Raw genomic sequence first — 42598 nt, 5'->3', positions numbered from 1 at the left:
GAAGGCCGTCCGGCTTTTGGGCCGCGTGGACAAGTTCGGAATGTCGGGAAATGGCCAATCCAAGACATTCCCCTCCCGCMKGCGGGAGGGGGCTAGGGGGTGGGCTGGCGCGACATCAGCGGGGATTTTCAACGGCTGAGCTGGAAGCTCGCTGCGCTCGCGCCCACCCCTAACCCCTCCCGCCTGCGGGAGGGGAATGTCTTGGATTGGCCATTTCCCGACATTCCGAACTTGTCCACGCGGCCCAAAAGCCGGACGGCCTTCGGCTATTTGAAGCTCGCGATGCATTCGATCTCCAGCGGCGCGCCCATCGCCAGCCCGTCCGCGCCGAACGCGCTTCGGGCGGGCAGCCGCTTGCCCTGGAAATAGCTGACATAGGTGCCGTTGAATCGTGGCCAATCCGCCATGTCGTCCAGCATCACCGTGCATTTGACGACATGGCCGAAGTCGAGGCCATTGTCCTTCAGGATCTTGCCGATGGAATCCATGGAATTGCGGACCGCGGCATCGAAGCCCTCCTTATGGGGGTCCATGCCATCCGGCACCCGGCCGATCTGGCCGGAAAGATACAGGGTATCGCCTGCCCGCACGGCAGGGGAGAAGGGAGGCTGCTGCGCGGCCAGCGGCGTGGCGCCAACAGCCAGGACCAGGGCGAACCATTTCTTCATATGCCTATTTCCCCGATGCAAAAAGGGCCGGTCCTTTGGCGGACCGGCCCTTCCTTCGTGACGCTTTAGAATTTGAAGTCGAGCCGGGCGTAATAATAGCCGCCCGCCGAGCCATAGGGCCCATGGCCATAATAGCCATTCCAGGATGTCGAGCCATTTTCATAGGGTGACTGGCCTGGGAGTACGGTGACGCCGCTCAGCAGCTTGGGCTTTTCCGGGCGCTTGTCGAACAGGTTGTTCGCGCCTATCGAGAATGTCACGAAATCTGTGAAGTCATAACCCAACTCCAGATCGGTTATGCCCGTCGCCTTGACCACGCCGTCGCGTTCCAGCGGCTGGCCGTTCATTGCGGCCGCCGTCAGAGCTGAACGGACGAGGATACTGGTCTTGCCGTAGAAGGTCTGGCGAAGGTTGGCGGAGAAGGGGCCGCTGGAGAAATTCAGGCCTGCCACGATCTTATATTCGGGCGAGGCGTCCTCAATATAACTTTCGGACTGGGCGCTGAACAAGGCGCGGTTCTTGTTGTCGGTGATCTTCGTCCTGTTGTAGTTGGCGTTCAGCGACAGGTCGAGCTTGCCGAAGTCGAGTGCCACCGGGTAATGGGCGGCGAAATCGACGCCATAGGTTTCCGTGTCGATCAGGTTGGTGAAGCTTGCCACGCCCAGCGTTTGCAATCCGGTGTCGAGCACCAGCCCGGTAGAGGCGATAGCAGCCAAGATATTCTCCGCGCCCGGCACTGGCTGGCCGCCTTGGATGGCGGGCAACGATGCGGTGGCGGAGATGCGGTCCTTGATCTTGATATAATAGCCGTCGATGGTGATCGCCAGTTTCGGCACCGGGCGCAGCACGATGCCGGCCGAGAAGTTGGTCGACTTTTCCGGGCGCAGCGCGTTGAAGCCCAGCAGCGTCGCGGCGGGCGAACCCGCCGGAAGCTGAAGGACGGCGCTGGTCGGGCCGACGTTTACGGTCGAATAGAAGGATTCGGCCAGTGTCGGTGCACGGAAACCGGTGCTGGCGGTGCCGCGGACCGCAAAGGCGTCCGAGAAGTCGTAGCGCGTGGTGATCTTGCCGATCTTCGTATCGCCGAAGTCGGTATAATCTTCATATCGGCCGGCAAGATCGACCGTCCAGCCTTCGACCGGGGTGGCGATCAGGTTGACATAGACCGCCTTGGAACTGCGGTCGTGCTTGCCAGCATCGACATCCTTGTAGCCTGGAAAGGACTGAACGCCCTCCTTGTAGGTGGAGGCGAAGTCGCCCGCGACGATCTCATAGGTGTCACGGCGATATTCGCCGCCGAACGCCAAGGTCAGCGGCCCCGCCATGCCGACGTCGAACTCCTTGCGGATGTCCAGCGTGTTGGTCAACTGGCTCAGCTTGAACCCGCCGTCATAGGCGTCGGTTACGGTGCTGGGTGTTTCGGTGGACCCGGGCTGGAGAGAGCGCAGATAAGACTCGATCCAAAGTGCGCGGTGCGCAGAATCGATCGTCCAGATCTTGTTCTGGTCCGATCCGTAGGTTGTGCTGACGTCGTAGTTCCAGCCCGAAGCCTCACCTTTCACACCGATCGTGAAGCTATATTCTTTCTGTTCCACCTTTTGCTGCGGCACCATGCCGAAGGTGCCGGTATCACCGAAGCAGGTCGACAGGTCGGTCGGGCTGGCGCAGATGCGGTTCGGTGGGCGATAGCCCTGCTTGGCATAGCCCACGCGCCGGGACACGTCTCCGAAGCTGTAGAGTTCTATGCCGCCGAAATCATAACCCATATTATAGAAAAGTAGGTTGAGCTGCGATTTGGCCTGGCCGCCATTGATGCCGTTGAGGTCTAGGTCTGCCCAGGCAGGGTCGTAATAATTGTTGGTCGAGCCGAACCGACCGGCGTAGGTGCCCGCGCTGTTCACATACGGATTGCCATTTATGTCGGACATAGTGACCTGCCCGGTGCCGGTCGTCGTGTAGCTTTGGCGGCGGTGAAATCCGGTCAGGTTGAAATAGCCGTCCTCACCGAGTTTGAAGCCGACATTGCCGGAAGCAGAGAAAAGCTCGCCTTCGCTATTATAATATTGGCCGCCCGTCACCTTGAACGTGCCGCCTTCCGTCTTGTCCTTTAGGATCATGTTGATGGCGCCGGCGATCGCGTCGGTGCCGTAGACTGCGGCGGCGCCGTCCTGCAACACTTCAATTCGGGAGACCGCGTCTGGCGGGATCAGGTCAATACTGGGCGCCGCGGAGCCCTGGAACGGGCCTGCTATGACTTGAAGGATGGCTGACCCGTGACGGCGCTTGCCATTCACCATGACCAGCGTGTGGTTGGGACTGAGGCCTCGCAGGCGAGCCGACAGTGAGAAGTTCGACATGTCGGTACCCTGCGTCTGAGCAGTGAACGACGGTACCATCTGGGTCAGCGCTTGGTTGAGGTTTGGCTGGCCAACATGGCTCAGCGCTTCTTCGCTGAACACCTGGATCGGCGCGGCGCTTTCGGCCGCCTGCATGCCGACGGCGCGGGTGCCGGTAACGATGATGGCGGCGCCATCATCGGCTTGCGCGGTCTGCGCCTCCTGCGCCATCGCACAGGCCGACCAGGACGAGGCCAGCACCAATGAAAGGCGAAGAGCGGATAATCTTGTCATCTATGCCCCCTGTTTTGCATTTATCCATGACAGGGGGATCAACGAACTTTTAGGATGAAACCTCTACCGCATCGCACAAAAAATAGAAAAATTAAATATTTCTTCTTTATTTCTGGGAGGAAAATCAGACCAGATTGCGACGCCATGAGGTAGAATGGCAATTGATTAGGGTGCACGTGGCGCGGCGCATTTTGCAAGCAGCGCACATGGCGGATTTTTGACGGAAGTTCGTTTCAGGGAAACCTTGCCTCTGTTCGTCATGCCGAACCTATCGACATGACGAGTGGAGAGGGGGAGCAGGGGATCAGCTCGCCATCGCCGCTTCGATCAGCGCGCGGCCTTCCCGGCTGGCCCAATCCATCGCGCCGACCACCCGGACCATTTCCTTGCCCTGCGCATCATAGATGACGGTCGTCGGCAGCATGCCGGTGTTGTAGTGGAAGCCGAACTGGTTTTCCGGGTCGATCCAGCCCTTCAGATGGGGCAGGGGATGTTTCTCGAAGAAGGGCTTGATCACCGTCTCCCCCTGACTGTCCTGGGAGATGGTGAGGACGGCGAGCCCCTTCCTGCCATAATCCGCCGCCACTGCATCCAGCGTCGGCATTTCCGCCACGCAGGGCGCGCACCAGGTCGCCCAGAGGTTGACCAGCACCGGCTTGCCCGCGAAATCCTTGAGGCTGGCATCGCTGCCGTCCGGATTCTGGAAGGTGAAATCGGGGGCAGGGGTTCCGGCCTTCGACCTGTCGAGCGTGTAGCTGAACGCGCCTTTCCCGCTTTGCGCCGGTCCCGTCGCCTCGCCGCTGGTGGCGTTCTGGCCTTGCCCGGCGGGCGGGGATTGCTTATCGCACGCGCCAAGGCCGGCCAGCAGGAGCAGTGTCATTACGCAGCGTAAGGATGATCGCACGGGGAAAAGCTCCAACAGCATGTGGGGCGGACGCTTCGCGGCCGGTCCGGCTTCGGTCATGCGGGAGATAAATGCGTCGATCCCGTTCGACAAGCGCCTGTGGAAGCAGGACATCGCCGGGTCCAAGGCCCATGTCGCGATGCTCGCCAAACAGGGCATCGTCGACGGAGAGGACGCGCAGGCGATCACCGAGGGGCTGAACCGCATCGCCGCCGAATATGAAGCCGACGGCGTGCCGGTCGATCTGGACCTGGAAGACATCCACATGGTCACGGAGTCGCGGCTGGCCGAACTGATCGGTCCGGCGGCGGGACGGCTGCACACGGCGCGCTCGCGCAACGATCAGGTGGCGACCGATTTCCGCCTCTGGGTGCGCGACGCCATCGATGAGGTGGAGGCGGGCCTGCAGGGCCTGTCCGCCATGCTGCTCACCCGCGCAGAGGAGCATGCCGATGCGGTGATGCCCGGCTTCACCCATCTCCAGTCCGCGCAGCCGGTGACGCTCGGTCATCACCTGATGGCCTATCATGAGATGGTCCGCCGCGACCGCAGCCGCTTCGCCGACGCGCGGGAGCGGCTGAACGAGTGCCCGCTGGGCGCGGCGGCGCTGGCTGGGACGGGCTTCCCCATCGACCGGCATGCGACGGCGGCGGCGCTCGGTTTCGCCAAGCCGACCGACAACAGCCTCGACAGCGTGTCGGACCGCGACTTCGCGCTCGATTATCTGATGGCTGCGACCCAGTGCAGCCTGCACCTCTCGCGTCTGGCCGAGGAATTCATCATCTGGGCTAGCCAGCCCTTCGGCTTCGTGAAATTGCCCGACGCCTATTCGACCGGCAGCTCGATCATGCCGCAGAAGCGCAATCCCGACGCAGCCGAACTGGTGCGCGGCCATGCCGGGCGGATCATGGGCTGCATGAATGCGCTCTGCGTCACGATGAAGGGCCTGCCGCTCGCTTATTCGAAGGACATGCAGGACGACAAGCCGCCGGTGTTCGAGGCGCATGACCTGCTGGGCCTGTCCATCGCGGCGATCACCGGCATGATCGAGACGGTGACGTTCCGCACCGACCGGATGCGCGGCCTGGCGGAAAGCGGTTTCGCGACTGCCACCGACCTTGCCGACTGGCTGGTGCGGGAGGGCGACATTCCCTTCCGCGAGGCGCATCATATCACGGGCCGCGCGGTCGCGGCGGCGGAGGCGGCGGGCGTGCAGCTTGCCGATCTGCCGCTGGAAACGCTCAAGGCCATTGATGCGCGGATCGATGAGCGTATCTATGCGGTGCTGACGGTCGACGCCTCGGTCGCCAGCCGCAGGAGCCATGGCGGCACCGCGCCCGATCAGGTGCGTGCGCGGATCGCTGAGGCCCGGAACGACGCGAAAGGGCAGAAGAAGTGATGACGGCACGGATCGCCAAGGGAGTTGCGCTGGCGGCGCTTGCGCTGGCCTTGGCGTCCTGCGGCGGTCGCCAGCCGCTGAAACCAGTGCAGGGGCAGCGCCTGCCCGCCGTGCCGGTGGGGGCGGCGACGGCGCCCACCGCCGCGCAGCTCACCACGCCCACGATCCAGGCGCGGCCGGAACGGAACGTCGAACTGCTGACCCAATCGAAGGTGCGCGGCGACGACCCGTTCGACCTGCCGCCCGAAAGCGACCCCCGCTGATTTTGGCGCTCAGATTCTAGGATAGACTGACTTGGACCATTTTACCTATGTCGACGGCGCGATGCTGGTGGAGCAGGTGCCGATGGCGGAGATCGCCGCGCAGGTCGGCACGCCCGTCTACATCTATTCGACCGCGACCCTGACCCGCCATGTCGGCGTGTTCCGCGAAGGACTGTCGCAGCTCCATGATCCGCTGATCGCCTTCGCGGTGAAGGCCAATCCCAACGCCGCCGTGCTGGCGACGCTGGCGAAGCTGGGCCTCGGCGCCGACGTCGTGTCGGTGGGCGAATTGCTGCGCGCCATGGCGGCGGGCATTCCGGCGGACCGCATCGTCTTTTCGGGCGTCGGCAAGACGGCCGACGAAATGCGCATCGCGCTGGAAAAGGGCATCTACCAGTTCAATCTGGAAAGTGAGCCCGAAGCGGAAATGCTCTCCGAAGTGGCCCTGTCGATGGGGAAGAGGGCGCCGGTCGCCTATCGCATCAACCCCGATGTCGACGCGGGAACCCATGCCAAGATCTCGACCGGCAAGTCGGAAAACAAGTTCGGCATCCCCTATGACCGGGCGCTGGCCAGCTATGCCGCGGCGCGCGACCTCCCCGGCCTCGACGTGCAGGGCGTGGCGGTGCATATCGGCAGCCAGCTCACCGATCTCGCGCCCCTGGAAGCCGCCTTCGCCAAGGTCGGCGCGCTGATCGAAAGGCTGCGCGGCGAAGGCCATGACATCCGCACCGCCGATCTCGGCGGCGGGCTGGGCGTGCCCTATGATCCCTCGCAGCCGCTGCCGCCCAGCCCCGCCGACTATGGCGCGATGGTGACGAAGGTGACGCAGGGCTGGAACGTCCGCCTGATGTTCGAGCCGGGCCGCCTGATCGTCGGCAATGCGGGCGTGCTGCTGTCGCAGGTGGTGCGGGTGAAGCAGGGCGCGCAGGCCCCCTTCGTGATCGTCGACGCGGCGATGAACGACCTGCTGCGGCCCAGCCTCTACGACGCCTGGCACGACATCCGCGCCGTGCAACCGAAGGGCGAGCGCGCCGCCGCCAATGTGGTGGGCCCGGTGTGCGAGACGGGCGACACCTTCGCCATGCACCGCGACATGGATGTGGTGGGGGCGGGCGATCTGGTCGCCTTCATGACCGCCGGGGCCTATGGGGCGACCATGGCGAGCACCTATAACAGCCGCGCGCTGACGCCCGAAGTGCTGGTGTCGGGCGACAAATGGGCCGTTGTCCGCGCCCGTCCGCCGGTCGAGGCGCTGATCGAGGGAGACAGCATTCCGGCCTGGGTAGCGTCGAAGGATGTGCAGGACTGATGCACAGCCTGCCCGTCTTCCTGCGGTTGCAAGGGCGGGCCGTCATCCTGACCGGCGAAGGGGAGGCGGCGGACGCCAAGCGGCGCCTGCTCGAACGGGCGGGCGCGCGGATCGTGGGCGAGGCGGCTGAGGCCACGCTCGCCATCGTCTCGGATGGCGATGCGGCGACCGTGCAGCGGCTCCGGGCCCGGGGCATATTGGTGAACGCGACCGACAGGCCGGAACTTTGCGACTTCACCCTGCCCGCCATTGTCGACCGGGAGCCGGTGCTGATCGCCATCGGCACGGGCGGCGCTTCGGCGGGTCTCGCCAAGGCGCTCAGGCAGCGCATCGAAGCTTTGCTGCCGGCCCGTCTGGGGCTGCTGGCGACGGCGCTTCACGATGCGCGCGCCGCGATCCGCCAGCGCTGGCCCGATGCCGCGGCAAGACGGCGGGCGATCGACGCCGGCCTTGCCGTGCGCGGGCCGATCGATCCGCTGTCCGATAAAGCCGTGGACGCCGTGCCGCACTGGCTTTCCGAAGGGGCCGGGCTCGGGACCGGGGCCGACAGGCTGGAAAACATCCGGCTGCTGTCGGGCGATCCCGACGATCTCAGCCTGCGCGCCGCCCGCCTGCTGGGCGAGGCGGATCGCGTCTATCACGCGCCGGACGTGCCTGCCGCGATACTGGACCGGGCGCGGGCCGATGCCGTGCGCATCTTGGCAGACGCGCCGCCCGACGATCCGGGGGCAGGCCTGTCGCTCTGGATGGAGATGACGCCATAAGCCGGGTCTTCCTCTTCGACGGCGCTCGGGCGCAGGAAATCTCGCTCGACGATTTTTGCGCGCGGACGCAGGACGCGCCGTTCAGTTGGGTCCATGCCGATGGCTGGAAGGAGGATGCCCGCCACGTCGCGTCCCGCTGCGACCATATGCCCGAAGCGGCGCTGTCCGCGCTGCTGGCGCAGGAGACCCGGCCGCGCTGCACGCTGATGGCCCATGGCGCGCTGGTGAACCTGCGCGGGCTTGGCGCGGCGGATGACGATGGGGGTGACCCGCTGGTGTCGATCCGCCTCTGGGCCGAAGAGGCGCGGGTCATTTCCGTCAGCTATCGGCCGCTCGCGGCGATGGAGCCCGTCATGCAGCAGATGCTGCGCGGTCTGATCCGCGATCCGGGCGACCTGATCGCCGCCTTCGCGCAGCAGATCACCGAAGCGCTCGACCCGGAAGTCGCCGAACTGGGCGACGGCTTGGACGAGATCGAAAGCGCGCTGACCGAACATGGCCCGGCGGAGGCGCGGCGGCGCGTGTCGGAAATCCGCGCGACGGCGATCGGCTATCGCCGCTTCATCGCGCCGCAGCGGCAGGCATTGGAAAGACTGTCCGCCGCCGATGCGCCATGGCTGGAACCCGACGACCGGTTGCACCTCCAGGAAGCGGCGGACCGCTGCGCCCGCATGGCGGAGGAGCTGGAAGCGGTGCGCGAACGGTCGGCGCTCGCCCATGAAGAACTGACCGACCTGCGCGCGGAGCAGATGAACCGGCAGGCGCTGATCATCTCGGTCGTGGCGCTGGTGTTCCTGCCGCTGACCTTCCTGACCGGGCTGCTGGGGATGAATGTGGACGGCATACCCTATGCCCATGAACCCTGGGCCTTTTGGGGCGTGGTCGGTGTGTGCATGGCCATGGCGGCCGGCATTGCCGGCTGGTTCGCGGCGACCCAGTGGCTGAAGTGATTCCGGCCCGTCATTCCGGCCTGCGCCGGGATGACAGCCTCAGGGCTTAGTTCCGTGCCGCGTTGAGCCGGGCGATCTCGTCATGCAGCGCCTGGATCGATGACACCAGCCGCGCCCTGTCCGCCTGCATCTCCGCCAGCGCATCGCGCGTTTCGCCCAGTTCCAGCGCGCGGCGGGCGATCCGCGCGTCCAGTTCCGCATTATGCCGCGCCAGCGCACCGACCTGCTCCGCCCTTGCGCACAAATGGCGAAGCCGCGCATCCAGCAGGTCGAAATCGAAGGGCTTCACCACATGGTCGTCGGCCCCCGCATCCAGCGCGTCGACCGCGGACACCCTGTCGTTCCGCCCGCCGATCATGACGAAGCAGGCATTTTCGGCCAGTCCCGCCGCGCGGATCTTCCGCATCGTCGTCAGGCCGGGCAGCAGCGCCAGTCCCATGTCTATCAGGATGATGTCCACCGGCCGCGTGACCAGCATGTTGAGCGCGGTGAAGCCGCTTTCCGCCAGCGCGACGTCATAGCCCAGATGCGACAGCCGCCGGGCCACGACGGCGCGGGACGTGGCGTCTTCATCGACCAGCAGAAGGCGCAATCGCCGGGGCGCGCGTCCGCCGTCCGGACCCTGCGCCTGTTGCGGCCTGCTGATGCTGTCGCGTTTCCAGAATTGCATGACGTCCCACCTCTTGCCACCGCGCAGCATAGGATCGGCGGGCAAAGAAATGGTTAACGCGGCTCCGGCGCATAGGCGCGCAGGAAACAGTCCAGCCCATTGTCGACATCGGCCTCGATCTGCTCTGCCGTCGCCCGCTCGATCTGTCCCCAGACCAGCGACTGGTGACAGCCCGTAAGCATCAGCATCGTGAAGGTGCGCGCCGCCAGTTCGGGGTCTGCCCGGCGCAAAAGGCCGCGATCCATCGCCCTTTCCAGGAATTCGGCCACCAATCGCCGGGTATTGCCCGGTGCATGTTGGTAGAAGATCGCCCCCATTTCGGGAAAGCGGCCCGCTTCGGACGCCACCAGCCGGTATAGCGCGACGCTTTCGGGCGATGTGATCTTCGTCAGCAGGTTGACGCCCAGGGTCCGCAACGTGCCTGCAAGGTCGCCGTCGGGATCGAGGATTTCAGCGAGGCGCGATCGATAAGCGGTGGTCGCGTCGTCCAGAACGGCGGCGAACAGCTCTTCCTTGGACGGGAAATAGCTCCACAGGGTGCCCTTCGATCCGCCCAGCGCCGCGGCGATCCCCGACATGGTCGTCGCGGCATAGCCCTTTTCCATGAAGGAACGCGACGCGACCTTCAATATGGTCTTGCGCCGGTCGCGGCGCCGCGCTTCGCGGCGGCTGATCGGGGGAATGGGCTCCGTCATGAAATCGTACCATATAGTACGCTATTTTGGTTGACAAGGATTCGCATCAGGCGCAAAGGCTCATTTCATACTATTTGGTACGGTTTTATGCCCGTGAGTCGCCTTCCAAATCCCTTTCCCCCTTCCGCTCGCGCCGGGCTTCTTGCCGGGGGCGTGGCGCTGCTGTCGGCCTGTGCGGCGGTGCCCGACCTTGGCCCCCGGCCGGTCGTGCGCGCGCCCGCCAGCATCGCGGCGGATCGCAGCCTTCAGGCCGACGGTTCCGCGCAATGGCCGTCCGAAGGCTGGTGGAGGGGCTATGGCGATCCGCAACTGGACGCGCTGATCGAGGAAGGGCTGAAGGGTTCGCCGGACGTCAGCGCCGCCGCCGCCCGCTTCGCCCAGGCCAATGCCGCCGCGCAGCAGGCGGGCGCGCCGTTGCTGCCTTCGGTCGATCTGGACGCCAGCAGCGGCGTCACCAAATCCAGCTATAATATGGGGATGCCCAAGGAATTCGTTCCCAAGGGCTGGCTGGGTACCGGCCGGGTGGCGCTGGATTTCGGCTTCGACCTCGATCTGTGGGGCAGGAACCGGGCGGCGCTGGCGGCGGCGACTTCGGAAGCCCGCGCGGCGGAGATCGATGCGCGGCAGGCCCGGCTGGCGCTGGCGGCCGGCGTGGCCGACGCCTATGCCGATCTCGCCCGGCTCTATGACGAGCGTGACATTCAGGCCCGCGCGCTGGAAATCCGCACCGCCAGCCGGAAGCTGGTGGCGGACCGCCGCGCCAACGGGCTGGAAACGCGCGGCAGCGAGCGGCAGGCCGACGCCACCCTATTCTCCGCCAAGGCGCAGCTCGCCGCCGCCGACCAGGCGATTGCCGTCCGCCAGCATCAGATCGCCGCATTGATCGGCGCCGGACCCGACCGGGGTCTCGCCATTGCAAGGCCCCGGCTCGGCAGCCCCGGTCCGCTCGGCCTGCCGGCGGACGTCACCACCAATCTGGTCGCCCGCCGCCCCGATGTCGCCGCGGCGCTCGCCCGGACCGAAGCGGCGGCCAAGCGGATCAAGGTGGCGCGGGCCGACTTCTTTCCGGCCATTCGCCTGAGCGCGCTGATCGGCGTGCAATCGCTCGGCTATCAGACGGTGCTCCAGAACGGCGCCTTCTCCGGCGGATCGAGCTCCTTCGCGGACACGCTGTTCAAGAAGGATTCGCTGTTCGGCAATGCGGGGCCGGCGGTCAGCCTGCCGATCTTCCATGGCGGCGCGCTCAGCGGCCAGTATCGCGGCGTCCGCGCCGCCTATGAAGAGGCGGTGGCCAGCTATGACCGGACCGTCCTCGGCGCCTATCAACAGGTGGCCGACGCCGTGACCGGACGGCGGACGCTGGACCAGCGGCTGACCGATGCCCGCGCGGCGCTGACCGCGTCGGAGGAAGCCTATGACATCGCCCGCCAGCGCTATGAAGGCGGGCTCAACACCTATCTCGACGTGCTGAACGTGGAGGACCAGCTTCTGGCCGCCCGCCAGACCGTCGCGGAGCTGGAGGCCAGCGCCTTCACGCTCGACATCGCCCTCATCCGCGCGCTGGGCGGCGGCTTTGCCGCCAGCGATGCGCAGAACCCGCTCCAGTTGCCCAAGGATACGCCCCATGGCTGACGCCAAGCCCGAATTCACGTCCGAAGCGAGCAAGGCCGACGATGCGGCCGATGCCGCTGCCCGGCGCATGGAAACCCGCAGGAAATGGCTCGTGCGGCTGGCGCTGGTCATATTGGTCGTCGGCGCGGCCTATGCCCTCTGGTACCTGCTGGTCGGCCGCAACCATGTCAGCACCGACAATGCCTATGTGAATGCGGAAGTGGCGCAGGTGACGCCGCTCATTTCCGCCCAGGCGGTCGAAGTGCTGGTGACGGATACCCAGGCGGTCAAGCGCGGCGACATATTGGTGAAGCTCGACCCCACCAACGCCCGCATCGCCGTGGCGCAGGCGGAGGCCGACCTTGCCGAAGCCCGCCGCCGCTTCCGCCAGACCCTCGCGACCAGCGGTTCGCTGGCGGCGCAGGTGGAGGCGCGCGGCGCCGACATCAACCAGGCGCGGGCCCAGCTCGCGACGGCGCAGGCCGATTTCGACAAGGCGCGCATCGACCTCCGTCGGCGGGAGGCGCTGGCCCCCAACGGCGCCGTCTCGGGCGAGGAACTGACCAGCGCGCGCAAGGCCTATGCCGCGGCGCAGGCGGCGCTCGACCTGGCGAAGGCCGGGGTGGCGACGGCCGAGGCGACACGCGGCGCGGCCAGCGGCCAGCTTGCCGCCAATGACGCGCTGGTGCGCGGGTCGACCGTCGACACCGATCCCGCCGTGCTGGCCGCGAAGGCGAAGCTGGACAATGCCCGGCTCGACCTTGACCGCTCCATCATCCGCGCCCCGATCGACGGCGTCGTGACCCGGCGGTCGGTGCAGGTCGGCCAGCGCGTCGCGCAGGGCAGCCCGATCATGAGCATCGTGCCGCTCGCCCAGGTCTATGTCGACGCCAATTTCAAGGAACGCCAGCTCGGCCGGGTGAAGGTCGGCATGCCCGCCACGGTCACTTCGGACCTTTATGGCGGCGACGTCGTCTATCATGGCAAGGTGATCGGCTTCGCCGGCGGCACCGGCGCGTCGATGGCGCTGATCCCGGCGCAGAACGCCACCGGCAACTGGATCAAGGTGGTGCAGCGCCTGCCCGTGCGCATCGCGCTCGATCCCAGGGAACTGGCCGAACATCCCCTGCGCATCGGGCTTTCCATGGAAGCCGAAATCGACCTTTCGGGCGAATAGGGAGGCCCGTGGTGAGCCGCCCGGCCGAAACCTTCACGCTCCTGTCGCCCCGTCATCGCCTGCTGGCGGGGCTGACGCTGGCGCTCAGCAATTTCATGGTCGTGCTCGACCTTACCATCGCCAATGTCTCGGTGCCGCATATCGCGGGCAATCTGGGCATTTCCGCCGATCAGGGCACCTGGATCATCACCAGCTACGCCGTGGCGGAGGCGATCTGCGTGCCGCTGACCGGCTGGCTGGCGCAGCGTTTCGGCGCCGTGCGGCTGTTCACCTTCGGCATGCTGGGCTTCGGCCTGTTCTCCCTGCTGTGCGGCCTGTCCATGACGCTGGGCATGATCGTCGTCTGCCGCATCGGCCAGGGCCTGTGCGGCGGGCCGCTGATGCCGATGTCGCAGACCCTGCTGATGCGCATCTTCCCGCCGGAACAGCGCGGGCGCGTCATGGGGCTGTGGGCGATGACGACGCTGCTCGGCCCCGCGCTCGGTCCCATCGTCGGCGGCTATATCAGCGACAACTGGAGCTGGCACTGGATCTTCTTCATCAACCTGCCCATCGCGGCCCTGTGCGTCTTTGCCGCCATGGTGCTGCTGCCCCCGGTGGAGACGGATCGGATGAAGCTGCCCATCGACTATATCGGCCTTGCGCTGCTCATCTTCTGGATCGGCTGCCTTCAGATCATGCTGGACATCGGGCGCGACCATGACTGGTTCGGCGATCCGCTGATCGTCGCGCTGGCGGTGCTGGCGGCCATCGGCTTCTGCGTCTTCCTGATCTGGGAACTGACCGAGGAACATCCCATCGTCGACCTGCGCGTGTTCCGCCATATCGGCTTCACCTCCGGGGTGTTCACGCTCGCGCTCTGCTTCGGGGCCTATTTCGCGGGTATCGTCGTCATCCCGCAATGGCTGCAGATTTCGATGGGCTATACCGCCGCCTGGGCGGGGCTGGCGACGGCGTTCACGGCGATGACCGCCATGCTCGTGGCGCCCATTGTCGGGCGGCTGGTGAGCAAGGTCGACGTGCGCCTGATGATTTCGACCGGCGTCGCCTGGATCGGGCTGATGACGCTTTGGCGGGCGCACTGGACCACCGATGCGGACTTCTGGACGATCTCCCTTCCGCAACTGGCCCAGGGTTTCGGCATGCCCCTGTTCATGATCCCGCTGACGACGCTGACCCTGGGGTCGGTCCGGCCGGAGGAAACCGCCTCTGCGGCGGGCATGCAGAATTTCCTGCGCACGCTGGCCATTGCCATTTCCACGTCGATCGTGCTGACCGGCTGGGGGAACGGGCAGCGGGTGTGGCGCAATGAGGTGGTCGGGACGCTGCATGGCGACGCGACCATGGCCGACCTGGCCAGCCGCGGCTTCACGCAGGAACAGGCGCGGCAGACGGTGGGCAATCTGGTCGACGCCCAGTCGCAGGTGGTGTCGATGAACCATGTCTTCTTCATCGCCGCGCTGGTGCTGTTCCTGGCCGCCGCCGTGGTGTGGCTTGCCCCGCGCCCCACCGGCAATGTCGATCGTTCGGCGGCGCACTGACCGGCGCGCCTATTTCAGGCTGACCTCCCGGCCGATGCCGACCGCTTCCAGAAAGGCGGCGTCATGGCTGATCACGATCAACGCGCCGTCGAAGGCGGCAAGCCCCTGCTCGATGGCCGCGACGGAATCGAGATCGAGATGATTGGTCGGCTCGTCCAGCATCAGCAGCGGCGGCAATATGTCGCCGCCAAGCACGCAGGCGAGCCCGGCGCGCAACAACTGCCCGCCGCTGAGCGTCCCCACCCGCTGCAGCGCCAGATCGGCGCGGAACCGGAACCGCGCCAATGCCGCGCGCACGGCATTTTCGGTGGCGCGAGGGTGCAGCCGGGCGAAATTGGCGGCAATGCTGGCCCGCGGGTCGAGCAGGCCGACGCCCTGGTCCAGCAGCGCGCAATCGACCGATAGCTGCACCGTGCCGGACAGCGGCGGGATCAGACCGGCGATCAGCTTCAGCAGCGTCGATTTGCCCGCGCCATTGGGCCCGGTGACGGCAATCCGCTCCGGCCCGTCGATCCGCAGGCTGAAGTCGCGCAGCACCGGCGCATCGGCGCGATAGCCCGCCGACACCCTGTCGATCCGCACGATCTGCCGGTCAGCCTGCAATCCGGTCGAGGGCATGGCGACGGTCAGGCTTTCGACGATCTCGATCCGGCTGCGCGCCGCCTGCGCCGCCTCCTCCGCCTCCCGGCGCAGGCGGTCGGCCAATCGCGCGGCATCGCCGCCGGACCCTTCCGCCCGGTTCTTCCGCATGCCGATCAGGATGCGCGGCATGTCGCCCTTCGCACCCTTGCGCGCTCCGGCGGCGTCCCGGCGCTGCTTGCGCTCGGCTGCGATCTGCGTACGGCGGGCGATGTCCGTCATGCGCCGTTCGGCCTGTTCCAGTTGCTGGCCCGCCGCGGCGAGTTCGACGGCCTTGCGCTCGCGATAGGCGGTCCAGTTGCCGCCATAGCGCTGGATGCCAAGGCTCGTCAGTTCCGCAATGGCCTCCATCTGCTCCAGCAGCGCGCGGTCGTGGCTGACGACGATCGCGCCGGCCTTCCATCGCGAAAGCAGGTCGGACAGGGCAGCGCGCCCCTCGGCATCCAGATTGTTGGTCGGCTCGTCCAGCAACAGGAAGTCGGGCCGGGCAAAGGCCGCTCCGGCCAGCGCGGCGCGGCTGCGCTGGCCGCCGGACAAGGCCAGCAATGGCGTGTCGGGATCGGCCGCCAGCCCGACGGAGGCCAGCGCTTCCTCGATCCGCCCGGGCAGCGTCCAGTCGCAGGCCTCCAGCTCCGCCATATCGGCCTCGCCCCGCTCCGCCTTGCCGAGCAGAGCCAGCGCCTCCCGCGCGCCGAACAGGTCGGCAATGCGTTCCTCCGGGTCGACCTGAACGGTCTGGCGCAGCGTCGCGATGCCGCCGTCGATGCGGATCGTGCCGCTGGCGGGCGCGCGTTGCCCGGCGATCAGGGCGAGCAAGGTCGACTTGCCGACGCCATTGCGTCCGACAAGGCCGAGTCGTTCGGCGGTGAAACGAAAATCGAGCCCGGAAAGGACGGTCGTGCCGTCAGGCGCGGACCAGCCGAGCTGGGAAATGACGATGGAGGGCATGGACGGCAACTTTCCTGAGGGCAGAGCGATTGGGCTTTGCGATCAGATAGTTGTCCATGACGTCATCCTCCGGGAAACGGGCTCGGGGGATACAGCGGCGCGTCATCCTTGGCAACTGTCGTCGGTCGCGCCCGATTGACGCGGCGCAACATCGCGGCCACTGAGTGGCGAAAAAGGCTTGGGGTCTCATGCGAATCGTCATCATCGACGACAGCGGCCTGCGCGCGACGGTTCTGGAGGAAGGGCTGCGCGAGGCGGGCTATGACGATATTCATATCGTCCCCCCGCGCGGCGGATTCGTCGCGCGGCTGGAACGCATGGCCCCGGACGTCGTGCTGATGGACCTGGGCAGCCCCAGCCGCGATACGCTGGAGGAGATGCTGACGGTCAGCCGGGCGCTCGCCCGTCCCATCGCCATGTTCGTCGACCAGTCCGACGAGGCGATGATCGGCGCGGCCATCGACGCGGGCGTATCCGCCTATGTCGTCGACGGGCTGCGGAAGGAGAGGGTGAAGCCGGTGCTGGAACTGGCGGTGCGGCGCTTCAACGCCTTCGCGAAACTGCAGTCCGAACTGGACGAGGCGCGCACCGCGCTGTCCGACCGCAGGATCGTCGATCGCGCCAAGTCCATCCTGATGAGCCAGCGCGGCCTTTCGGAGCCGGACGCCTATGCGCTGTTGCGGTCGAGCGCGATGAATCAGGGAAAGAAGATCGTGGACGTCGCCCAGGCCCTCATCACCGCCAGCGACCTGTTGGGAGGGATGTGATGACGACCGACCTGCGCATCGCCTTCCTGCCGCTGACCGACGCCGCCGTATTGGCGGTGGCGCGGGAAAGGGGCTTCGCGGAGGAGGAGGGGCTGCATCTCGACCTCGTCCGCACGACAAGCTGGGCGACGTCGCGCGACCGGCTGGTGTTCGGCCAGGTGCAGGCCGCCCATATGCTGGCGCCGCTCGCCGTCGCCGTGACCCTGGGGTTGAGCCAGCAGGCCGCGCCGCTTGCCGCGCCCTACAAGCTCAACGTCAACGGCAACATGCTGGTGATGGCGAGCGCGTTCGCGCAGGCGCTGGACCCGGACATAGCGGCGCGGCTGGACGATCCGCTGGGCACCGCGCATGATTTCGCGGCGGCCATCGGCCTCTGGAAGCGCAAGCCGGTGATCGGCGTCGTCCATCGCTTTTCCAGCCATTCCGTCATGCTGCGCTACTGGCTGGCGAGCGCGGGGGTCGATCCGGATCGCGACGTCATCCTGCGCGTGCTTCCCCCCTCGCTGACGGTGGAGGCGATCGGGGCGGGGGAGATTGACGGCTTCATCGCGGGCGAACCCTGGGGCAGCGCGGCCGTGGATGCAGGGCTGGCCGAAGCCGTGGCCATTGGCGAGCGCATCTGGCGGCGCGGGGTGGAGAAGGTGCTGGCTTTCCGCACGCCCTGGCTGGAGGAGAATCCCGACAGCGTCGATCGGTTGCTGCGGGCGCTTGTGCGGGCGGCGGGCTGGTGCGACGACCCGGAAAATCAGGAGGCGCTGGCGCATCTTCTCTCGCGCCCCCAATATGTGGACCAGCCTGCGGAGGTGATCCTGCGCGCGCTGTCGGGCAGGATCGTGCCCCGCATCGACATGGCGCCGCTCTCCATGCCCGATTTCATGCTCTTCTCGCGGGAGGCGACGCCCTTTCCGTGGCGCAGCCAGGCGCTGTGGATCTATTCGCAGCTCGTCCGCTGGAAGATGGTGGACCATAGCGCGGACAATGCCGCCCGGGCCGCGTCGGTGTTCCGGCCGGACATCTTCCGCCGGGCGCTGGCGGACAGCGACGTCGCGATGCCGGGCGCCAGCATGAAGGTGGAAGGGGCGGTGGCCTCTCCGCTCGCGGTGGGATCGAAACGGGGCGAACTGACGCTGGGGCCGGACCGTTTCTTCGACGGCCGGATATTCGATCCGGAGCGGATCGAGGATTTCCTCGCCAGCTTCTGAAAACCCACCCTCGCGCTCGCCAATTTGTGCCTTGCAACATGGATCGAATCGCGAGATAAGATGAGAGTCGCGCGACGAGGCGCGTTTTCCGGGATGAGCCCTTCCCAAGGTCGGGATCGCGTTCTCCCTCCGATCATACAGCAAAGCCGCTGGCCGGATTTCGCAGGAGCGAGGTCCGGAAGCGGCTTTTTTCGTGCCCATTTCACAAGATTCGAGGGACGTCATCATGGCAACTGCATATTGGGAGCGTCCGGAGGACCAGGCTCCGGGGGTTGAAGGAGAAGCCGGCCAGACCAGTTTCTGGAAGGCCGGGCACACGCCCACGCTCATCGCCGCTTTCCTCTATTTCGACCTTGCCTTCATGGTGTGGGTGCTGCTGGGGCCGCTGGCGCCCTCCATCTCCAAAAGCCTGGGCCTGACGCCGGCCGAAAAGGGGCTGATGGTCGCCGTCCCGACTTTGGCGGGCGCCGTGCTGCGGGTCGTCAACGGCCTGCTGGTCGATCGGATCGGCTGCAAGCAGGCGGGGGCGATCAGCCAGGCGATCGTCATCCTCGGCCTCTTCACGGCATGGCTTCTCGGCGTCGACAGCTTCGGCGGCACGCTGGCGCTGGGCGTGATCCTGGGCTTTGCCGGGGCCAGCTTCGCGATCGCGCTGCCGCTCGCCAGCCGCTGGTATCCCGCCGAACATCAGGGCAAGGCGATGGGCCTTGCGGGCATGGGCAATTCCGGCACGGTGCTGGCGTCGCTGTTCGCGCCGATGCTGGCCAGGCTGTTCGGCTGGAACGCGGTGCTGGGCCTTGCCTGCATTCCGCTGACCATCGTCTTCATCCTCTATATGGTCATGGCCCGTAACGCGCCCGATGCGCCCGCGCCCAAGCGGCTGGTCGATTATTTCCATCCGCTGAAAAGCGCCGACGCCTGGTGGCTGATGGGCTTCTACTCGGTGACCTTCGGCGGTTTCGTGGGACTGGCCGCCTCGCTGCCGATCTACTTCACCGATCAATTCGGCCTTACCCCGGTGGTCGCGGGCTATTGCACCGCCGGCTGCGTCTTCGCCGGGTCGCTGGTGCGCCCGATGGGCGGCGCCCTGGCCGACCGGATCGGCGGCGTCAAGGCGCTGATGATGGTCTATATCGCTGCCGCGCTGGCTCTGGCGGGCGTCGCCTATGCGCCGACGCTGCTCTCCGCCCTGGGCTTCTTCGTCGCCGCGATGCTGGCGCTGGGCGTCGGCAACGGCGCGGTCTTCCAGCTCGTGCCGCAGCGCTTTCAGGCGGAAATCGGCGTCATGACCGGGCTGGTCGGCATGGCGGGCGGCATTGGCGGCTTCTATCTCGCCTCGTCGCTGGGCATCGCCAGGCAGTTCACCGGCAGCTTCGCGCCCGGCTTCCTGATCTTCGCGGGCCTTGCGCTGGCCGCCTTTCTCGGCATCACGCTGGTCCGCGCCCGCTGGCGCGCGACCTGGACCGGCGCGGCGCGCATCTGATCGGCTTACGGCAAGGAGAGGGAGGCGGCGGCCCACGACAGGCCGCCGCCCTTTTCGCGCCTGCGGCAAGGCGCAGGGACGCCGCAACAAAAATACATCGTGCTGCGAGGAATCGCTTGACCCGAATCGTCAAGAGCATATGCTGCAATGCAAGGGACAGGGTTGTCCTTCTTCCATAGCCGCGGTGGTCCACAGACGGACGATCAAGGCGCTTATGATGGCAAGGCCGCCATCCAGACTTCCGGTTTCAGGACCGGGGGTCCGGATGGCGGCCTTTTTCTTTTCTGGAGTCGAAGGATGGATTTTCAGAACAACGCCGGACCGGAAACGGCCAGTGAAGAGGCGCTCTTCATGCCTTCGGACGATGTTCGCGAACATCTGGTGGTGGTGGGCAACGGCATGGCCGGCTGCCGCGCGGTCGAGGAACTGCTGGCGCGGGACAGGGACCGTTACCGCGTCACCATCTTCGGCGCGGAGCCCCATGTAAATTATAACCGCATCATGCTCTCGCCGGTTCTGGCCGGGGAAAAGAGCTTCGACGACATCATCATCAACAGCCGCGACTGGTACAGCGACAACAATATCGAACTGATCGCGGGCGATCCGGTGACGGCGATAGACCGCGCCGGAAAGACCGTCACGAGCCAATCGGGTCGCACCGTCGGCTATGACAAGCTGCTCATCGCCACCGGGTCGGACCCCTTCATCATCCCGGTTCCGGGGAAGGACCTGCCCGGCGTCATCAGCTTCCGCGACATGAAGGATGTCGACGCCATGCTGGAGGCCGCCGGAAAGGGCGGCGACGCGGTGGTGATCGGCGGCGGCCTGCTCGGCCTCGAAGCCGCACATGGCCTGACCCTGCGCGGCATGAAGGTGACCGTCATCCACCTCATGGACACGCTGATGGAGCGGCAGCTCGACGAAGCGGCGGGCTGGCTGCTGAAGTCGGCTCTGGAGGGCCGGGGCCAGACCATCCTGACCGGCGCCAACACCGAATCTATCTATGGCGACGGCAAGGTCGAGGGCGTCCGGCTGAAGGACGGCCGCGAAATCCCCGCCAGTCTGGTGGTGATGGCGGTGGGCATCCGTCCCTCGACCGCTCTCGCCCGCGAAGCCGGGCTGGAGGTCGATCGCGGCATCAGGGTCGACGACCATATGGTCACCAGCGACCCCGATATTCTCGCTGTCGGCGAATGCGTCGAGCATGACGGCAATGTCTACGGCCTCGTTGCCCCGCTGTGGGAGATGTGCCGCAGCCTCGCTGACGGCCTGACCGACCGGCATAGCGGCTACAGGGGTTCCGTCACCTCCACCAAGCTCAAGGTCGCGGGTCTGGACGTCTTCTCCGCCGGCGACTTTTCGGGCGGAGAGGGGTGCGAGGACATCGTCCTGCGCGACGCCTCGCGCGGGATCTACAAGCGCGTCGTCGTCAGGAACGACAGGATCGTCGGCGCGGTGCTCTATGGCGACACGGTCGATGGCGGCTGGTATTTCGACCTGCTGAAGCGCGAGGAGGATGTCAGCGGCATTCGCGACCTGCTGATCTTCGGTCAGGCTTATGCCGCCCTTGGCGCCTCGGGAGGGGGCGCGCTGGACCCTAAGGCGGCCGTTGCGGCGCTCTCGGACGATGCCGAGATCTGCGGCTGCAACGGCGTAGCCAAGGGCCAGGTGGTCGCCTGCATCGAAAAGGGCGCGTGCAGCCTCGACGCGGTGCGCGCCACCTGCAAGGCGTCGGCGAGCTGCGGCTCCTGCACCGGCCTTGTCGAAAATCTGCTGAGCGTCGTGCTGGGCGATGAGGTCCAGTCCGGCCCGAAGACCCTGTGCAAATGCACCAGCTTCACCCATGACGATGTCCGGCGGGAAATCGTGGCGCAGAATATGCGCTCCATCCCGGAAGTCATGCAACTGCTGCACTGGTCGACGCCGGACGGCTGCTCCTCCTGCCGCCCCGCGCTGAACTATTATCTGCTCTGCGCGCTGCCGGGCGAATATCGGGACGACCAGCAGAGCCGCTTCGTCAACGAACGGATGCACGCCAACATCCAGAAGGACGGCACCTATTCGGTCGTGCCGCGCATGTGGGGCGGCCTCACCAGCCCCAGGGAACTGCGCGCCATCGCCGACGTGGTCGAGAAGTACAACGCGCCCATGGTGAAGGTGACGGGCGGCCAGCGGCTCGACATCTTCGGCATCAGGAAGGAAGACCTGCCCGCCGTCTGGGCCGATCTCAACGCCGCCGGCATGGTGTCGGGCCATGCCTATGGCAAGTCGCTGCGCACGGTGAAGACCTGCGTCGGGTCCGAATGGTGCCGCTTCGGCACGCAGGATTCCACGGGCTTGGGGGTCAGGATCGAGCGGATGACCTGGGGATCGTGGATGCCCCACAAGTTCAAGATCGCGGCGTCGGGCTGCCCCCGCAACTGCGCCGAAGCAACGATCAAGGATTTCGGCGTGGTCTGCGTCGACTCGGGCTATGAACTGCATGTCGGCGGCAATGGCGGCATCCATGTCCGCGCCACCGACCTGCTGTGCAAGGTTTCGACCGAGCAGGAGGCGCTCGATCATTGCGCCGCCTTCATCCAGCTCTACCGCGAGGAAGCCCGCTATCTGGAGCGCACCGCGCCGTGGATAGAGCGCGTCGGCGTCGACTATGTGAAACAGCGGATCGTCGAGGACGAAGCAGGCCGCGAGGCGCTCCGCAGCCGCTTCCTCTATTCGCAGAGCTTCTCCCAGGATGATCCCTGGGCGCAGCGCGCAGCCGGTGCGGACAGCGAACTGCACCAGCCCCTCGAATCCCCAATGCCCTTTGGCGCCATCGCTGCGGAGTGAACGACATGACCGACTGGATCGACATCGGAACGCTGGCCGACATTCCCCAGCGCGGCGCCCGCACGGTGCGGATTGCCGGGCAGAAGGAAATCGCTGTCTTCCGCACCGGCGACGACCAAGTCTTCGCGCTGGTCAACGAATGCCCGCACAAGAAAGGCCCGCTGAGTCAGGGCATCGTTCACGGCCACAGCGTCGCCTGCCCGCTGCACAATTGGAACATCGCGCTCAAGACGGGTGAAGCGCAGGGCAATGACGAGGGCTGCACCCCGACCGTCGCGGTCAAGCAGGAGGGCGGCCGCATCCTCATCGCCCGCCCGGCCTCGCTCAAGGCGGCTGCATGAAGGCCAATCTCCTTTCTCCCCTCCCTTTCAAGGGAGGGGCTATGACAAATGTCCGCACCACCTGCGCCTATTGCGGCGTCGGCTGCGGCATTTCGGCCACGCCGACCGGGCCTCGCTCGGCCGAAATCAAGGGCGATGAGGCGCATCCCGCCAATGCCGGCCGCCTCTGTTCCAAGGGCACGCATCTGGGCGAGACGGTGGGCCTGACCGGCCGCCTGCTGCACCCGATGATCGGCAACAGGCGCGCAAGCTGGGACAAGGCGCTGGACCTGGTAGCGCGGAAATTCCGCGAAACCATCGACCGCCACGGTCCCGACAGCGTGGCCTTCTACGTCTCCGGCCAGCTCATGACCGAGGATTATTATGTCGCCAACAAGCTGATGAAGGGCTTTATCGGTTCGGCGAACATCGACACCAACAGCCGCCTCTGCATGTCGAGCGCGGTCGCCGGGCACAATCGCGCCTTTGGCGAGGATGTGGTGCCCGCGACCTATGACGATCTGGACGAAGCGGACCTGATCGTGCTGGTCGGCTCCAACACCGCATGGTGCCACCCGATCGTCTACCAGCGCATCCAGGCGGCCCGCGCCGCGCGCGGGACGAAGCTGGTCGTCATCGATCCGCGCCGCACCGAAAGCTGCGAAGGCGCGGACCTGCATCTGCCGGTGAAGCCCGGCACCGACGTTGCCCTGATGAACGGCCTGCTGGCCTGGATAGCGCAGCAGGGGCTCACCGATCCGGCCTTCCTCGCCGATCATGTCAGCGCGCCCGAGGGTTTCTGGGAACATGTCCGCACCGGGCACGATCTCTGGACGACCGCGAAGACCTGCGACGTCGCGCCCGCGCTGCTGGAGCAGTTCTACACGCTGTTCGCCGCCACGCCGCGCACGGTGACGCTGTTCAGCCAGGGCATCAACCAGTCGATCCGCGGCACCGATCAGGTGAACGCGATCATCAACGTCCACCTCGCCACCGGCCGCATCGGCAAGCCGGGCGCGGCGCCCTTCTCGATCACCGGCCAGCCCAACGCCATGGGCGGTCGGGAGGTCGGCGGCCTTGCCTCCAGCCTTGCCGCCCATATGGATTTCGCGCCGGAAAATGTAGAGCGGGTGGGCCGCTTCTGGGCCGCCCCCGCCATGGCCACCAAGCCGGGCCTGAAAGCCGTCGACCTGTTCCGCGCCATCAACGAAGGCCGGATCAAGGCGCTCTGGATCATGGCGACCAACCCCGCCGTCTCCATGCCCGACGCGGGCCGCGTGCGCGAGGCGCTGGAGGCGATCCCCTTCCTCGTCGTGTCGGACATCATGGCCGACACCGACAGCAGCACGCATGCCCATGTCCGCCTGCCCGCCGCCGGCTGGGGGGAAAAGGACGGCACCGTCACCAATTCGGACCGCACGATCAGCCGCCAGCGTCCCTTCCTGCCGCTGCCCGGAGAGGCGAAGCCGGACTGGTGGATCGTCAAGGAGGTCGCGCGCCGCATGGGGTGGCGCAATGCCTTCGCCTATGATCGGCCCGCCGACATCTGGCGCGAACATGCGCGGCTCACCGCTTATGGCAATGATGGGCAGCGGGTGCTCAACCTGCGCGCCTGGGCCGCCATCGGCAATGATGCCTATGACGCCATGGAGCCGTTCCGCTGGGGCGGCACGCCCTTTGCCGACGGCCGCTTCCCGACGCCGGACGGCCGGGCGCGGCTGGTCCTGACGAAGCAGATGGACATGCAGGAGCCGCTGAAACAGTGGCCGATGACGCTCAACACCGGCCGTTATCGCGACCAGTGGCACACGATGAGCCGCACCGGCCTGTCCCCTAAACTCGCCCGCCATCGCGAAGAGCCGCTGGTGGAAATCCACCCGCGGGACGCGGCGGCGCTGGGGATTGCCGACCGCGACCTTGCTCGCGTCGAGACGGCGCAGGGCAACAGCATCTTCCGCGTCAGCCTGAACGAAGGCCAGCGGCGCGGCGAAATCTTCACCCCGATCCACTGGACGGACCAGACGTCCAGCGGCGGGCGCACCGGCCTGCTCCCGCGTCCGCTGGTCGATCCCCATTCGGGCCAGCCCGGCTTCAAATCCACCCCGGCCAGCATCGGGAAGGTCGCGACCGAGTGGAGCGGTTTCCTCATCCTGCGCGATCGGGAAGGGATCGGGCAGCCGGTGAAGCTGCCCTGCCTCTGGTCCACCCGGATCGCCGTGCCGGGCGGCGCGCTCTACGAAATCGCCGGCAATGGCGACCCCGCCCGCCTCGACGTCTTTCTTCCGAAGGGCGACCGCGTCGAGGCGATGGACGCATCGCGCGGCACCCGCCGCATCGCGACCATCGGCGAAGGCAGGCTGAACGGCGTGCTGTTCGTGACGCGCAGCGGCCTGCTGCCCTCGCGCGACTGGCTGATCGGCCAGTTGCAGGCAGAGGGGGTGGGCGGCTCCGTCCTCGCGGCGCGGGGACCGGGCGCCGCTGGAGACAAGGGCGCGACCGTCTGCGTCTGCTTCGACATCGGCCTCAACCAGATCGTCGCCGCGATCCGCGAACGGCAACTGGTCGATGTGCCCGCCATCGGCAGGGCGCTGGGCGCGGGCACCAATTGCGGATCGTGCCGGCCCGCGCTCGCCAACATCCTTGCCCAAAACATGCAGGAGACGCTTCATGCAGCCGAATGATCTTATCGCCCCCGGACAGGTCTGGCTGGTCGGCGCGGGGCCGGGCGATCCGGACCTGCTCACCCGCAAGGCCGAAAGGCTGATCGCGGCGGCGGACGTCGTCTTCCACGACGCGCTGGTCGGGCCGGGCGTGATCGACCTCATCCCCCCAGGCGTCGAGCGGGTCAGCGTCGGCAAGCGTTCGGGCCGCCATTCGAAGGCGCAGGGCAGCATCAACGACCTGCTGCTCGCGGCCGCCAGGGCGGGCCGCCGCGTCGTCCGCCTCAAGGGCGGCGACCCCTCGGTCTTCGGCCGCTCGGCGGAGGAGATGGCCCATCTGGCGGAGGCGGGCGTTGCCGTGCGCATCTGCCCCGGCGTCACCACGGCCAGCGCGGCGGCGGCGAGCGGCCATGCCTCGCTCACCCTGCGCGGCGTGGCGCGGGGATTGACGCTGGTGACCGCGCATCTGAAGGCGGGCGAGCCGCTGCGGCTCGACTGGGAAGCGCTGGCCCGTCCGGACGGCACGCTCGGCATCTATATGGGCCGCGCGGCGGCGGGCGAGATCGGCCGCTGCCTGATCGCCGCCGGACGCGATCCCGAAACGCCGGTGATGGTGGCGGTCAACGTCTCCCTGCCCAATGAACGCCTGATCCGCGGCAAGCTGTCGGCGCTCGCCTTTCTGGTGCGGACGATCAGCGACGACGACCCGACCCTGCTGCTGATCGGGGAGGCGGTGGCCGGGACGCATGCGCCTGCCGACCTCGCCGCGCATGTTGGCCTTCACGCCTGACGACCGTCTCGACCCGGCCGGGTGAGTCTCTCCAGATCCTCCGGCCGGTTGATGTTGGGCAGCACGAACTCCGGCCGCTCCACGATCCGCGCGCCCACCCGCTCCAGCCAGCCACGGATCGACCGGTTATTCTCCTCCGCCAGATGCGCGTCCAACTCGCCAGCCAGGGAAGCAGGCCAGAAGCCGATCAGCTGCTGCCCCTTGAGGATGGCGGCTCCCTGTCCGATCAACGCCTCCGCCAGCCCGTCCGGATAGGCGGGCACGTCGCATCCGGTCGTCAGCACCGCGTCATAACCCTGCGCCCGCGCATGATGCAGCGCCGCGTTCAAGCCCCCCAGCGGCCCCATGTCCGCAGCCGGCCGATCCGCCAGCCCGATCATCCCCTCCACCTGCCGGCCGCAGACCGCCACGGTTTCGACCTGCCGCCCCAACGCCGCCACCGCATGCTCCAGCAGGCTGCGCCCATCCAGCATCGCCCGCGCCTTGTCGCTGCCGAACCGGCTGGACCGCCCGCCGGCCAGAACCGCCCCCATCAGCCGCATCATGCGCCGCCCGCGATGATCCGGGCATAGCTGTCGGGATCGACATTGCTGCCGGAGATCACCACGACGCTCGCCCCGTCGGCATCCGGAGCCAGCCCGGCCAGCATCGCCGCCAGCGACGCGGCCCCGCCCGGCTCCACCACCAGCTTGAGCGCCGAAAAGGCAAAGCGCATCGCGTCGCGCACCTGATCGTCGCTCACCGCAAGGCCGCCCGACAGATAGGCCCGGTTGATGGGAAAGGTCAGCGCCCCCGGCGCGGGAGACAGCAGGGCGTCGCAGATCGACCGCGCATCGGGCGATACGCTTTCCCGCACGCCGCTCGCCAGCGAGCGCGCCGTGTCGTCGAACGCTTCCGGCTCCACCGCCAGGATCGCGACGCCGGGCTGGCGCGCCTTCACGGCGGTCGCAATTCCCGACACCATGCCGCCGCCGCCGCAATTGACGAGGATCTGGCCGATCTCCGCCCCTGCTTCGGCGGCCTGTTCCATGATCTCCAGCCCGATCGTGCCCTGGCCGGCCATGATGAAGGGATCGTCGAAGGACGGCACCAGCACCGCGCCCCGTTCGTTCGCCAGCCTCGTGGCGATTTCCTCCCGGCTTTGGGTGAAGCGGTCATAGAGCACGACATCGGCGCCCAGCGCCCGCGTATTCGCCGTCTTGATCGCGGGCGCGTCGGCCGGCATCACGATCGTCGCCGCCATGCCCAGCAACCGCGCCGCAAGGGCAACGCCCTGCGCATGATTGCCCGAAGACCAGGCGACGACCCCCGCCTTCCGCTCCGCCGCGTCCAGGCGGGCCAGCCGGTTGTAGGCGCCGCGGAACTTGAACGATCCGCTGTGCTGCGCGCCTTCGAACTTCACCAGCACGCACCGGCCGCAGCGGGCGTTGAGCGCCGCATTTTCCAGCAGCGGCGTGCGGATGGCGGCAGGGGCGATGACCCGCGCCGCATCCTCGACATCGGCGGGGCTGATGGCGAACGGCATGTAATCTCCTTCCATGGCTGCCTCTTGGCATGGCCGCCGCTTTCCCTTATGGCGCGGGACGCGGGCGGGGCAATGCCTTCGCGCGCAAAAAGAAGATCGCGCCGGTGCCCCGAAGGGGGCTGAAAACGGGAATGCGGTGCGGACGGGAAACCGTCCTATTCCGCGGCTGTCCCTGCAACTGTAAGCGGTGAGCGCGATGCACTTCGGCCCAGGGGCCGGCCACTGGACGCAAGTCCGGGAAGGCGTGCATCGCCGCATTGACCCGCGAGCCAGGAGACCTGCCGGCGCATGGTCGCTCTTGCCTTGGTCCAGGGTATGGCCATGGCACGGTGTTCTCCGTCTGAGCGACGAAGCGGCGCAGGGCCGCATCGGTGCGGGGGGAGGGCGCGAGCGCCGGCCATTTCCCCCGTCCGGCCGCGCGAGCGGACGCCCTGAGCCATGTTGCACCGGCGCTCAGGGGGAATATAGACATGTTGAGGATTTCCATTTCCATCGCCGCCTTGCTCGCGGCGGCTCCCGCCCTGGCGGAGGATGAGATCATCGTCACCGCGCTGGGCATCGAACAGCCGCGCGACGAGGTCGGCCAGGCAGTCACCGTCATCGACGCCGACACCATCCGCACCCGCCAGAGCGTCAGCGTCGTCGACCTGCTGGCCACCACGCCGGGGGTGCGCTTCAACCGCAGCGGCAGCCTTGGCGGCGTGACCGGGGTTTCGTTGCGCGGGGCGGAAACGACGCAGACGCTGGTGCTGATCGACGGGGTCAAGGTCAACGACACCAGCGGCATCGGTGACATGTACGACTTCGGCAATCTGCTGACCGGCAATATCCGGCGAATCGAAATTTTGAGGGGGTCCAACTCCATCGCCTATGGCAGCCAGGCCATAGGCGGCGTCGTCAACATCATGACCGGCACGCCTGCCGCCGGTTTCGCGGGCAATGCCTCGGTCGATTACGGTTACAGCAATACGCTGAACGCCAAGGCGGATGTTTCGGGCGGCAGCGGCATCGCTTCGGGCGGCCTCGGCATCGCCTATTTCAACACCGACGGCATTTCCTCCGCCGCCAGCGGCACGGAAAAGGACGGGTATGAGAATATCGCCGCCAATGCCAAGCTCAAGCTGGCCTTTACCGATACGCTCAGCCTCGACCTGCGCGGCTATTATATCCATGCCGATCTGGATACCGACAACGGCGTGGTGGACAGCACCGCCGACAGCTCGAAATCCGATCAATATGTCGGCTATGCCGGTCTGAACCTGTCGCTGTTCGACGGCAGGCTCACCAACCGGGCGGCCGTGACCTGGTTCCGCATGGACCGCGACTATACATCCGCATTCGGCCCTTATGGCTATTCGGGCACCAATCTGCGCTTCGAATATGAGGGTGTTTATCAGCCGGTCGATCAGGCCAAGCTGGTCTTCGGCTATGAACATGAACGGCCCGACTACGACTTCTCCGGCTTCGGCTCGACCGAAAGCCACCGGGCCGATATGGACAGCGTCTATGCGCTGGCCATCGTGAAGCCGGTCGCCGGCCTGTCGCTGACCGCCGGCGCGCGGCATGACGATCACAGCCAGTTCGGCGGCGCGACCACCTTCGGCGCCAATGCGAACTACACGCCCAACGCCGGCGCGACCAATATCCGCATGAGCTATGGGGAGGGGTTCAAGGCCCCCTCGCTCTACCAGCTTTACGGCGCCGACGTCGGCAATGCGGGCCTGCGCCCGGAGCGGTCGAAAAGCTACGACATCGGCTTCGACCAAAGGCTGGACGGCGACCGGGCGATCCTCTCCGTCACGGCTTTCCGCCGCGACACCAAAGACCAGATCAACTATGATTATTCGATCGGTCTTTACGGCGGTTACAATAATCTCGACCGCACCCGCGCCAAGGGGGTGGAGGCGATGCTGGCCCTGAAGCCTGTCGATGCGCTGACCGTCACCGCCGCCTACAGCTATGTCGATGCGCGCGACCGCAATACCGACGCCCGGCTCCCGCGCCGCGCCGCCGATGCGGTCAGCGTTTCGGCGGACTATGTCTGGCCCTTCGGCCTGTCGACCGGCGCGACCGTAACGATGGTGGGCGACAGCTTCAACGATGCGACCAACGCGATCCGGCTGGACGGCTATGCCGTGACGGACGTGCGGGCATCCTTCCCGATCCGGGAAAATCTGGAGATCTACGGCCGCATCGACAATCTGACCGATGAGAAATACGCCACGGTCCATGGCTATGGCACCTACGGCCGGTCGGCCTTCGGCGGCGTGCGTGCGCGCTTCTGAAAATAGCCTAGTGGCGCGGCGCGGCGTTCACCCGCGCCGCGCCCTTGCGCTGCGCCGTGCCCTTGCGCGCAGCGCCGTCAAGCTGCGCTGCGATGCCCCGCGCCGCCTCGACATAGGCGGGGCCGCCGCACACCGTCCACGCCTGCGGCACGCGGATGCGCGGGATGGCGCGCAGTATGGGGTGGTGCAGCATTTCCGTCCCCTGATCGACCACCTTCTCGCTGCCGGTCTCCACGATCAGCCAGTCCGGACGGGCGGCGATCATCTCCTCCAGCGACAGTTGCGACAGCGCCGGCTTGCCCAGCCTGCGGGCCAGATTGATCAGGCCCACCCGCTGCATCAGGTCGTCGACCAGCGTGCCGGTGCCGGTCATATAGCCGCGCCGCTGATAATAGGCCGCAACCCCACGACGCTTCGGCGGGGGCAGGGCGGCCAGGTCGCGGTTCATCCGGGCGATCATCGCTTCGCCCCGTTCGGGATGGCCGACCGCCGCCGCCACCTGCCGGATCTGCGTCAGGATCATGGCATAGCTGTCCGCGCTCGCCAGCCGCAGGGTCCGCCACTGGCCCGGCGGCGCGCCGACGACGCTGCCGCCGGAAGGAAAGCCGATCAGCAGGTCGGGGCGGATCGCCAGCACTTCCTCCGCCGGGCGCTTGAGGGTGCGGAAGGCGCGGGCCCTGCCGACCGCCGCCGACAGTTCCGGGTCGTGCCCATAGGGGCTGAGCGCGGCGATCTGCGCCGGGTCCGCCAGAGCGAGCACATATTGGTCGGCGCAGGTGTTGAGCGACACGATGCGCCGGGGTTGGGCGGGCGCCGCGCCGGTCAGGGCCAGGGCGCAGAACGTTGTAAGGATCATTCTGCACCGCACGCTGCTGCTCCCGGATCGTGCCTCAACAAACCAACGTGCTCCCGCCTTCGCAGGAGCACGGCACGCTGTAGCAAGCAGGGAAGGACGCGCAAGCCATGAGCGCCCGGCACCATCCGCTGCTGATCCCCACGCTGACGGCGCTGGCGCTGCTGGCCGCCCTTGCTTCCCTCACTCTTGGCGCGGTTCCGCTCTCCCCGGCGCGCATCTTCGCCGTCCTCGGCGGCGGCGGCGATGACATCGCCCGCGCCATCCTTCTCGACCTGCGCCTGCCCCGCATGCTGCTTGGCCTGATCGTCGGCGCGATGCTCGGGCTGGCGGGCGCGGCGCTTCAGGGCTATCTGCGCAATCCGCTGGCCGAACCTTCGGTCCTGGGGGCATCCAACTGCGCCGCGCTGGGCGCGGTCGGCGCGCTCTATTTCGGGCTGGCGCAGGCGCATCCGCTGGCGCTTCCCGCGCTCGCCATCATGACCGGCCTGATCGGCATAGCCGCGCTGTTCCTGCTCGCGGGGCCCGCGGAAAGCCCGCTCACGCTGATCCTCGCCGGCATCGCCATCGCGACGCTGGCGGGGGCGGGGATCAGCCTGTCGCTGAACCTGTCGCCCAATCCCTTCGCCGCCATGGAGATCATGAGCTGGCTGATGGGCAGCCTGGAAAACCGCGCCTATGGCCATGTCTGGATCGCGCTGCCCTGCGTTGTCGTCGGCGCGGCGCTGCTGATCGCGGACGGACGGACGCTGGACGCGCTGACGTTGGGGGAGGATGGGGCGCAGGCGCTTGGCATCGACCTTCGCCGGGCGCGCATCCGCCTGATGCTGGGCGTCGCCATCGGCGTCGGCGGCGCGGTGGCGGTGTCCGGGGCGATCGGCTTCGTCGGCCTGATCGTGCCGCATCTGGTGCGGCCGCTGACCGACCGCTCCCCCTCCGCCATATTGCTGCCCTCCATGCTGGGCGGCGCGGCGCTGCTGACGCTGGCGGACATCGGCGTGCGGCTGATACCGACCGGCAGCGAACTCAAGCTGGGGGTGCTGACGGCGCTGCTGGGCGTTCCGGTGTTCCTGATGCATCTGATGCGGGAGAGGCGGCTATGGTGACGATCCGCGCACAGGGGCTTTCCGTCAGGCTGGGCCGCCATCCGGCGGTAAGCGGCGTCGATCTTGCGCTCGGGCCGGGCGAGCTGGTCGGCATCATCGGTCCCAATGGCGCAGGGAAGTCGACGCTGATCCGCGCCATGCTGGGCCTTGTGAAACGGGAAAACGGCTTCGTCCTGATCGACGGCGCCGATAGCGCGCGGCTCGGCCGGCAGCAGATCGCCCGGCGCATCGCCTATCTGCCGCAGGGACAGACGCTGCACTGGCCGCTGGCGGTGGAGCGGCTGGTGGCGCTGGGCCGCCTGCCGCATCTGGGGCCGCTGTCCCGCCTTTCCGTGGAGGATGAGGCGCTGATCGACGCCGCCCTGATGCGCGCCGACGCACTGCATCTGAAGGGCAGGGTGGCGACAGAATTGTCGGGGGGCGAGCGCGCCCGCGTGCTGCTGGCCCGGGCGCTGGCGGTCGGCGCGCCCGCGCTGATCGCGGACGAGCCCTTGGCCGCGCTCGATCCGGGGCATCAGATCGACGTCATGGACCTGCTCAGGGCAGAGGCGCGGGCGGGATCGCTGGTCGTCACCGTGCTGCACGACCTGGGCATGGCGGCGCGCTATTGCGACCGGCTGGTGCTGATGGATCGCGGCGCGCCGGTGGCCGACGGCGCGCCGCTGGACGTGCTGACGGCGGGGAATCTCGCCAAAGTGTACGGCATTTCGGCACGCATAGAAACGGACGGCGACTGGCCATTGATCCTGCCGACTGGGCGGACCGCGTCCTGACCGTCATCTGCCGCGTGCTCCCGCCGTTGCAGGAACACGCGGCACGCTATTCGGCAAAGGCGCGTGGCGCGGGCGCGACGACCGTGAAGGTGCCCGCGCCGATCTCCGATACTTCCAGCGCCCGTTCCGCAATGCCGTCCCGGCCGAAGCGGAACGCGCCGTCGATCCCGGCAAAGCCCCCCGCATCGCGCAGCCGCGCCGCCGGGAAGGTCGTCCCCGGCTTCCAGTCGCGCGCGATCCGCACGGTCAGCAGCACCGCGTCATAACCGAGCGCCGACAACCGGAACGGCGCATTGCCGTAGCGCGCCCGATATTTGGTCGCGAGCTGGCGGTAGAGGCCATCCGACACGCTGGCGAACCAGGCGCCGCGCAGCACCGGGCTGGACGCCAGGCCGCTGTCCGTATTCCACAATTCGGTGCCCAGCAGCCGCGCCGTCGCGCCGCCATTCTTCCGCACGATCGGCGCGACCTGCACCGCCACCCGGCCGCTGTCCGCGATCAGCAGCGCGTCATAGCTGGAGGACGCCTGCAATTTCCTGACCGCCGCCGTGATGGAGGCGGGGCTGCGGTCGAAGGTCTGCATCGACACCACGGTTCCGCCCGCACCCTCGACCGCGCGCAACAGGGCCGTGCCCGACCGCTCGCCATAGGTTCCCTTGGGCACCAGCGCGGCGAATTTGGACAGGCCCTTGCCCCTGGCGAATTCCACCACCCGTTCGATCGACTGGTTGGGGTTGTAGCCCATGATGTAGACGCCGTTCCCGGCGACGCTGGTGTCGTTGGAGAAGCTGATGACCGGCACATTGGCCCGCGCCGCGATGGGGCCGACGATCCGCGCATCCTCCGCCAGCAACGGCCCCAGGATCAGCTTGTTGCCGTCCGCCAGCGCCTTGTTCGCCGCCGCCGCCGCGCCGACCCCGGTGTCGTAGGTGGTGATGCGCACCTTGTCGGCCTTGGTGTCGAGCAGCGCCAGCGTGGTCGCATTGGCGATGGACTGGCCGACCCCGGCATTGGGACCGCTCATCGGCACCAGCAGCGCGACGCGATGGCGCAGCGTGTCGGTGGGCAGGCCTTCAGTGACGTCGGGGCCCGTCTGCACCGGCCCGCTGGGCTGCGCCGGACCGGGGCCCTTGGGCACGATCGACTGACAGGCGGCGACCAGCAAAGCCGTCGCGGCGAACAAAATCCGCCCGGCGCGTCGCATCGAAGCGAACAAGTCCGCTTGCCGGGGGGCATCCGTCTCTGTCATCTGGCATCCTTATGGAAACTGAACCGTCTAGGCTTGAACCGGGGCTTTACATCGTTGCGGGGCCGATCGGCAACCTTGCAGACCTAACCCCCCGCGCGGCCGAAGTCCTGCGTCTGGCCGATGTGATCGCCGTGGAAGATACACGGGTCAGCGCACGGCTGCTGCGCCATGCCGGGTCCGACCGGCCGATGGTCCCCTATCACGACCATAGTGCGGAGGGGGTGCGGGCCCGCCTGATCGAGCGGATGGCGCGCGAATCGGTGGCGCTTCTCTCGGACGCGGGCACCCCGCTGATCTCCGATCCGGGCTACAAGCTGGTGCGCGACGCCCGCGCCGCCGGACGCAGGATCACGACGCTGCCCGGCCCCAGCGCCGCCATCGCCGCGCTCACCCTGTCGGGCCTGCCCACCGACCGCTTTCTCTTCATGGGCTTCCTGCCGTCGAAGCAGAAGGCGCGGGGCGACGTCCTCGCCGAAGTCGCTGGCCTGCGCGCCACGCTCGTCTTCTACGAAAGCGGCCCGCGCCTGTCGGAAAGCCTTGCCGCCATGGCCGAGCATCTGGGCGACCGCGAAGCCGCCGTCTCGCGGGAGATCAGCAAGGCCTTCGAGGAAACCGCCACGGGCACGCTGACCGAACTCTCCGCCCGCTATGCCGACGCCCCGCCCAGGGGGGAGATCGTCGTCACCGTCGGCCCCCCCGGCGAGGCGCCGCCCCCCAGCGCCGAGGATGCCGACGCGGCGCTGCTGGAGGCGATGGAACGCCTCCCCCTGTCCAAGGCGGCTGGGGAGGTCGCGAAGAAGCTCGGTCTCGACCGCCGCGCCCTCTATGATCGCGCGCTGGAACTCAGGGGGTGACGGGAACTCGGGGGGTAAAGCGCCGGGCAGCCGAAAAGCGCGGAAAGCAGGCGGAGCGCATCGCCGGCTGGTGGCTGCGGCTCAAGGGCTGGCAGATCGTCGGCCGCCGCCTGCGCACGCCCGCGGGGGAGGTCGACCTCGTCGCCCGGCGCGGCAGGATGCTGGCCTTCGTCGAGGTCAAGGCAAGGGCGACGGATGCCGATCTTCACCTCGCCATAGACGAACGCCGCCTCTCCCGCGTCGCGGCGGCGGCGGAAATCCTGTTCCACGACCTTGCAAAACCGGGCGACGACATGCGAATCGACGTGATGCTCCTTGCGCCGGGCCGCCCGCCGCGCCATCTGGCCAATGTCTGGCACGGGGGGTAGGTTGAACCGATCCTCCCGTTCCGTTCGCCCTGAGCCTGTCGACCCGAGGGCCGAGCTTGCTCAACGGCGAAACTTCTCTTCAGGAAAGGGATGGGCTTCGACAGGCCCATCCCGAACGGTAGGAAAAGCAAGTCGATGACGACCGAACTCAACCCGCTCACCGTCGCCGTGCAGATGGACCCGATGGAGGGCATCAGGATCGGCGGCGATTCGACCTTCCACATCATGCTGGCGGCGCAGGCGCGGGGACACCGGCTCTATCATTATCTCGCCCCGGACCTCACCTATCGCGACGGCCGCGTGCTGGCGCGGGCGCGGCCGGTCAGGGTGCAGAAGGTGGAGGGCGATCATTTCGCCTTCGGGGAGGCGGAGGTGCTGGACCTTGGCCGGGACGTCGACGTGGTCCTGATGCGGCAGGACCCGCCCTTCGACCTCAGCTACATCACCGCCACGCACCTGCTGGAGCGCGTGCAGGAAGAAACGCTGGTGGTGAACGATCCCGCCTCCGTCCGCAATGCGCCGGAAAAGCTGTTCGTGCTCGACTATGCGCGCTTCATGCCGCCGACGATGATCACCCGCGACCTGGAGGAGGTGAAGTCCTTCCTCGCCCAGCATGGCGAAGTCGTGGTGAAGCCGCTCTACGGCAATGCGGGCAATGCCGTCTTCCATGTCGGGCGGTCCGGCGCGAATCTCTCCGCGCTGGTGGAACTGTTCAAATCCTCCTGGGTCGAACCCTTCATGGTGCAGGCCTTCATCCCCGGCGTCGCGGAAGGCGACAAGCGGATCGTGCTGGTCGACGGCGAAGTCGCGGGCGCGGTCAACCGCATTCCCGGCGCGGGCGAGATCCGCTCCAACCTCGCCGTGGGCGGTTCGGCCGCGAAGACGGTGCTGACCGAACGCGAACTGGAAATCTGCGAAGCGCTGGGCCCGGAACTCAGGCGGCGCGGCCTGCTGTTCGTCGGCATCGACGTGATCGGCGGCGAATGGCTGACGGAAATCAACGTGACGTCCCCGACCGGCATCGTCTCCATCGACGCCTTCAACGGCACGGACACCGGCGGGATGATCTGGGACGCGATCGACGCCCGGCTGGCGGCGCGGGCAGCCGCTTGAATCGCCCGGCCGGGGCGGGGACGCCATGCGGCAGGGCCGACCGCGCGAAGGGATGGGCGATCGGATGACCGACTGGGTCCTCCGCCTGATCGATGCGGGCGGCTATTGGGGCATATTCGTCCTGATGGTGCTGGAAAATGTCTTCCCGCCGATCCCGTCCGAACTCATCATGGGCATTGGCGGCATCCGCGTCGGGCAGGGCCGGATGGAGATGGGATGGCTGCTGTTCGCGGGCACCGTCGGGACCACCATCGGCAATTATTTCTGGTATATGATCGGCCACCGGCTGGGCTTCGGCCGGTTGAAGCCGATCGTCGACCGCTATGGCCGCTGGGCGACGCTGGAGTGGAAGGATGTCGAGGCGCTCGACCATATCTTCGGCAAATATGGGCAGATCGTGGTGTTCGTGTTCCGCTTCATGCCCGCCTTCCGCACGATGATCTCGCTGCCCGCCGGCCTGTTCCGCATGGGGCATGTCCGCTTCCTGCTCTGGACCAGCGGCGGGGCGCTGGTGTGGAACATCGTCCTTGCCTATGCAGGCTATATATTGGGCCAGAATTTCCGCGACATCGACAAATATGTCGGACCCGTGGCGACCGCCTGCGTGGTAGGGGCGGTCCTCTTCTATCTCTGGCGGCTGGCCACCTGGAAGCCGAGGGGGTGATCCCGGATCGTCATGCCCCCGCGCAGGCAGGAACCCGGTCCGGACGAGGAAACGGCTTCACGCCCGGGGATGGGCATTGCGATAAATATCCAGCAGATGCGCCGCGTCGACCTGCGTATAGATCTGCGTCGAGGACAGGCTGGCATGGCCCAGCAATTCCTGCAACGACCGCAGGTCCGCCCCGCGCCCCAGCAGATGCGTCGCGAAACTGTGGCGCAGCGCATGGGGCGTCGTCCGGTCCGACAGGCCCAGCCGTCCCCTCGCGCCCTGCACGGCGCGGCGGATGAGCGCCGGCGAAAGCGGCCCGCCCCGCGCGCCCCGGAACAGCGGCCCGTCCTTCTCCTGCCCAAAGGGACAGAGCGACATATAGGCTTCCATCGCCTCCCGCACCTGCGGCAGTAACGGCACGATCCGGGTCTTGCCCCGCTTGCCCGTGACGCGCAGGGTTTCCCCCAGGGGCAGCACCGCGCCGGTCAATCCCATCGCCTCCCCGATGCGCAGTCCGGCCCCGTAAAGCAGCAGCAGCACCGCCCAGTCCCGCGCGCCGATCCACGGCTCCCGCGCGGTTTCGGCTATGTCCCCGGCCAGCGCCACGGCCTCGTCGGGCGACACGGGGCGGGGCAGGCCGCGCTTCACCCGCGGCCCCTTCAGCATCGGGACGCGGGCATCCTCGCCGCCCACGAACCGCAGGAAACCGCGCACCGCCGACAATTCCCGCGCCGCCGAGACGTTGCCGATGCCGTCCATCCGCCGCACCGTCAGGAAAGCGCGCAGATCGGCCTGTTCGATGCCCGCCAGCATCGCCGCCGTCACCGCTTCGCCGCGATGCTCCTCCAGGAAGGCCAGCAACCGTTCGGCGGTCGCCACATAGGCGCGCACCGTATGCACCGACCGCCGCCGGTCCAGCGCCAGATGCCGCCGCCATTGTTCGCAAAGATCGTCCGAAGCCGCCATGGCGCCATGATAGGGCAGGGGATCGCCCTTGAAAACCGCCCGGAAATGGGCACATGGGATCGGACATGGCAACACCCTTCGATCCGGCCGACCTGCCCACCGGCGCGCTGATGCGGCTTTCTACGCTGGTGGGTCGCGTGCTCGCGCCCAATCCCTCGCCCTTCACCTATACGGGCACGCAGACCTATCTGGTGGGCGTGGAGGATGTGGCGGTCATCGATCCCGGCCCCGACGACGCGGCCCATCTGGCCGCGCTGCTCGACGCGATCGGGGGGCGTCCGGTCAGCGCGATCCTCTGCACCCACACCCATCGCGACCACAGCCCGGCCGCCGCGCCGCTCAGCGCCCGGACCGGCGCTCCGGTCGTCGGCTGCGCGCCGCTGACGCTGGACGACGACGGACCCCGCGCCGATGCCGCCTTCGACGCCGCCTATCGTCCGGACCGGGTGCTGGCGGATGGCGAACAGCTTGGCGGCCGGGGCTGGACGCTGACGGCCGTCGCGACGCCGGGCCACACCTCCAACCATCTCTGCTTCGCGCTGGCGGAGGAAAATGCCCTGTTCACCGGCGATCATGTGATGGGCTGGTCCACCAGCGTGGTTTCCCCGCCGGACGGAGACATGACCGCCTATATGGCCTCGATGCAGCGGCTGCTCGACCGGACCGACGCGGTCTATTATCCGGCCCATGGCGACGCGGTCGACAATCCGCAGCGGCTGGTGCGCGGCATGATGGGCCACCGAAAGCAGCGCGAAGGCCAGATACTGCGCTTTCTGGAACGCAACGGCGCATCGGAAATCCCCGCCATGGTCACGGAAATGTACAGGGGCGTCGATCCCCGGCTGCACAGCGCCGCGGGGCGTTCGGTGCTGGCGCATCTCATCGACCTCGACGGGCGCGGCATCGCCGCCGCGACGGGGGACGGACGATGGCAGTTGCGCTGAAGCGCTTCGCCGGCCCCGTTCTGGCCGTCCTGGCCCTGCTCGCCGCAGGGGCGGCCATGCTGGTCGGCTGGCACCGCTATGAACGCGACTATGCGGTGACGGTGGAGGAGGACGGCTCGGCCGTCACCAGGGTCATCGCGGAACGTTTCGCGGGCGCCTCCAGCCTCAAGGTGTCGGAACTGTCCGGCACGGTACAGAGCACGGCGCAGGATGTGCGCGGCTTCGGGCTGCTGAAGTCGGACCAGCTGGTGAAGATGCCCTTTTCGGTCGCCTATTTCATCGACGTCGGCGGCATCGGCGCCGGCGATCTGGAATGGAATGAAAAAACCCGGACGCTCATCGTCAACGCGCCGGACGTGAAGCCGGGGCGGCCCAATATCGACGAAAGCCGCCGGACGCTGGTGCAGACCAACGGCCTGTTCGTGACCCGGCAGGCGGGGGAGGAACTCAGCCGCCGCACCTCGCTCCACGCGCAGGGACGCGCGGACAGGGAAGCGCGCTCGCCTGAACGCATGGCGCAGGCGCGCGATTATGGCCGCGCCGCGCTCGGCAGGCTGCTCGGCGCGCCGCTGGGGGCGCTGGGCTATGGCGACGCGCGGGTGATCGTCACCTTCCCGCCGGAACGCGCCGACCGCGACCGGGATCGATGGGACGTGACGACGCCCATCAACGATGTACTGGCCAACAGCCGCAACGCCCGTTAGGGGGCGCTGGATGAAGGCCCTTCAAGGAGCAGGGTAGGGACATGAACGCCATCACCGGAATCCCGCAGGGGATCGACCTGCGCGCGGAGATCGACCGGCTGCGCAAGGAACGCAACGCCGTCATCCTCGGCCATTATTACCAGAAGCCGGAGATTCAGGACCTGTCCGATTTCGTGGGCGATTCGCTGGAACTCTCGCGCAAGGCGGCGGAGACGGACGCCGATGTCATCGCCTTCTGCGGCGTGCGCTTCATGGCGGAAACGGCGAAGATCCTCTCGCCGGAAAAGATCGTGGTGCTGCCGGACATGGATGCGGGATGCAGTCTGGAGGACAGTTGCCCGCCCGCCCAGTTCAAGGCCTTCCGGGAGGCGCATCCCGACCATATCGCGCTCAGCTACATCAACTGCTCGGCGGAGGTGAAGGCGCTTTCCGACATCATCGTCACCTCCTCCTCGGCGGAAAAGATCCTGGCGCAGATTCCGAAGGATCAGAAGATCATCTTCGGCCCCGACAAGCATCTGGGCGGCTATCTGAAGCGCAAGCTGGGCCGCGACATGCTGCTCTGGCCGGGCGTCTGCATCGTGCATGAGGCGTTCAGCGAGACGGAACTGCTGAAGCTCAAGGCCCAGCATCCCGGCGCTCCTGTCGCCGCGCACCCGGAATGCCCGCCCCATATCGTCGACCATGCCGATTATATCGGCTCGACCAGCGGCATATTGGAATTTTCCAAGACCATGCCCGGCGACACGCTGATCGTCGCCACCGAACCGCATATCATCCACCAGATGCAGAAGGCGGTGCCGGAAAAGAATTTCATCGGCGCGCCCGGCGCGGACGGCAACTGCAACTGCAATATCTGCCCCTATATGGCGCTCAACACGATGGAGAAGCTCTATCTGGCGCTGCGCGACCTCCAGCCGCGCATCGAGATGGAGGAGGGGCTGCGCCTCGCCGCCAAGAAGAGCCTCGACCGCATGCTCGAAATGGCCAGCGGCACGGTCGGGCAGGGCGATCTGGGCACGCGCTGATGGAACGGATGGTCACGGCCGTGGAAGTCGCGCGCCGCCACCATATATCGGACAAGCGGTTGCGCGGCATTCTGCGCCGCGACTGGCCATGGCCGCGTCGCAAGCACGACTTCTGGACGTTCCCGGCCGGCAGCGAGCAGGCAGCCATGATGGAAATGATCGCAAAAAGGCTGGCGGCAGCATGACCTTCGCTCTCCCCGGCTTCGATCTCGACGCCTTCATCGCCTCGACCCTGGCGGAAGACCTTGGCCCCGATGGCCGCGACGTCACCAGCGAGGCGGTGATTCCCGCCGACGCGGTCTTCGACGGGGTGATGGACAGCCGCGACGCCGTGACGCTGGCGGGCCTGCCGATCGCCGCCGCCTTCTTCCGCGCGCTCGATCCGGCTGTGGAGATCGAACTGCTGAAGGAGGACGGCGATCACGTGGCGGCCGGCACCGACATCATGCGCATCCGCGGCAAGGCCCGCGCCATGCTGACGGCCGAGCGGTCCGCCCTCAACACCGTCCAGCACCTGACCGGCATCGCGACCATGACCCGCGCCTATGTCGACGCGATCCTCGGTACCGGCGCGACGCTGCTCGACACGCGCAAGACCATTCCGGGCCTTCGCGTGCTGGAAAAATATGCGACCCGCATGGGCGGCGCGACCAATCACCGCATGGGCCTGTGGGACGCGGCGATGATCAAGGACAATCACGTCGCCGTCGCCGGATCGGTGGAGGAGGCCGTCCGCCGCGCCGCCGCCGCCGGAATCGCCAGCATCATCGTGGAGGTGGACCGCGTCGACCAGATCGAACCCGCGCTCGCCGCCGGGGCCACGCACCTCCTGCTCGACAATATGGACGCGCCCACCCTGCGCGGGGCGGTCACGCTGGTCGGCGGCCGCGTCCCCACCGAGGCATCGGGCGGCGTTACGCTCGACACCATCCGCGCCAGGGCGGAAACCGGCGTCACCTATATCAGCGTCGGCCGCCTCACCCAGTCGGCCCCCGCCGCCGACATCGGCCTCGATTTCGCCTTTGCCTGAGGCCGCGCGTGCGCCGAGGCTGGCGCCGGCCCTGGCACTGGCGGCGCTGGCATTGCTCCCGCTCGCAGCCCCGACCGGCGCGCTGGCGCAGGCGGCGCAGTGCAGCCCGCCCGCCCAGACGCCCCGGCCGCGCCCCGACCTGCCGGACGCCGGTCAGCCCCGCCGCCTGCTGCCCATCGGCGGCTATACGCTGGCGCTCAGCTGGTCGCCGCAATATTGCAGCGGCGCGAAGGGCAGCGACGACGCCTTCCGATGCAGCGGGCGCAACGGCCGCTTCGGCTTCACCCTGCACGGTCTCTGGCCGGACGGCGTCGGCAGGGACTGGCCGCAATATTGCCGCGCCACCGACCTGCTGCCCCGCCCGGTGATCCGGCAGAATCTCTGCTCCACGCCCTCGGCCCAACTGCTCCAGCATGAATGGGCCAAGCACGGCACCTGCATGACGACCCGGCCGGAGCTGTATTTCAACCTCTCCCGCGCGCTCTACCAGTCGATCCGCTATCCGGACATGACCGCGCTTGCCCGCCGCAAGACCCTGACCGCCGGACAGTTCGCCCAGGCCTTCGCCGCCGCCAACAAGGGGATGCGCGCCGACATGATGCGCGTCACCGCGACGCGGGACAACCGGCTGGACGAGGTCTGGCTGTGCATGGACAAGACGCTGGAGTTCGCACGCTGCCCCAGCCATCAGGGCGGGGCAGGCAACAAGGCCGTCCTGCGCATCACGTCCGGGCCCAATATCCCCAATCCCCGGCGCGTCGCGCCCGTCCCGGCCGGGCGGCCCGGCCTTGTCCTAGACCTCGACCCCCAGGCCGAAGTACCGCAAGACTAGGGGTTGTGGGGATTTAGGATTCCCATTTGTTGGGAGATGTGATTCACGCTCTGGATGGACCGTTTCGTACTGACCGACGCCCAATGGGCAAAGA

At 67.4% G+C, this 42598-nt stretch carries 39 protein-coding genes and 1 riboswitch; of the genes, 28 read left to right on the top strand and 11 right to left on the bottom strand.

The window, feature by feature from the left end:
• Window positions 1-266 precede the first annotated feature (266 nt).
• From A0J57_RS21920 to A0J57_RS21910, 3 genes are all read right to left on the bottom strand, one after another.
• Window positions 267-668 (bottom strand): RidA family protein, encoded by a 402-nt coding sequence (locus A0J57_RS21920; protein ID WP_025547061.1) that lies wholly within the window; start codon window positions 666-668, stop codon window positions 267-269.
• A 65-nt stretch (window positions 669-733) separates the two neighbouring features.
• Window positions 734-3298, bottom strand: a complete 2565-nt coding sequence (locus A0J57_RS21915; RefSeq protein WP_061939673.1) for a TonB-dependent siderophore receptor — start codon at window positions 3296-3298, stop codon at window positions 734-736.
• Between the two features lie 304 nt (window positions 3299-3602).
• Complete coding sequence (locus A0J57_RS21910) at window positions 3603-4178, bottom strand: TlpA disulfide reductase family protein (RefSeq protein ID WP_025547057.1); 576 nt, start codon at window positions 4176-4178, stop codon at window positions 3603-3605.
• A 43-nt stretch (window positions 4179-4221) separates the two neighbouring features.
• On the opposite strand from A0J57_RS21910, the gene argH reads away from it, so the two are divergent.
• From argH to A0J57_RS21885, 5 genes are read left to right on the top strand one after another with little or no spacing between them, the layout of a single operon-like run.
• A complete protein-coding gene (gene argH, locus A0J57_RS21905; protein ID WP_061939671.1) occupies window positions 4222-5601 on the top strand; it encodes an argininosuccinate lyase in 1380 nt (459 codons plus the stop codon).
• Window positions 5601-5864: a hypothetical protein gene (locus A0J57_RS21900; RefSeq protein ID WP_025547053.1), complete on the top strand. Its 264-nt coding sequence runs from the start codon at window positions 5601-5603 to the stop codon at window positions 5862-5864. The genes argH and A0J57_RS21900 overlap by 1 nt, the downstream gene beginning before the upstream one ends.
• A 31-nt stretch (window positions 5865-5895) precedes the next feature.
• Complete coding sequence (gene lysA / locus A0J57_RS21895) at window positions 5896-7176, top strand: diaminopimelate decarboxylase (RefSeq protein WP_025547052.1); 1281 nt, start codon at window positions 5896-5898, stop codon at window positions 7174-7176.
• The gene (locus A0J57_RS21890; protein ID WP_061939669.1) at window positions 7176-7940 is read left to right on the top strand and encodes a bifunctional precorrin-2 dehydrogenase/sirohydrochlorin ferrochelatase; all 765 of its coding nucleotides are present in this window, start codon (window positions 7176-7178) and stop codon (window positions 7938-7940) included. The genes lysA and A0J57_RS21890 overlap by 1 nt, the downstream gene beginning before the upstream one ends.
• Window positions 7919-8890, top strand: a complete 972-nt coding sequence (locus tag A0J57_RS21885) for a zinc transporter ZntB (RefSeq protein WP_328587049.1) — start codon at window positions 7919-7921, stop codon at window positions 8888-8890. The genes A0J57_RS21890 and A0J57_RS21885 overlap by 22 nt, the downstream gene beginning before the upstream one ends.
• 46 nt (window positions 8891-8936) lie before the next feature.
• Here the strand turns inward: A0J57_RS21885 and A0J57_RS21880 are convergent, their stop codons facing one another.
• Both A0J57_RS21880 and A0J57_RS21875 read right to left on the bottom strand, forming a co-directional pair.
• Window positions 8937-9560 (bottom strand): response regulator transcription factor, encoded by a 624-nt coding sequence (locus A0J57_RS21880; RefSeq protein ID WP_048575479.1) that lies wholly within the window; start codon window positions 9558-9560, stop codon window positions 8937-8939.
• Window positions 9561-9613: 53 nt separating this feature from the next.
• Complete coding sequence (locus tag A0J57_RS21875; protein WP_025547049.1) at window positions 9614-10255, bottom strand: TetR/AcrR family transcriptional regulator; 642 nt, start codon at window positions 10253-10255, stop codon at window positions 9614-9616.
• Window positions 10256-10342: 87 nt separating this feature from the next.
• On the opposite strand from A0J57_RS21875, the gene A0J57_RS21870 reads away from it, so the two are divergent.
• Genes A0J57_RS21870 through A0J57_RS21860 form a run of 3 tightly spaced genes read left to right on the top strand, consistent with a single transcriptional unit; the run spans window position 10343 to window position 14584 of the window.
• The gene (locus A0J57_RS21870) at window positions 10343-11887 is read left to right on the top strand and encodes an efflux transporter outer membrane subunit (RefSeq protein WP_061939666.1); all 1545 of its coding nucleotides are present in this window, start codon (window positions 10343-10345) and stop codon (window positions 11885-11887) included.
• Window positions 11880-13043, top strand: a complete 1164-nt coding sequence (locus A0J57_RS21865; protein WP_048575462.1) for an EmrA/EmrK family multidrug efflux transporter periplasmic adaptor subunit — start codon at window positions 11880-11882, stop codon at window positions 13041-13043. Before A0J57_RS21870 ends, A0J57_RS21865 begins: the two co-directional genes overlap by 8 nt.
• Before the next feature lie 11 nt (window positions 13044-13054).
• Complete coding sequence (locus tag A0J57_RS21860) at window positions 13055-14584, top strand: DHA2 family efflux MFS transporter permease subunit (protein WP_025547043.1); 1530 nt, start codon at window positions 13055-13057, stop codon at window positions 14582-14584.
• 9 nt (window positions 14585-14593) lie between these two features.
• On the opposite strand, the gene A0J57_RS21855 is transcribed toward A0J57_RS21860, so the two are convergent.
• Window positions 14594-16171 (bottom strand): ABC-F family ATP-binding cassette domain-containing protein, encoded by a 1578-nt coding sequence (locus A0J57_RS21855; RefSeq protein WP_061939664.1) that lies wholly within the window; start codon window positions 16169-16171, stop codon window positions 14594-14596.
• A 188-nt stretch (window positions 16172-16359) separates the two neighbouring features.
• Between A0J57_RS21855 and A0J57_RS21850 the strand changes: the two genes are divergently transcribed.
• The 7 genes from A0J57_RS21850 to cobA all read left to right on the top strand — a co-directional run bounded on the left by A0J57_RS21850 (window position 16360) and on the right by cobA (window position 26222).
• Window positions 16360-16938, top strand: a complete 579-nt coding sequence (locus A0J57_RS21850; protein WP_025547041.1) for an ANTAR domain-containing response regulator — start codon at window positions 16360-16362, stop codon at window positions 16936-16938.
• Window positions 16938-18140, top strand: coding sequence for an ABC transporter substrate-binding protein (locus tag A0J57_RS21845; RefSeq protein ID WP_061939662.1), 1203 nt, complete (start codon window positions 16938-16940; stop codon window positions 18138-18140). The genes A0J57_RS21850 and A0J57_RS21845 overlap by 1 nt, the downstream gene beginning before the upstream one ends.
• 226 nt (window positions 18141-18366) lie before the next feature.
• Entirely contained in the window at window positions 18367-19623 is a 1257-nt protein-coding gene (locus A0J57_RS21840; protein ID WP_025547037.1) for a NarK/NasA family nitrate transporter, read from the top strand.
• A gap of 297 nt (window positions 19624-19920) precedes the next feature.
• A complete protein-coding gene (nirB, locus tag A0J57_RS21835; RefSeq protein ID WP_061939677.1) occupies window positions 19921-22452 on the top strand; it encodes a nitrite reductase large subunit NirB in 2532 nt (843 codons plus the stop codon).
• A gap of 5 nt (window positions 22453-22457) precedes the next feature.
• Complete coding sequence (nirD, locus tag A0J57_RS21830; RefSeq protein ID WP_061939675.1) at window positions 22458-22793, top strand: nitrite reductase small subunit NirD; 336 nt, start codon at window positions 22458-22460, stop codon at window positions 22791-22793.
• A gap of 41 nt (window positions 22794-22834) precedes the next feature.
• Window positions 22835-25453, top strand: a complete 2619-nt coding sequence (locus tag A0J57_RS21825; RefSeq protein ID WP_061939660.1) for a nitrate reductase — start codon at window positions 22835-22837, stop codon at window positions 25451-25453.
• On the top strand, window positions 25440-26222 hold the full coding sequence (gene cobA / locus A0J57_RS21820; RefSeq protein ID WP_061939658.1) for a uroporphyrinogen-III C-methyltransferase: 783 nt from the start codon (window positions 25440-25442) through the stop codon (window positions 26220-26222). The genes A0J57_RS21825 and cobA overlap by 14 nt, the downstream gene beginning before the upstream one ends.
• Here cobA and A0J57_RS21815 read toward each other — a convergent pair.
• On the bottom strand, window positions 26213-26764 hold the full coding sequence (locus A0J57_RS21815) for a molybdenum cofactor guanylyltransferase (RefSeq protein ID WP_082718793.1): 552 nt from the start codon (window positions 26762-26764) through the stop codon (window positions 26213-26215). The genes cobA and A0J57_RS21815 overlap by 10 nt on opposite strands.
• A complete protein-coding gene (locus A0J57_RS21810) occupies window positions 26764-27747 on the bottom strand; it encodes a threonine/serine dehydratase (protein ID WP_061939656.1) in 984 nt (327 codons plus the stop codon). Before A0J57_RS21810 ends, A0J57_RS21815 begins: the two co-directional genes overlap by 1 nt.
• Before the next feature lie 85 nt (window positions 27748-27832).
• Window positions 27833-28048, top strand: a riboswitch (cobalamin riboswitch).
• A gap of 169 nt (window positions 28049-28217) precedes the next feature.
• Between A0J57_RS21810 and A0J57_RS21805 the strand changes: the two genes are divergently transcribed.
• Window positions 28218-30032, top strand: a complete 1815-nt coding sequence (locus A0J57_RS21805) for a TonB-dependent siderophore receptor (RefSeq protein WP_061939654.1) — start codon at window positions 28218-28220, stop codon at window positions 30030-30032.
• Window positions 30033-30039: 7 nt separating this feature from the next.
• On the opposite strand, the gene A0J57_RS21800 is transcribed toward A0J57_RS21805, so the two are convergent.
• Window positions 30040-30900 carry an ABC transporter substrate-binding protein gene (locus A0J57_RS21800; RefSeq protein ID WP_061939652.1) on the bottom strand — a complete coding sequence of 287 codons (861 nt, stop codon included), beginning with the start codon at window positions 30898-30900 and terminating at the stop codon, window positions 30040-30042.
• A gap of 95 nt (window positions 30901-30995) precedes the next feature.
• On the opposite strand from A0J57_RS21800, the gene A0J57_RS21795 reads away from it, so the two are divergent.
• Both A0J57_RS21795 and A0J57_RS21790 read left to right on the top strand, forming a co-directional pair.
• Window positions 30996-31991 (top strand): iron ABC transporter permease, encoded by a 996-nt coding sequence (locus tag A0J57_RS21795; RefSeq protein WP_061939650.1) that lies wholly within the window; start codon window positions 30996-30998, stop codon window positions 31989-31991.
• Window positions 31985-32764: an ABC transporter ATP-binding protein gene (locus A0J57_RS21790; protein WP_061939648.1), complete on the top strand. Its 780-nt coding sequence runs from the start codon at window positions 31985-31987 to the stop codon at window positions 32762-32764. The genes A0J57_RS21795 and A0J57_RS21790 overlap by 7 nt, the downstream gene beginning before the upstream one ends.
• A gap of 46 nt (window positions 32765-32810) precedes the next feature.
• Here A0J57_RS21790 and A0J57_RS21785 read toward each other — a convergent pair whose 3' ends face one another.
• Window positions 32811-33968 carry a penicillin-binding protein activator gene (locus A0J57_RS21785; protein WP_099186981.1) on the bottom strand — a complete coding sequence of 386 codons (1158 nt, stop codon included), beginning with the start codon at window positions 33966-33968 and terminating at the stop codon, window positions 32811-32813.
• A 56-nt stretch (window positions 33969-34024) separates the two neighbouring features.
• On the opposite strand from A0J57_RS21785, the gene rsmI reads away from it, so the two are divergent.
• The 4 genes from rsmI (at window position 34025) to A0J57_RS21765 (ending at window position 37012) form a co-directional block, all read left to right on the top strand.
• Entirely contained in the window at window positions 34025-34867 is an 843-nt protein-coding gene (rsmI, locus tag A0J57_RS21780) for a 16S rRNA (cytidine(1402)-2'-O)-methyltransferase (protein ID WP_061939646.1), read from the top strand.
• Window positions 34864-35235 carry a YraN family protein gene (locus A0J57_RS21775; protein WP_061939644.1) on the top strand — a complete coding sequence of 124 codons (372 nt, stop codon included), beginning with the start codon at window positions 34864-34866 and terminating at the stop codon, window positions 35233-35235. Before rsmI ends, A0J57_RS21775 begins: the two co-directional genes overlap by 4 nt.
• A 135-nt stretch (window positions 35236-35370) precedes the next feature.
• Window positions 35371-36348: a glutathione synthase gene (gene gshB / locus A0J57_RS21770; RefSeq protein ID WP_025547014.1), complete on the top strand. Its 978-nt coding sequence runs from the start codon at window positions 35371-35373 to the stop codon at window positions 36346-36348.
• Between the two features lie 64 nt (window positions 36349-36412).
• Complete coding sequence (locus A0J57_RS21765; RefSeq protein WP_025547012.1) at window positions 36413-37012, top strand: DedA family protein; 600 nt, start codon at window positions 36413-36415, stop codon at window positions 37010-37012.
• Window positions 37013-37069: 57 nt separating this feature from the next.
• Here the strand turns inward: A0J57_RS21765 and A0J57_RS21760 are convergent, their stop codons facing one another.
• Window positions 37070-37966 (bottom strand): tyrosine recombinase XerC, encoded by an 897-nt coding sequence (locus A0J57_RS21760; protein ID WP_044662766.1) that lies wholly within the window; start codon window positions 37964-37966, stop codon window positions 37070-37072.
• A gap of 65 nt (window positions 37967-38031) precedes the next feature.
• On the opposite strand from A0J57_RS21760, the gene A0J57_RS21755 reads away from it, so the two are divergent.
• From A0J57_RS21755 to A0J57_RS21730, 6 genes are read left to right on the top strand one after another with little or no spacing between them, the layout of a single operon-like run.
• Window positions 38032-38910: an MBL fold metallo-hydrolase gene (locus A0J57_RS21755; RefSeq protein WP_037481434.1), complete on the top strand. Its 879-nt coding sequence runs from the start codon at window positions 38032-38034 to the stop codon at window positions 38908-38910.
• Entirely contained in the window at window positions 38895-39614 is a 720-nt protein-coding gene (locus tag A0J57_RS21750) for a DUF4230 domain-containing protein (RefSeq protein WP_061939642.1), read from the top strand. Before A0J57_RS21755 ends, A0J57_RS21750 begins: the two co-directional genes overlap by 16 nt.
• Before the next feature lie 41 nt (window positions 39615-39655).
• Window positions 39656-40642, top strand: coding sequence for a quinolinate synthase NadA (gene nadA, locus A0J57_RS21745; protein WP_044660157.1), 987 nt, complete (start codon window positions 39656-39658; stop codon window positions 40640-40642).
• The gene (locus A0J57_RS21740; RefSeq protein ID WP_025547004.1) at window positions 40642-40827 is read left to right on the top strand and encodes a hypothetical protein; all 186 of its coding nucleotides are present in this window, start codon (window positions 40642-40644) and stop codon (window positions 40825-40827) included. The genes nadA and A0J57_RS21740 overlap by 1 nt, the downstream gene beginning before the upstream one ends.
• Complete coding sequence (gene nadC / locus A0J57_RS21735) at window positions 40824-41672, top strand: carboxylating nicotinate-nucleotide diphosphorylase (protein ID WP_061939640.1); 849 nt, start codon at window positions 40824-40826, stop codon at window positions 41670-41672. The genes A0J57_RS21740 and nadC overlap by 4 nt, the downstream gene beginning before the upstream one ends.
• Before the next feature lie 19 nt (window positions 41673-41691).
• Window positions 41692-42504 carry a ribonuclease T gene (locus A0J57_RS21730; protein ID WP_062017407.1) on the top strand — a complete coding sequence of 271 codons (813 nt, stop codon included), beginning with the start codon at window positions 41692-41694 and terminating at the stop codon, window positions 42502-42504.
• Window positions 42505-42598 lie beyond the last annotated feature (94 nt).

It is taken from the genome of Sphingobium sp. 22B (genome assembly GCF_001580035.1).
GTDB lineage: Bacteria > Pseudomonadota > Alphaproteobacteria > Sphingomonadales > Sphingomonadaceae > Sphingobium > Sphingobium fuliginis.
This window is presented reverse-complemented; position numbering and strand designations above follow the sequence as displayed.

Bases quoted from the DNA above. Each gene is read 5' to 3' on its own strand.
- A0J57_RS21920 (WP_025547061.1), bottom strand. From the start codon at position 668: ATGAAGAAATGGTTCGCCCTGGTCCTGGCTGTTGGCGCCACGCCGCTG.
- A0J57_RS21915 (WP_061939673.1), bottom strand. From the start codon at position 3,298: ATGACAAGATTATCCGCTCTTCGCCTTTCATTGGTGCTGGCCTCGTCC.
- A0J57_RS21910 (WP_025547057.1), bottom strand. From the start codon at position 4,178: ATGACACTGCTCCTGCTGGCCGGCCTTGGCGCGTGCGATAAGCAATCC.
- argH (WP_061939671.1), top strand. From the start codon at position 4,222: ATGTGGGGCGGACGCTTCGCGGCCGGTCCGGCTTCGGTCATGCGGGAG.
- A0J57_RS21900 (WP_025547053.1), top strand. From the start codon at position 5,601: ATGACGGCACGGATCGCCAAGGGAGTTGCGCTGGCGGCGCTTGCGCTG.
- A0J57_RS21890 (WP_061939669.1), top strand. From the start codon at position 7,176: ATGCACAGCCTGCCCGTCTTCCTGCGGTTGCAAGGGCGGGCCGTCATC.
- A0J57_RS21880 (WP_048575479.1), bottom strand. From the start codon at position 9,560: ATGCAATTCTGGAAACGCGACAGCATCAGCAGGCCGCAACAGGCGCAG.
- A0J57_RS21875 (WP_025547049.1), bottom strand. From the start codon at position 10,255: ATGACGGAGCCCATTCCCCCGATCAGCCGCCGCGAAGCGCGGCGCCGC.
- A0J57_RS21870 (WP_061939666.1), top strand. From the start codon at position 10,343: ATGCCCGTGAGTCGCCTTCCAAATCCCTTTCCCCCTTCCGCTCGCGCC.
- A0J57_RS21865 (WP_048575462.1), top strand. From the start codon at position 11,880: ATGGCTGACGCCAAGCCCGAATTCACGTCCGAAGCGAGCAAGGCCGAC.
- A0J57_RS21855 (WP_061939664.1), bottom strand. From the start codon at position 16,171: ATGCCCTCCATCGTCATTTCCCAGCTCGGCTGGTCCGCGCCTGACGGC.
- A0J57_RS21850 (WP_025547041.1), top strand. From the start codon at position 16,360: ATGCGAATCGTCATCATCGACGACAGCGGCCTGCGCGCGACGGTTCTG.
- A0J57_RS21845 (WP_061939662.1), top strand. From the start codon at position 16,938: ATGACGACCGACCTGCGCATCGCCTTCCTGCCGCTGACCGACGCCGCC.
- A0J57_RS21840 (WP_025547037.1), top strand. From the start codon at position 18,367: ATGGCAACTGCATATTGGGAGCGTCCGGAGGACCAGGCTCCGGGGGTT.
- nirB (WP_061939677.1), top strand. From the start codon at position 19,921: ATGGATTTTCAGAACAACGCCGGACCGGAAACGGCCAGTGAAGAGGCG.
- nirD (WP_061939675.1), top strand. From the start codon at position 22,458: ATGACCGACTGGATCGACATCGGAACGCTGGCCGACATTCCCCAGCGC.
- A0J57_RS21825 (WP_061939660.1), top strand. From the start codon at position 22,835: ATGACAAATGTCCGCACCACCTGCGCCTATTGCGGCGTCGGCTGCGGC.
- cobA (WP_061939658.1), top strand. From the start codon at position 25,440: ATGCAGCCGAATGATCTTATCGCCCCCGGACAGGTCTGGCTGGTCGGC.
- A0J57_RS21815 (WP_082718793.1), bottom strand. From the start codon at position 26,764: ATGCGGCTGATGGGGGCGGTTCTGGCCGGCGGGCGGTCCAGCCGGTTC.
- A0J57_RS21810 (WP_061939656.1), bottom strand. From the start codon at position 27,747: ATGCCGTTCGCCATCAGCCCCGCCGATGTCGAGGATGCGGCGCGGGTC.
- A0J57_RS21805 (WP_061939654.1), top strand. From the start codon at position 28,218: ATGTTGAGGATTTCCATTTCCATCGCCGCCTTGCTCGCGGCGGCTCCC.
- A0J57_RS21795 (WP_061939650.1), top strand. From the start codon at position 30,996: ATGAGCGCCCGGCACCATCCGCTGCTGATCCCCACGCTGACGGCGCTG.
- A0J57_RS21790 (WP_061939648.1), top strand. From the start codon at position 31,985: ATGGTGACGATCCGCGCACAGGGGCTTTCCGTCAGGCTGGGCCGCCAT.
- A0J57_RS21785 (WP_099186981.1), bottom strand. From the start codon at position 33,968: ATGCGACGCGCCGGGCGGATTTTGTTCGCCGCGACGGCTTTGCTGGTC.
- rsmI (WP_061939646.1), top strand. From the start codon at position 34,025: ATGGAAACTGAACCGTCTAGGCTTGAACCGGGGCTTTACATCGTTGCG.
- gshB (WP_025547014.1), top strand. From the start codon at position 35,371: ATGACGACCGAACTCAACCCGCTCACCGTCGCCGTGCAGATGGACCCG.
- A0J57_RS21765 (WP_025547012.1), top strand. From the start codon at position 36,413: ATGACCGACTGGGTCCTCCGCCTGATCGATGCGGGCGGCTATTGGGGC.
- A0J57_RS21760 (WP_044662766.1), bottom strand. From the start codon at position 37,966: ATGGCGGCTTCGGACGATCTTTGCGAACAATGGCGGCGGCATCTGGCG.
- A0J57_RS21755 (WP_037481434.1), top strand. From the start codon at position 38,032: ATGGCAACACCCTTCGATCCGGCCGACCTGCCCACCGGCGCGCTGATG.
- A0J57_RS21750 (WP_061939642.1), top strand. From the start codon at position 38,895: ATGGCAGTTGCGCTGAAGCGCTTCGCCGGCCCCGTTCTGGCCGTCCTG.
- nadA (WP_044660157.1), top strand. From the start codon at position 39,656: ATGAACGCCATCACCGGAATCCCGCAGGGGATCGACCTGCGCGCGGAG.
- A0J57_RS21740 (WP_025547004.1), top strand. From the start codon at position 40,642: ATGGAACGGATGGTCACGGCCGTGGAAGTCGCGCGCCGCCACCATATA.
- nadC (WP_061939640.1), top strand. From the start codon at position 40,824: ATGACCTTCGCTCTCCCCGGCTTCGATCTCGACGCCTTCATCGCCTCG.